This window comes from Bradyrhizobium sp. HKCCYLRH2015 (genome assembly GCF_051168215.1).
Lineage (GTDB): Bacteria > Pseudomonadota > Alphaproteobacteria > Rhizobiales > Xanthobacteraceae > Bradyrhizobium.
Window position 1 is genome coordinate 342396 of record NZ_JBNPUO010000008.1, and the last position, 57671, is coordinate 400066.

General features: G+C 62.2%; 46 protein-coding genes, 1 tRNA gene and 3 pseudogenes (2 of these 50 cut by a window edge). 17 read left to right on the plus strand and 33 right to left on the minus strand.

Annotated features, from left to right (window positions below):
- The 7 genes and pseudogenes from phnA to ACQR1H_RS22505 all read right to left on the minus strand — a co-directional run.
- Positions 1-945, minus strand: partial view of a phosphonoacetate hydrolase gene (phnA, locus tag ACQR1H_RS22475; protein WP_434899811.1) — the 5' portion only. It extends 333 nt beyond the left edge of the window; the window shows 945 of its 1278 coding nt (coding positions 1-945); it begins with the start codon at positions 943-945; its stop codon lies off the left edge, out of view.
- Positions 945-2291, minus strand: a complete 1347-nt coding sequence (locus tag ACQR1H_RS22480) for an amidase (protein ID WP_434908191.1) — start codon at positions 2289-2291, stop codon at positions 945-947. Before ACQR1H_RS22480 ends, phnA begins: the two co-directional genes overlap by 1 nt.
- The gene (locus tag ACQR1H_RS22485) at positions 2288-3340 is read right to left on the minus strand and encodes a branched-chain amino acid ABC transporter permease (protein ID WP_434899867.1); all 1053 of its coding nucleotides are present in this window, start codon (positions 3338-3340) and stop codon (positions 2288-2290) included. Before ACQR1H_RS22485 ends, ACQR1H_RS22480 begins: the two co-directional genes overlap by 4 nt.
- A 6-nt stretch (positions 3341-3346) precedes the next feature.
- Positions 3347-4201 (minus strand): annotated as a pseudogene (locus ACQR1H_RS22490) (branched-chain amino acid ABC transporter permease); the annotation flags it as partial.
- A gap of 5 nt (positions 4202-4206) precedes the next feature.
- On the minus strand, positions 4207-4932 hold the full coding sequence (locus ACQR1H_RS22495; RefSeq protein ID WP_409997899.1) for an ABC transporter ATP-binding protein: 726 nt from the start codon (positions 4930-4932) through the stop codon (positions 4207-4209).
- On the minus strand, positions 4925-5734 hold the full coding sequence (locus ACQR1H_RS22500) for an ABC transporter ATP-binding protein (RefSeq protein WP_434899813.1): 810 nt from the start codon (positions 5732-5734) through the stop codon (positions 4925-4927). The genes ACQR1H_RS22495 and ACQR1H_RS22500 overlap by 8 nt, the downstream gene beginning before the upstream one ends.
- A gap of 2 nt (positions 5735-5736) precedes the next feature.
- Complete coding sequence (locus tag ACQR1H_RS22505) at positions 5737-6945, minus strand: ABC transporter substrate-binding protein (RefSeq protein WP_434899814.1); 1209 nt, start codon at positions 6943-6945, stop codon at positions 5737-5739.
- A 157-nt stretch (positions 6946-7102) separates the two neighbouring features.
- On the opposite strand from ACQR1H_RS22505, the gene ACQR1H_RS22510 reads away from it, so the two are divergent.
- Positions 7103-8089, plus strand: coding sequence for a sugar-binding transcriptional regulator (locus tag ACQR1H_RS22510; protein WP_434899815.1), 987 nt, complete (start codon positions 7103-7105; stop codon positions 8087-8089).
- A gap of 89 nt (positions 8090-8178) precedes the next feature.
- Here the strand turns inward: ACQR1H_RS22510 and phnY are convergent, their stop codons facing one another.
- The 5 genes from phnY to aepX form a co-directional block, all read right to left on the minus strand.
- Positions 8179-9621, minus strand: a complete 1443-nt coding sequence (gene phnY / locus ACQR1H_RS22515) for a phosphonoacetaldehyde dehydrogenase (protein WP_434908192.1) — start codon at positions 9619-9621, stop codon at positions 8179-8181.
- Positions 9622-9636: 15 nt separating this feature from the next.
- A complete protein-coding gene (locus tag ACQR1H_RS22520; RefSeq protein WP_434899817.1) occupies positions 9637-10623 on the minus strand; it encodes a DMT family transporter in 987 nt (328 codons plus the stop codon).
- Between the two features lie 14 nt (positions 10624-10637).
- The gene (gene aepY / locus ACQR1H_RS22525; RefSeq protein ID WP_434899818.1) at positions 10638-11780 is read right to left on the minus strand and encodes a phosphonopyruvate decarboxylase; all 1143 of its coding nucleotides are present in this window, start codon (positions 11778-11780) and stop codon (positions 10638-10640) included.
- A gap of 70 nt (positions 11781-11850) precedes the next feature.
- A complete protein-coding gene (locus ACQR1H_RS22530; protein WP_434899819.1) occupies positions 11851-12801 on the minus strand; it encodes a methyltransferase in 951 nt (316 codons plus the stop codon).
- A gap of 167 nt (positions 12802-12968) precedes the next feature.
- Complete coding sequence (aepX, locus tag ACQR1H_RS22535; RefSeq protein WP_434899868.1) at positions 12969-13847, minus strand: phosphoenolpyruvate mutase; 879 nt, start codon at positions 13845-13847, stop codon at positions 12969-12971.
- 390 nt (positions 13848-14237) lie between these two features.
- Between aepX and ACQR1H_RS22540 the strand changes: the two genes are divergently transcribed.
- Entirely contained in the window at positions 14238-15173 is a 936-nt protein-coding gene (locus tag ACQR1H_RS22540) for a hypothetical protein (protein WP_434899820.1), read from the plus strand.
- Between the two features lie 1000 nt (positions 15174-16173).
- Entirely contained in the window at positions 16174-16623 is a 450-nt protein-coding gene (locus tag ACQR1H_RS22545; protein WP_434899821.1) for a hypothetical protein, read from the plus strand.
- A gap of 132 nt (positions 16624-16755) precedes the next feature.
- Here ACQR1H_RS22545 and ACQR1H_RS22550 read toward each other — a convergent pair whose 3' ends face one another.
- From ACQR1H_RS22550 to ACQR1H_RS22565, 4 genes are all read right to left on the minus strand, one after another.
- A complete protein-coding gene (locus ACQR1H_RS22550) occupies positions 16756-17541 on the minus strand; it encodes a class I SAM-dependent methyltransferase (RefSeq protein ID WP_434899822.1) in 786 nt (261 codons plus the stop codon).
- A 163-nt stretch (positions 17542-17704) separates the two neighbouring features.
- A complete protein-coding gene (locus ACQR1H_RS22555; RefSeq protein WP_434899823.1) occupies positions 17705-18388 on the minus strand; it encodes a GntR family transcriptional regulator in 684 nt (227 codons plus the stop codon).
- Positions 18389-18612: 224 nt separating this feature from the next.
- Positions 18613-19545, minus strand: a complete 933-nt coding sequence (locus tag ACQR1H_RS22560) for an ABC transporter substrate-binding protein (protein WP_434899824.1) — start codon at positions 19543-19545, stop codon at positions 18613-18615.
- Between the two features lie 675 nt (positions 19546-20220).
- Positions 20221-20958: a class I SAM-dependent methyltransferase gene (locus ACQR1H_RS22565; protein ID WP_434899825.1), complete on the minus strand. Its 738-nt coding sequence runs from the start codon at positions 20956-20958 to the stop codon at positions 20221-20223.
- 685 nt (positions 20959-21643) lie between these two features.
- Here ACQR1H_RS22565 and ACQR1H_RS22570 point away from each other — a divergent pair.
- From ACQR1H_RS22570 to ACQR1H_RS22600, 7 genes and pseudogenes are all read left to right on the plus strand, one after another.
- Positions 21644-21958 (plus strand): hypothetical protein, encoded by a 315-nt coding sequence (locus tag ACQR1H_RS22570; RefSeq protein ID WP_434899826.1) that lies wholly within the window; start codon positions 21644-21646, stop codon positions 21956-21958.
- Positions 21873-22115 (plus strand): IS66 family transposase, encoded by a 243-nt coding sequence (locus ACQR1H_RS22575; RefSeq protein ID WP_434899869.1) that lies wholly within the window; start codon positions 21873-21875, stop codon positions 22113-22115. The genes ACQR1H_RS22570 and ACQR1H_RS22575 overlap by 86 nt, the downstream gene beginning before the upstream one ends.
- Before the next feature lie 413 nt (positions 22116-22528).
- A complete protein-coding gene (locus ACQR1H_RS22580; RefSeq protein WP_434899827.1) occupies positions 22529-23653 on the plus strand; it encodes an acyltransferase in 1125 nt (374 codons plus the stop codon).
- 86 nt (positions 23654-23739) lie between these two features.
- A complete protein-coding gene (locus ACQR1H_RS22585; RefSeq protein WP_434899828.1) occupies positions 23740-24654 on the plus strand; it encodes a DUF5829 family protein in 915 nt (304 codons plus the stop codon).
- A gap of 85 nt (positions 24655-24739) precedes the next feature.
- Complete coding sequence (locus ACQR1H_RS22590; protein WP_434908193.1) at positions 24740-29689, plus strand: MupA/Atu3671 family FMN-dependent luciferase-like monooxygenase; 4950 nt, start codon at positions 24740-24742, stop codon at positions 29687-29689.
- The gene (locus ACQR1H_RS22595; RefSeq protein WP_434899830.1) at positions 29686-33879 is read left to right on the plus strand and encodes a type I polyketide synthase; all 4194 of its coding nucleotides are present in this window, start codon (positions 29686-29688) and stop codon (positions 33877-33879) included. Before ACQR1H_RS22590 ends, ACQR1H_RS22595 begins: the two co-directional genes overlap by 4 nt.
- Before the next feature lie 259 nt (positions 33880-34138).
- Positions 34139-34453, plus strand: a pseudogene (locus ACQR1H_RS22600) (transposase); the annotation flags it as partial.
- 425 nt (positions 34454-34878) lie between these two features.
- On the opposite strand, the gene ACQR1H_RS22605 reads toward ACQR1H_RS22600, so the two are convergent.
- Positions 34879-36357 carry an MFS transporter gene (locus ACQR1H_RS22605; protein WP_434908194.1) on the minus strand — a complete coding sequence of 493 codons (1479 nt, stop codon included), beginning with the start codon at positions 36355-36357 and terminating at the stop codon, positions 34879-34881.
- Positions 36358-36464: 107 nt separating this feature from the next.
- Here ACQR1H_RS22605 and ACQR1H_RS22610 point away from each other — a divergent pair, with 107 nt between their 5' ends.
- Positions 36465-37646, plus strand: a complete 1182-nt coding sequence (locus ACQR1H_RS22610) for a LysR substrate-binding domain-containing protein (RefSeq protein WP_434899832.1) — start codon at positions 36465-36467, stop codon at positions 37644-37646.
- A gap of 26 nt (positions 37647-37672) precedes the next feature.
- On the opposite strand, the pseudogene ACQR1H_RS22615 reads toward ACQR1H_RS22610, so the two are convergent.
- The 4 genes and pseudogenes from ACQR1H_RS22615 to ACQR1H_RS22630 form a co-directional block, all read right to left on the minus strand.
- Positions 37673-37976, minus strand: a pseudogene (locus ACQR1H_RS22615) (hypothetical protein); the annotation flags it as partial.
- A gap of 550 nt (positions 37977-38526) precedes the next feature.
- A complete protein-coding gene (locus ACQR1H_RS22620; RefSeq protein ID WP_434899833.1) occupies positions 38527-38877 on the minus strand; it encodes a hypothetical protein in 351 nt (116 codons plus the stop codon).
- 137 nt (positions 38878-39014) lie between these two features.
- Positions 39015-40385 (minus strand): tyrosine-type recombinase/integrase, encoded by a 1371-nt coding sequence (locus tag ACQR1H_RS22625; protein ID WP_434908195.1) that lies wholly within the window; start codon positions 40383-40385, stop codon positions 39015-39017.
- 221 nt (positions 40386-40606) lie between these two features.
- Positions 40607-40691: transfer RNA gene (locus tag ACQR1H_RS22630), tRNA-Leu, on the minus strand.
- A gap of 173 nt (positions 40692-40864) precedes the next feature.
- On the opposite strand from ACQR1H_RS22630, the gene ACQR1H_RS22635 reads away from it, so the two are divergent.
- Positions 40865-41398, plus strand: a complete 534-nt coding sequence (locus ACQR1H_RS22635; protein WP_434874344.1) for a disulfide bond formation protein B — start codon at positions 40865-40867, stop codon at positions 41396-41398.
- Here the strand turns inward: ACQR1H_RS22635 and ACQR1H_RS22640 are convergent.
- A complete protein-coding gene (locus ACQR1H_RS22640; RefSeq protein WP_434874345.1) occupies positions 41395-42480 on the minus strand; it encodes an AbrB family transcriptional regulator in 1086 nt (361 codons plus the stop codon). The two genes, ACQR1H_RS22635 and ACQR1H_RS22640, sit on opposite strands and share 4 nt — an antisense overlap.
- Before the next feature lie 83 nt (positions 42481-42563).
- Positions 42564-42875, minus strand: a complete 312-nt coding sequence (locus ACQR1H_RS22645) for a hypothetical protein (protein ID WP_434908196.1) — start codon at positions 42873-42875, stop codon at positions 42564-42566.
- Positions 42876-43065: 190 nt separating this feature from the next.
- On the opposite strand from ACQR1H_RS22645, the gene ACQR1H_RS22650 reads away from it, so the two are divergent.
- The 3 genes from ACQR1H_RS22650 (at position 43066) to ACQR1H_RS22660 (ending at position 45215) form a co-directional block, all read left to right on the plus strand.
- A complete protein-coding gene (locus ACQR1H_RS22650; protein WP_315804556.1) occupies positions 43066-43560 on the plus strand; it encodes a hypothetical protein in 495 nt (164 codons plus the stop codon).
- Between the two features lie 201 nt (positions 43561-43761).
- Positions 43762-44547 carry a sulfite exporter TauE/SafE family protein gene (locus tag ACQR1H_RS22655; RefSeq protein WP_316218004.1) on the plus strand — a complete coding sequence of 262 codons (786 nt, stop codon included), beginning with the start codon at positions 43762-43764 and terminating at the stop codon, positions 44545-44547.
- Between the two features lie 5 nt (positions 44548-44552).
- Positions 44553-45215, plus strand: a complete 663-nt coding sequence (locus ACQR1H_RS22660) for a DsbA family protein (protein ID WP_434838012.1) — start codon at positions 44553-44555, stop codon at positions 45213-45215.
- Between the two features lie 75 nt (positions 45216-45290).
- Here ACQR1H_RS22660 and ACQR1H_RS22665 read toward each other — a convergent pair whose 3' ends face one another.
- The 4 genes from ACQR1H_RS22665 to ACQR1H_RS22680 form a co-directional block, all read right to left on the minus strand.
- Positions 45291-45497, minus strand: a complete 207-nt coding sequence (locus ACQR1H_RS22665; RefSeq protein WP_315804553.1) for a hypothetical protein — start codon at positions 45495-45497, stop codon at positions 45291-45293.
- Positions 45498-45588: 91 nt separating this feature from the next.
- Entirely contained in the window at positions 45589-46410 is an 822-nt protein-coding gene (locus ACQR1H_RS22670) for a hypothetical protein (protein ID WP_434881733.1), read from the minus strand.
- Positions 46411-46414: 4 nt separating this feature from the next.
- Positions 46415-47779 (minus strand): hypothetical protein, encoded by a 1365-nt coding sequence (locus tag ACQR1H_RS22675; RefSeq protein WP_434887557.1) that lies wholly within the window; start codon positions 47777-47779, stop codon positions 46415-46417.
- 138 nt (positions 47780-47917) lie between these two features.
- Positions 47918-48985, minus strand: coding sequence for a phospholipase (locus ACQR1H_RS22680; protein ID WP_434847152.1), 1068 nt, complete (start codon positions 48983-48985; stop codon positions 47918-47920).
- Positions 48986-49337: 352 nt separating this feature from the next.
- Here ACQR1H_RS22680 and ACQR1H_RS22685 point away from each other — a divergent pair, with 352 nt between their 5' ends.
- The gene (locus tag ACQR1H_RS22685; protein WP_434908197.1) at positions 49338-51269 is read left to right on the plus strand and encodes a calcium-binding protein; all 1932 of its coding nucleotides are present in this window, start codon (positions 49338-49340) and stop codon (positions 51267-51269) included.
- Positions 51270-51288: 19 nt separating this feature from the next.
- Here ACQR1H_RS22685 and ACQR1H_RS22690 read toward each other — a convergent pair whose 3' ends face one another.
- The 6 genes from ACQR1H_RS22690 to ACQR1H_RS22715 all read right to left on the minus strand — a co-directional run bounded on the left by ACQR1H_RS22690 (position 51289) and on the right by ACQR1H_RS22715 (position 57280).
- The gene (locus ACQR1H_RS22690) at positions 51289-52260 is read right to left on the minus strand and encodes a S1C family serine protease (RefSeq protein WP_315804549.1); all 972 of its coding nucleotides are present in this window, start codon (positions 52258-52260) and stop codon (positions 51289-51291) included.
- A 158-nt stretch (positions 52261-52418) separates the two neighbouring features.
- On the minus strand, positions 52419-52724 hold the full coding sequence (locus ACQR1H_RS22695; RefSeq protein ID WP_315804548.1) for a hypothetical protein: 306 nt from the start codon (positions 52722-52724) through the stop codon (positions 52419-52421).
- The gene (locus tag ACQR1H_RS22700) at positions 52708-53811 is read right to left on the minus strand and encodes a hypothetical protein (RefSeq protein WP_434908198.1); all 1104 of its coding nucleotides are present in this window, start codon (positions 53809-53811) and stop codon (positions 52708-52710) included. The genes ACQR1H_RS22695 and ACQR1H_RS22700 overlap by 17 nt, the downstream gene beginning before the upstream one ends.
- Entirely contained in the window at positions 53808-54251 is a 444-nt protein-coding gene (locus tag ACQR1H_RS22705) for a DUF4383 domain-containing protein (RefSeq protein WP_315804546.1), read from the minus strand. The genes ACQR1H_RS22700 and ACQR1H_RS22705 overlap by 4 nt, the downstream gene beginning before the upstream one ends.
- Positions 54248-55693, minus strand: a complete 1446-nt coding sequence (locus ACQR1H_RS22710) for an FAD-binding oxidoreductase (RefSeq protein WP_434908199.1) — start codon at positions 55691-55693, stop codon at positions 54248-54250. The genes ACQR1H_RS22705 and ACQR1H_RS22710 overlap by 4 nt, the downstream gene beginning before the upstream one ends.
- A gap of 69 nt (positions 55694-55762) precedes the next feature.
- Positions 55763-57280: an AMP-binding protein gene (locus ACQR1H_RS22715; protein WP_434908200.1), complete on the minus strand. Its 1518-nt coding sequence runs from the start codon at positions 57278-57280 to the stop codon at positions 55763-55765.
- Between the two features lie 355 nt (positions 57281-57635).
- Here ACQR1H_RS22715 and ACQR1H_RS22720 point away from each other — a divergent pair, with 355 nt between their 5' ends.
- Positions 57636-57671, plus strand: partial view of a four-helix bundle copper-binding protein gene (locus ACQR1H_RS22720; protein ID WP_315804543.1) — the start only. It continues 369 nt past the right edge of the window; the window shows 36 of its 405 coding nt (coding positions 1-36); the start codon lies at positions 57636-57638; its stop codon lies beyond the right edge, outside the window.

A 57671-nucleotide genomic window follows, 5' to 3' on the forward strand; every position in this document is an offset into this window, starting at 1 on the left:
GCGCAGGACTGGATCCTGGAGGTGAACCCGGACGAAGCCGCCGAGCGCGCCGTGATGGCGGACGAACGGGTCGGTGATGGGGCAGATCACCCGCGTCCGCCCGAGGCCGAAGACTGCGTCGAGCTGATCGCCGAGAAACATGACATTGGGCGAACCATCGGCGTGCGCCATATCACTCATACCGTGATCGGCGACGATCCCGACGAGCGCGCCCTCGGCGAGCAGTGCGCCGAGTCTCTGATCCACCTCGGCCATGAAGGCCAGGGCTTCCGGCTCGTGCGGTGCGTAGGCGTGCTGGACATAGTCGGACAGCGACAAATAGATCAGATCAGGACGATGATCCGCCAAGAGCCTGAGACCCGCGTCCAGGACGAACAGGGACAGGTCCGCCGAATACTGACGAGGGACGGAGCGGCCGATCCGCGCCGGCACGTCTGCAATGCCATTCTCGGCTTCGCTGCAGCAATCGGCCTTCTCGGCCGAGAACACGATGCCCTTGAGGTCCTTGCCAAGCGCCTTGCGGAGCTTGTCCTTGGCCGTCACGGCGGCCACCTTGGCTCCGGCACGGGAGAAGGCGGAAAGGATCGTCGGCGCCCGCATCGGAGATGCGTCCACCATCATCACCTCCTCTCCGCTCGCGGAATCGATGTAGAAGTTGCCCGACACCCCGTGGTGCGCGGGCGCAACCCCGGTGACGATCGAAACGTTGTTTGGGTTGGTGAAGGTCGGCATGGCCGCGAGCGCCGTGGTCGCAAAGCCGTCGCGTCGCATGCGATCGAGGGCAGGGACGATGCCCGCGCTGCTTGCCGCTGCGATATAGTCGGGATCGCAGCCATCGAAGCAGATGATGACGGTGGAAACGCGCGGCCAATTGTAGACCCGTCCGTTCACTTCGATCTGCGTGTCGCAGCCCGTTGTCGGCTCGGTGGCGGATGTATATCGCATCAATGATCAACCCGTGTTGGCAGGCGGCAGGTGTGAGCAATCCAGGCGGCGCTCTGAAGCAGCTCACGGTCAGAGCCATGACGCCCAATGAGCTGGAGACCGATCGGCAAGCCGTGTGCGCCGCAGAGCAGCGGCATTGAGACGACAGGCAGACCGCACAGGCTCCAGGGCATGGCAAGACTCCCCGAGCCGGGACCTTCATCGAGCCTTGTCGCCTCGCCCGGCGCCGAAAGGGTCACAAGCACATCGTGCTGGGCGAACAGCTTCGACGTCAGGCCGATCAAGCGATCGGCCGACGCGTTCAACTCGATGTAACGTTTTGCGCCGAGCGCGATGCCTGCGGCAATTCCATCCCGCAACGGTGGACACAGCTTGGCAGCGAGATGCTGGGGTAGATCGCCGAAGCGAGCCGCCAGATGAGCGTTCAAAAGGCCAAGAGCCACCTCGATTGCATCGCCGAACTCGCTCGGAAGATCCAGCTCGTGGACCGCGACCGGCAACGCACCGATGAAGGCCGTCAAAGCCTCGCCCGCGTCCGGAGCGACCTGCTCGAATCCCGGTCCGCGCACCACAGCGAGCCTCGGAGGGCGCCCGATCCGGTCGGCGGCGCTGTCGACAACGGGATCAAATGCACCGGCGAACAAGCAGAGATCCTGGACGGATCTCGCGAGATAGCCAATCTGCGCAAGCCGCGGCACCAGGATGTTGGAGCCTTCCATGCTTGCAACCCCGAACGACGGCTTGAACGCATGCGCTCCGCAGAATGATGCCGGCAGCACCGTCGACGCCGTGTGCTGAGTCCCGAGTGCAAGAGGGACCATCCGGTCGACCACAGCTGCCGCCGAGCCGGCCGAAGACACACCAGGTGAGCGCCCGAGATCATTGGGATTGCGGGTCGCGCTCGGATGATACATGCCGAATTCCGACGTCGTCGTCTTGCCGATGATGATGGCGCCGGATCGCCTGAGGATCGCGACCGCCGCGGCGTCCGCTGCCGGGCGACGGTCGCGCAGCAGGCTGCTGCCATATTCTGATGGCATGTCGATCGTATCGAAGACATCCTTGATGCCGACGGGCAGGCCGTGGAGCGCTCCGGCGAGCCGGCCTTCCGATTGCGCCTTGTCGGCGAGGAACGCCTGTTCGCGCGCCGCGTCCACCGCGACATGAGTGAAGGCGTGGACCTCGCCGTCGCGTGCCGCGATGCGCGCGAGGCAGGCCTCGAGCAGTGTGGCCGCGGAGAGGCGTCGTTCGCGTATGGCCGAAGCTGCAGCCGTGGCCGTCAGCTGCGAAGGATCGCCATCCATCTCGCAAAGCTGACGCCGACTGTGTGGGATCGCCATGGTCATGATCGGCCCGTCTCCTCGAGGGTCTCGGCAGGTGCGAATGAGCTGGCGCTGGTCCCGCGGAGCCGCGAAGGCCAGGCGAACGCGTGTCGAGGCATCATCCCGTCACGAAAGGTCAGGACGCATGATGCGAAGACGACGCCCTGGAGCACCTGCACCCAGGCCCCATAGGGAGCGAGAAAGTGCTGCATCGTGACCAGGACCGTGGCGCCGACCAAGGGTCCGCTCAATGTGCCGAGGCCGCCGATGAGGCACATCAGAACAGCCTCTCCGGAGAGGTGCCAGTGTGCGCCGGACAAAGTCGCGAGCTGAAAGGCAACCGCACTCAGTGACCCGGCGAGGCCGGCACAGCCGGCGGCGATCGCGAAGGCGAACAGCTTGAGGCCCCGGGCATTCTGACCAAGGGACAAGGCGCGCCGCTCGTCGTCGCGGACCGCGACAAGCATCATCCCAAGCTGAGACGACAGCAGCCGCTTGATGCCGAAATGGACGGAGCAGAAGGCTGCCACGGCAAGTGCATAGACGGCGAGGTCGTTGCGCAGATCAATCAGACCGAACAGGAGGCCACGCGGCACCGCCTGCAGCCCGTCCTCGCCATGCGTGAAGCTCGACTGGACGAACACGAAGTAGACCATCTGGGCGACGGCGAGCGTGATCATGGCTTGATAGATGCCACGCCGCCGGATCGCCAGCGCTCCCATGACGATGCCGAGCAGAATAGCGGCAGTGATCCCCGCCAGCATGGCCAGCTCCGGCGACATCGCCCAGTGCTTCAGCGCATGCGCGGTGACATAGGCGGCCGTCCCGTAGAGCGCCGCCTGTCCGAACGACATGACCCCGGCGAACCCCAGCAGGAAGTTGAACGACGCGGCAAGAATCGCAAAGCAGAAGATCTTGACCAGGAAGATCGGGTAGAGCAGTGCCGGCAGGACAGCGAGTGCAGCTGCGATGATGACGACGATCAGGATGCGCTCGTATTTTCTGTCCGCGCGTACATCCGGCGTGGCCGTGACCGGGGGAGGAATGCCGGCAAAGGAATGATGACGCAGCACCTCGATGCCGAACAGGCCCTGCGGCCGGACCGACAGGACGATGCACATGAAAGCGAAGATCATGACATTGGCCGCTTGCGGGAACACCGCCAGTGTCGCGCTCTCGAGCAATGCCAGGCAGTAGGCCGCCAGGATTGTTCCTCCGAGAGAGCCCATCCCGCCGATCACAATGATGGCGAAGACAACAAGCAGGACGTCGGACCCCATCAACGGACTCACCTGATAGATCGGCGCCGCAAGAGCGCCGGCGAGGCCCGCAAGCGCCGCGCCCAGCCCAAAGGTTGCCGTCATCACCGCAGGAATCGGGACGCCCAGCGCTTCGGCCATCTTGGCGTTCTCGGATGCCGCCCGAAGCGTCGCTCCAGCCTTGGTTCGTGCGATCGCGATCCACACCCCAAGGCAAACAATAAAGGCGACCATGACGACCCACAGCCGGTAGACGGGGAATACTGCAAAGCCGAGATCGACCACGTCCGACAGCCAGGCGGGCGTCGTGAAGGGCAGTCCCGTAGAGCCGAAGATGACCTGAAATCCGCCCTGGATCGCGGTTGCGAGCCCGAAGCTCAGCATGAATCCATAGAGCGGATCGAGACTGTAGGTCCGCCGCAACAAGAGGCGCTCCAGCACCATCCCGGTCGATCCAACCAGAACGGCAGCCGCACACAGGCCCACGAGATAGGGAAGACCAAGGCGCGCAACGGCCGCCCAGGCGGCAAATGCACCCATCATGTAGAGCGCGCCGTGAGCCATGTTGAGGATGTTCAAGAGCCCGAAGATCAATGCGAGGCCGAGGCAGAGCAGGGCATAGAACGATCCATTGACCAGACCGATCGTGAGATACGAGAGAACGAGGTTTGACATAAGATTCACACGGCAACGTATTTGGAGAGGCGCGCTTCGATGCGCTCGGCCTCGCAGGTCGGGCAATTGTCGACAACCAGTCCGTTCTCGATTGCAACAACCCGGTCAGCGACGCCCAGCACGAAAGCGAGGTTCTGCTCGACCAGCAGGATGGTGTAGCCGCGCTGCTTGAGCGCGGTGATCGCCTGTTCGATCTGGTGGATGATGATGGGGGCCAGCCCCTCCGTCGGCTCGTCCAGCAGCAGAGTTCGGGCACCGGTTCGCAGGATCCGCCCGATCGCCAGCATCTGTTGTTCGCCGCCGCTCAGCTGCCCGCCGAGATGGCGGGTCCGCGACCTGAGATTCGGAAACAGTTCGAAGATCTCATCATCACTCATGCCGGAGCCGCCCAGCGTGGGCGATAGCGCCATGTTCTCGGCCACGGTGAGGCTGGCGAAGATCCCTCGCTCTTCCGGACAGTAGCCGAGACCAAGATGCGCGCGCTCCGATGGACGCAGCGAACGCACCTCTCGCCCCTGCACCAGCACATGCCCCGACTGCCGCTGCAACAGGCCCATGATGGCGCGCAGGATGGTGCTCTTGCCGGCGCCGTTGCGGCCCAGCAGCACGACGACCTCACCCTCCGATACGGTGAAGTCGATCCCGAACAGCGCCTGGACCTCGCCATACCAGGCCTTGAGGTTGGATATCGCAAGGGGAAGGCCTGCTTCGCTTCGTTCCGGATCAAGCATCAGCGGCTGCACCCAGATAGGCGGCGCGGACGCGGTGGTCGCGCGCAACGTCTTGATAGGATCCGTCGCTCAGAACGGCCCCGTTCGCCAGGACGGTGACGTGGTTCGCGAGCCGCTCGACGACCTTGAGATTGTGTTCAACCAGCAGGACGCAGCAATCCTGCGCTGCGTCGGCAATCATGTCGACGACTGGACCGATGTCTTCCCGGCCGAGCCCCGACATCGGCTCGTCGAGAAGCAGGAGGCGAGGTCTGAGGGCGAGCGTGGTTGCAATTTCGAGCAGGCGCCGCCGGCCATAGGAGAGTTCACGCGCCTGCCTGCGTCGGTCGGAGGCCAGGCCAGCTCGTGCGAGCAGAGTCTCGTTGTGAGGGGCGAGATCGCCGCTGACGCGGCGGCGCAACAGCCGGAGTGGTGGGCTGGCATGGGCCTGCGCCACCAACATGTTCTCCTCGACCGACAATTCGGGAAATACCGCGCAGATCTGGAAAGATCGGGCCAGCCCGAGCCTGGCCAGCCGATTGGCAGGCCAGGCCGTGACGTCGCGTCCAAACAGTTCGATCTGGCCGCGGGTGGGCTTGATGAAGCCGCTGATCGCGTTGAAGAGGGTGGATTTGCCTGCTCCGTTGGGACCGATCACCGCATGAATGCAGCCTTCCCGAAGGTCGAGCGACACCTCGTTCAAGGCGACGAAGTCCTTGAACTGAACCGTCAGAGCACGAACCTTCAGCACGGGATTGGTCGGCAGCGGAGCAGAGACAGCTCTCGGATCTTCGAAAGCCTGGAGCGAGGCGCTGGCTACCATGTCTATTGCGCCTTGGCCGCCTGCGAGCCGCAGCCGGATGCCGACGCGGGACGGAATGCCGTGCTCGCAGGAACCGTGGCCGTGCGGACGTAGAAGTCCCACGGCTCCTTGCTTTCGGCAGGTGCCTTCACGCGATAGACGCCGATCTCATAGGTCACCCGTCCATTCGCCTGAATGTGCGCTTCGCGGCCGAAGCGGTCGACCGGCAGCTGCCGCATCTGGTCGTTGACAGAAGCGGCGTCGTCGCTGTGCCCTGCCCGTGCGGCCTTCAAATAGTGCAGGACGCTGACATAGACGCCGGCCTGCTCACGCGTTGGCATCCGTCCGTGGGCGGCAAAAAACCGCCGGGCGAATGCGCGCGTCGCATCATTGTCGTTCCAGTAGAAGCCGGTGCTGATGATCAGGTTCTGCGCCGTCTCCAGACCGATACTGTTGATATCCGTCACGAAGGCATGCAGCGCGGCCAGCTTCTGCCCGGCCCGCCCTATCCCGAATTGGCCGGCTTGCTTGATGGCGTTGACGGTGTCGGCGCCGGCGCTGGCAAGCGCGATCACCTCGGCGGAGGAGCTGCGGGCCCTCACCAGGAGAGTGGAAAAGTCGGCGGTTCCGAGCGGATGGCGAGCGCTGCCGATCACCTTGCCGCTGCGCTCGTCCACGACCTGTTGCGCCACTCCCTCCAGATCATGGCCGAAGGAATAATCCGCGGTGAGGAAGAACCAGCTCTTCAAGCCCTGGTCGAGTAGCGACGCCGCAGTGCCGCGGGCCAGCGCATAGGTGTCGTCGGTCCAGTGCGTGACATAGGGCGAACAATAGCGGCCCGTGATGTCGGTGGAGGCTGCGCCGGAAATTAGAAGCGAGCGCTTCTTGTCGGTTGCGAGCGGGATCAGTCCGAAAACCACGCCCGAATGCGGCAGATCGACGATGGCATCGACGCCGCGCCGGTCAAACCATTCGCGGGCGATGCCGGATGCGATGTCCGGCTTGTTCTGATGATCTGCCGTGATGATCTCGATCGGGGTGCCGTCGACGGTTCCTCCGAAATCGGCAACAGCCATCCGGGCCGCGAGGATCGAGCCAGGACCACCAACGTCGGCGACCACGCCGCTCTGATCTCCCATGACGCCGATCACGACCTTGCCGTCCGAGAATTCGGCCAATGCGGCACTCATCGAGACGGACAGAAATGCAACCGACAGCAGTAGGCTTCGCATGGTCAGGCCCCCCATTTTTGGTAGGGGGTACTTAACCCGCTTCGCTGACACATTTGTGACGTGTAAGGTACAATTGGGCTATCCGGTATGGCAGTTGTCGTAGCGACCGCGACGGGGCACACATGGGTCCTGACCCAAACCCGACTCAGGCTGTGACGTGACCACCTCAAACCTGAAACTGCGCGACGGCGAGACCGACAACGCCGATACGATCCTGGAAGACCGGGTCCTGGTTGCCAGAATATGCTGGTACTACTTCAAGGAAGGGCAGACCCAGGAAGCGATATCGCAGCGGCTGAACATGACGCGGAAGCGCGTCAACCGGATCCTCGGGCTCGCGCGGGAAAGCGGCTTCGTACAGATCACGATCACCGATCCCGCCGGGCAGAGAACGAAACTCGAGGCGGAGCTCGCTGCACGATACGGCTTGACGCAAGCCATCGTGGTCCCAACCCCTATGACCGACCCGGACGTCAGGTCGTTTCTGGGAGCGGCAGCTGCCAACTACGTTGCTGAACAGCTCCCCGCGGATGGCTCGCTTGGGATCACCTGGGGAGGGACGATCAACGCAGCCGCCCAGAACCTGAGGCCGCGTCAGGGTCAGAACACCAAGGTCGTCCTGCTCTGCGGCGGATTGGCGGAAAGCGCGCCGATCAATCCGTACGACAACGCTGCGATGATCGCTCGCGCACTCGGAGCCCGCTGCTATTATCTCACCGCGCCCATGTTCGTCGACGACGCGGCCTTCCGAAACCTGATCGTGGACAGCGAGCCGGTTCGCTCCGTGCTGGCCATGGTGCCAAGTTTGGACATGGCCCTCTTGAGCGCGATCGACCTTTCCGAGCAGTCCAAGGTGCTCGAATACAACGTCATCTCGCGCAAGACCTGGACATCGCTGCGAGCGGCCGGCGCGGTCGGAGACATTTGCGGCCACTACCTCGATCGCGGTGGCAAACGGGTGGATCATCCGCTGTCGCGGCGGACCATCAATCCGCCCTGGGAGCATATTCATCGGATCAAGCACCGGGTTCTGGCAGCGGGAGGACTGCAGAAGGTCGCGATCATTCGCGCCGCGCTGCTGGCCGGGCTCTGTCATGTTCTCGTGACTGATGAAAATGCGGCGGAGAAGCTGCTGGTCGACTAGGTGGGCATTGCATGCGCGGCCGCTTCGTTCCTGGCGCGGCGGCTCGACCGCTTACTCGCTCGGTGGCAGCCGGCGAGCAGGTCGAGGCCCTAGACCGGCCAGGGCAGGGAGTAGGTTTTCACCTGCGTGAAGCTGCGCATTGCCTCCAGGATGCCCTCCTTGTGACCGAGGCCGGACTGCTTGATGCCTCCGAACGGAGTGAGTTCGGTGCGATAGCCGGGAACTTCCCACACATTGACGGAGCCGACCGCGAGGCCCTCGATGAGCCTCGTGACGTGATCGAGGCGGTTGGAGCAGACGGCGGCGGAAAGTCCGAACTTGGTGGCGTTCGCAATCCTGATGATCTCGTCGATATCATTGTTGCATCGGATGATCGGCAGAACCGGGCCGAACGTCTCCTCGGCAACGAGCTCGCAAGCGGGCGAGACATGATCGAGCAGGGTGGGAGGATAAAAGGCGCCGCGAGGTTCACCGCCGAGCAGAAGCCTGGCACCTGCCGCGACCGCACCGGCCACGCGTCTGGCAATCAGCTGAGCTGCGTCTTCGCTGATGACGGTGCCGAGATCAACGCAAGGATCGCTGGGGTCGCCTGTTGAGAGCTGCTGCATGTGGTGCAGGGCACGCTCGGCGAAGTGATCGGCAAGCTCCTCCACGACGAGCGCCCGCTTCACGGCCGTACAGCGTTGACCGGAATGTCTGACTGCGCCCTGCACGGCCAGATGCGCGGCCCGATCGACGTCCGCATCCGAAAGGACGATGAACGGATCGTTCCCACCCAGTTCGAGGACGAGCCGCCGGTAACCTGCCCGTTCCGCGATCTGGTGCCCGACGCGAACCGACCCCGTGAATGTCACGAGCTCGGCGTCCTCATCGGTGAACACGCAATCTCCAAGATCGCGCGGCGTTCCGGTCACGATCGAGAGCATGCCCTCCGGCAAGCCTTGTTCGCGGAGGATTCTGCCCAGCGCAAGTGCCGTCAGGGGCGTCTGCTCCGACGGCTTGAGCACCACGCGGTTGTTGGTCGCAATTGCCGGCGCCAGCTTGTGGCTGACCAGGTTCAGCGGATGATTGAAGGGGGTGATGGCCGCGATGACCCCCGCGAGCGGCGTACGCATTGAAAAAATGCGCCGCTGATGAGGGGTTCCGCCGATGTCGCCAGGGTAGATCTCGCCATCAGCTTGAATCAGCGCATGGGCGGCAAACGACCAGACGTCGCAGGCGCGCCTGGTTTCATGCAGGGAGTCTCTCAGACAGAGACCGGTCTCGGCGGTTATGAGTTGTGCGAGCCGGTCCTGATCTCTTGCGATCGCGCGCGCCGTGCCGAGCAGGATATCGGACCTTTCGCGGCGGCTCAGCTTCGGGCGGAAGCGCGCGGCCGCCGCGAATGCAGCCCGTATTTGACGTGGCTCTGCCTGCGGCACCGTCCCGACGAGCGCGCCGGAAAAGGGATTCCTGACTTCAATGACGCGATCCGCGTCTGCTGATGCTCCAGCCAGGAGCATCGGCTGGTAGATCGGCTCAACAGCGTCCATGTATGGCTCCTCAACTCAAAGGCTGCGCCGGCTGACGCTTGCTTGCGGCTTGTCGGCCTCGTCGATCTGGCTGAAAGGCGCTCTGGCCGGCTTGTTGCGCGAAGGCCGCTCTTCGCGTTGCCAGATCACGACCGTGACGCCCATGATGATCAGCAGGCAGGCAAGAACCGTGCGCAACGCGAGCTCCTCCCCCTGCAGGATGAGAGCTGAGATCAGCGCGACGACGGGAATGAGAACGAGGCTCTGAGATGCGATCCGCGCCGGAATTGAAGCCAACGCATAGTACCAGGCAACGAATGCGAGGCCGGTCGCTACGATACAGTTGAACGCGATCGGGAAGGCGAGAGCTGAAAGGCGCTTGACCTCGAAATGCGGCTCGAGGACGGCTGAGGCCGTCATGACCGCCATCCCTGCCGCTGCGAGCTGGAATGTGGTCCGGCTCCAGACGTCGATATCGCTGTGAGCTCGGTTGGCGAGCCACGTTCCCAAGGCCCAGCAGATGGCCGCAATCAGCAGCAGGGCAACCCCTTCCGCGTTGTCGAAAGTCATTGGCGCAGCCATAGGCCCGAGGCCATTGGCGCCCAACAACATGATTCCACCAAGCCCGCTCCCGATCGCTGCAAGCTCGAAGCCGGTCTGCCGCCTTCCGTCCAAAACCCACTCAATGATCGCAAGCCAGAGCGGCATCGTATAGAAAATGAGAGCACTTCGGCCGACGTCCAGATATTGGAGCCCAACAAGGCTCAGGCCCAGCCCGCAGGCCATCTGCAGCATGCCCACGGCAAGCAGGTTGAGCCGTCCGCGATCGCCGATGCGGAGCTGATACCCCAAGGCGAGGCGCGCCACCGCGATCGCCACCGCGCCGCCGAGAAGACGCAGTCCTGTAAAGAACAGGGGCGGCGCGATCTGCAGCGCGTCCTTGATGACGAGCCAGTTCATGCCCCAGATCAGGATCACGAAGATCAGGCAGAGGGCTGCCGAAGCAGACGTCTTGCGGACCATCACATCGTTTCCCTTTAGCCGGCAGCTGAAGGTTCAAGAACATGGCGCCCCATGGCGTCCTGGAATCGGCGCTTGTTCCCGACAGGCGTATGGCGGGTGGTCACGCGCGGAAGCGTTGCGGGATGGGAACGATTGATCTTGCAAAGCAGGAAATGCGGGCCCCGCGTCGTCGCAAAGTGCTCCATTGCTTTCAGGATATCCCCGGCTTCAGCACAACGCACCGACGAGCGATAGCCGCAGGCGGATGCGACAAGATCCAGGGACGAGCTTCGTGACGTCGAGGCCTGGCCACCGGTGGATGCGTAGCTTTCATTGTCGAGCACGACGTGGATGAGGTTCTGGGGTTGGGTGTGGCCAATCGTGGACATGACTCCCATGTGCATCAGCGCGCCGCCGTCGCCATCCAGTGCGAGCACGGGACGGTTGGGCATGGCGATGGCGAGGCCTGCCGCCAATGCGCTGCAGTGCCCGAGCGAGCCCTGCATGTAGAAATTCTCGGGACGATCGTTGACCCGGAAGAGCTCTCTCGTGATGAATCCGGTCGTCGAGACGATCGACGTGGTCGGATCGAGCCGCTCGCAGATCAGTTCGATCGCCTCTCCCGCGCTGAGCGGGTAATCGAGCGGTGCGTCAGGGGGCGCCCCTGCGGCGCTCGGCGTGAGCTGGCCCTTTCGCAACAGAACAGCAAAAGGTGCCTCCTGCCGATGTGCTTCAGCGGCGCGGACGAGAAGCCGATCCAGTCCGCCCGTCGTTCCGTCGAACTCGTCCCAGTCGATGGCGAGCTGATCAAGGATCGCCTTGGTCGCGGCACCCATGAAGATGTGCTGCGGCTCATCTGCGCTCTCGTCGGGATGGCCTCGCACCGAGATCAGCAACAGGACCGGGATCCTGTTGACCATCAACAACGAGGTGAGTGGATTGACGACGTGACCAAGACCGGAGTTTTGCAGCGCGACAACGGCGCGCTGTCCAGACAGCGCGGCGCCGGCGGCGAGCGCCACCGCGCTGCCCTCGTTGGCCGCGGGTACGTCGGTCAACGCGCTGCTTTCGGTCGCCCTCTCAAACAGGTCAGCGAAGTGCGAGCACGGAACGCCCGAGAAGAAGGTGTAGCGTGCTGCACTCAATCTCGATAGAAGAACGCTCGTCGGCACGGACATGTCTTTTTGCTCCTGCACAAGGGCATTGGGAGCGGCTCTGCCGCCCCCAATGAATCGACGTCCTGTGACCTCAACTGAGTTTCTTCGCCACGATCAGGCTGCGATTGCAGAGCGATCTGTGGTACTCGACCTGCCCGAATCCGGCCTGTTCGAGCATCCCGCGCATGTCTTCAAAGCTGTAGCAGCAGCCTTCGTAGCCCGTGGTCAGGAGCACCGAATATTCAGCTTCGGCGGCCGGGGCCGGACGCCCGCCGCGATCGTCGGGATGGCAGCTGTAGACAGCAATGCGGCCACCGGGCTGGAGGCTGCCGTGGGACTTGCGCATCAGCAGGCGGACCTTCTCGGGTCCCCAATTGTGAAGAACGTGGGAATAGAGATGAAGGCTTGCATCGCGTGGCAGCGGGTCGACAAACATGTCGCCAGCGACGATACGGACGCGGTCGGGATAGAGACCCCGTGCGATCAGACAGGATCGCGCGAGCTCGTCGACCGGGGGGCGCTCGAAGATGGTCGCGGATAGCCGAGGATATCGCATCAGCAGATGAGCGGAATAGACGCCGGAGCCGCCGCCGATGTCGAGCATGGACGTATCGCCGCTGCAATCGAGCAGGGTAGCGAGATGCGGGGCAAAGATCCGGCCGCGCTCCTCCATGCCGCGCGTGTTGAGGTCCGCGAACTCATCCGTCTGCATCAGATCGTCCCAGCTGGTCGTGTCGCCGCGCGCGACATGCCAGGTGTCGGAGCCGTCGTTCCGCAGGACGTCGTACAGCTCGCGAACCGACGACTTGTACTTCATTGTGGCGATGTAGGAGGCGACATTCTCGTCGGATCGGCTGCTGAGATATCGGACGGCTTCGATGGTGGCGTGAAGTTTTCCGCCCTCGCGGGCAATCAGGCCCCAGGATTCGAAGAGCCTGATCATTGTACGTGTCGGCCGGTCACGAAGCGAGAAATGCTCCCGCAGTTCGTCTTCAGAGACGGGATGACCGTCTAGATAGGTGAACAGGTCGAGCCAGGACACCGCTGCAATGTAGAGGTCGGCGGCGTATGAGCTGTCCCGCCACTTGATGACCTTGGCAATGTCGGGGCGGTCGACCTGTGAGACATCGGTCGGCGTGTCGATGCGAGATGCGAGTGCAGTCGGGGTCATGGGTCTGATCCTTTACGAGAACGGCATGAGTTGTTCGGCTAGTCTGGCTGGCCTGGCGCGGCATTCACGGGCAGGTATCGGGCCTCGGCGCGCGCCAGCTCGTCGTAGTGAAACAGCGAGAAGACATCCTCGAGGGTCGCGACCTCAGCCTCGATCCCCGCGATGCTCTGCTCGGTGATGATGCGCTCGCAGACATTGCGCATCGCGCTTGTCGCGGCGCGCATCGAATGATTGGCCCAGATCACGGTCGAGATGCCGGCAGCACGAAAAGCGGACGCGGGAGTCCGATAGTATTTCGTTGGGACGATCACGACAGGGAGGCGGTTCTGCCAACCATTGGCGAAGGCGAAGATCTCGTCCGCCGTGCTCTTCCGGGAATGGATGAGAATGGCGTCCGCTCCGGCGTCCGCATAGGCGTGAGCGCGGTGAAGGGCCTCGTCCATGCCGTGGCCGGCGATCAAGGCCTCGATGCGGGCGACGAGGACGAGTTCGTCTCCAACCGCATCCTTCACGGCGCGCAGACGCCCGGAGAATTCGCCGGCAGCGGCGAGCGGATGACGATCGCCGACGAACGAGTTCATCTTCGGAAACTGCTTGTCTTCCAGGGCCACACCGGCGGCGCCCCGCTGACGGAGCTTGTGGGCCAGAATGCGCGCATTGTTGAAATTGCCGAAGCCGCTGTCACCGTCGACGAGAACCGGGAGATCAGTCGAATCGACCATGCGTTCGACGACGTCGATGAGCTGGGTCCAGGACGCCTCACTTGCATCGCGATAGCCGAGAGAGCAGGCGATCGACAGGCCGGATGCCCATAGGCCCTTGAAGCCGGCGCGCTCGGCGACGGCGCTTGAGAGCCCATCATGGGCCTCCATCAGAAAGCTCAGATCTCGATTGCAGCAGATCTGCTCGCGGAGCACTGCGGCGCGAGTGACGAGTTCCGGACGATGATCTGCGGTATGACGGATCGATTGCGGTCGCGTGAGCATGCAAGGTCTCCCTTCCCCGTGCGGGTCTGTCATCAACCACTAGTTGACAGTTTTGCGAAGCTGGGATCAATTACTAACTCTGGTAGTCACAGCAGTGCATAGGTTCCGGTGGGGAGGGGCAACGGAGGCGATCTCGCCCGAGGGCGAGCACTGCCGGCGAGCAGGCAAGGGGGCCGCGGCCCTGCCGTGTCCGCTTGCGCCGCCGCGGAAAGTCGCGTGCCTGGAGAGAGGGCGATGGCCGGCCGCTACCTAAGCTTGTAGTAGCGGCGAGGACCGATATGCGTTCAACTGGTTGCTTCGTTCGGCATCCGGATCCGCCGTTTGGCGGATCTGATGACGATACATCAATGGGCGGCAGAGACGCTGGCGCGCTGCCGCGTTCGTATTGAAGATGGCGTGGATCCGATGACAACCATCCTTCTGGACGATCATGGGCGAGCTTGGGATGCTCATTCCCCTGTATTGCGGAGATTCCTGCAATGCCCGGTGTCGGATTTCGATTTCTCGTCCTATGTGGTCGACAATCTTGGATTTGTCGCTGTCACCATGATCGACAGCCGATCAGCCCGGATCCGGCTCAGGCCGAGGACCGCCTGCGGGATCAGCATCGCTTCGGCGCTATATTTCATCGCGGATAGGGCCGTGGAGCGAATCATCGTTGTGAAAACGGGCGATGAAGTTGTCGAGCGAATGTTCCCGAGGGTCGGCCAGGCGATGACCTATATCGGGGATGAGGTCGCGCGAGCCCGCCTGCATCTGTCGCCGGTGTTCAGAAGCCGTGAGTTGCCCATCACTGCGCTTGCCAAAGAGGCAGAGCCTCTTGGGGTCCTGTTCATGCGATGGCTCGAATGTGATCAGGGCCGCGACAATACCGAACTGAAGGGCCTCCTCGATCTACACTCGCTGCAGCGCTTCGTCATCATCGAGCCTGTCGACGGCCGGCTTATCTTCGCTGACATCGGCTCGGGGTTTGAAAGCTTCGGCAGAACCTGGCAGCAGCATGCGCCGGGATTGCCGCTCGAGGAGCAGCCCGACTATCATTACGGCCAATGGGTCCGTGGCGTTTACGACCATGTGCTTCGTACAGGCAAGCCGCTCTTCGACGACGTTGACGCCGTCATCCGGCGCCCGCACCGAAATGACAGGTTGCGGGTGCACTACAGGCGCCTCATCCTTCCCTGCGGTTCGACTGGCTCCAGACCAGCTCGGCTTGTCGGTGCGTCGCTCGTCGAGAACGTCGCATCCACCCCCGGATAGCCGGACGATCCAGCGCAAGGATGGTTGATGCAGCTCTCATGGCGCGTGGTTCGAGTACCACCTTGCGAGCTTTCCGGCTCTTGAACGCCCGCTTTCCATACGCCAGTTGCCTCGCAACTTGGCAATTCGTGGTTTGGCCCGCGGCAACGCGGCACGGCATCCCTTGTTTCTGCCATTGCGCAATTCAAGCGACCATAGTCGTAGCCACCTGCTCAACCGGGACATTTGATTGCGCCGCTCCATGATCTGATGCGGATGCGACGGGAGGGCGCAGCGCGATTGCGCGTGACCGAGCTGGTACCGGCACCTGCATGAATGGGAGATTAGCGCGTTCGCGCCGCAGGGGCATTCTGACCGCGCGAGCTTGAGACTGGTTGTGAGGCGGATCGTGAGACGTCTCGATGCACGATCTGAGAGATGGATCGGATCGATGTTCAATCTGGATGGCGGACCGATTGAATCCAGACTTTGGATCGACGTCCAAATGTGCGCGCCCGGCCCGGGCTCCCATCGCAGTGCCGAGTGGAGGTCGGCAGGCATCTGACTACTCGCGTAAGGCGAGCAATGATGAAGAAGGCTCGCCAAGCAATAGGCCGCACTACGGATGCCTGAACCAGTGACGCCGCCGCCGGCGTAGGACCACCAATCTCGGTAGCTCGCCAAGCGCAAGCTTGCGTGACATGAATGGGTCAGGCTAGCCGAGCGCAACCTCTCTTTCTGTGTCGGGTCATCTCGCGGCATGAGCCGGCGTCAAAGAAGACGCCTTATCCGGCGCTCGCCATGTGAGCTCTCCGCGTTGAGTCGTCACTGGACTCTGGCAGTCTGGGACCTATTGATTACGGCCTGAAACAGATATTGTATTGATGTTGATACGACTGGGCGATATCGTCTCACGTCGAGAAGGAGAGGCGGACGGTGTCCGCTGGGTGCACGTCGATCCCTTGCAACCGACCGGCTGTCGGCGACCTTCCACCGACCGTTTTCGGCCTGGAGTTCGGTGATGTCTCTTGATGAAACACTGCGGATTTTGGCAACCGTCGAGCCTGGTGGTCTGATGCTCGATGAGCAAGCCATCGAAAGCAATCCCGACGCCGTGCTGGTTGCTCTTGGCCGCAGCTTTGAAACGCTCTCCGCGGAACTCGTAACTCTCCAACAGCAAGATGCGCAATCAGCTGCCGTCACCTGCGATGCCAAATCGCAGGTGACCGCCGTGGTCGCGCCCTGCGTAGAGCGCATCGAAGCGATCTTGAGCTCGCTTGACCCGATTGAGCGCGCCATCATGGCGATTCCAGCCAGAACGGTCGTCGGTCTGGGGGTAAAGGCACGACATGCTGCACATGTGCTATCGAACTACTGGACGGACGTCCCCGAGAGGCTCGACTGGGATGCCCGGACAGTGCGGCATCTCATCGAATCCGCTTGTTCAGTCGCCGGTGTAGAGCTGAGCTAAGCTAGGGTCTTTTCTGCGGGCCGTCTCCGTCATGGGGCGGCACGATGGTCCCTTGGCGGCCGGCGTGTGCCGGCGCTCCCGCCGCTGTCGGTGTGGCCAAGTAAGTCGATTCGGCAGCGAAGTTTGTCGGCATCAGCGGCGTTGCGCAATGAGAACTTGCGATTCAATGACTTCTACGACGGCGCCGGCGGTTGCGAATGGCGACATCTCCATCGTCAAGTCCTGCGCCAGCTGACCTGAGAGTGCGCCCAGCTGTTCAGGCGAGGAGGTCGACATCGACAATGCGCGATCGATCAGGCGAGCGACAGGCACGAGACGCTGCTCAATGACACCAATTCTGGTGAGCTGACTGAAGCGCGACTCGAGCAGGATCGGTTCGTGACGTAGGCGCTCGGGTGCGAAACCGACACTCTTGTTGGTGAAGCGATCGACGACGTCCGAGTAACGCTTGTACCAGGCGTTCTGTGGAACATCGGGACGTACGTCATTGAACAGCAGGACTGCGCCGTCCTCCTCGATCAATGGGTCGAGCTTTCGCAGCGTATCGGCGCGATCCATCCAATGAAAGGCGCGTCCAATCGCGACGGCGCGAAAGCGGCCCAGCGGCGGGCTGAGGTCGAACGAGCTGCCTTCAATCAGTTCGATCTCAACGGCCGCCGCGTCGGCGATCGCCTGAGCAGCCTCCAGCATGGCAGGCTCCGGATCTATTCCGATGACCTTGCCGACCAGCGGCGCAAATGCGATGCCGAGCCACCCTGGTCCACAGCCAAGATCCATCAATCGGTGGTCCTTCGTCAGACGTAGGTGATCTGCCACGGCTTGGATGAGCGCGGGCGCGTAATTTGGTCGCCCGGCCACGTAGTGCGGGACCGTCGATTGAAAGCGAGGGAATGAAGGAGAAGCTGGTTCGGACGTCATCTGTGTCGTTCGGCCGCCGTGCAGAGGCTCATGTCTTGTGATGCCTCCCGGTGTGGGCCGGTCCGCTCGCGGCGGCCCCATGAGATCGAGAGCGCTTCCCTTCGCGCACCGAAATGTCAGTTGGGACAGGTCGTGCTTGGGACTTGGCGCGTTTGCAGGCAGGCTAAAAGTCTTTCAATGGCATGCGAAGCTCGTAGGTTGCAGGTGGAGCCAGCAGCTCGAAGTGCTGAATCGGACGTCCGGCACTGTCGAAATGAATGCGTACCACCTTCAAGAGTGGCGCGCCTATCGCGACATTGAGGCGTGCTGCGACGACGGGGTCGGCTGCAGCTGCCGTCACAATCTGCTCGCCAGATGCAAATGTGATGCCGAAGCGCTGCAGAATCGCATAGAGCGACCCTCCTTCCATGTCCTCAGGACCAAATTGCCGTCCGATCGCTTCCGGAATGTAGGTCGTGACCTGCATGATTGGCCAGTCATTCATGTAACGGATGCGAACTGTTCGCTGGAAAAGGTCGCTTGGCTGAGCTTGGAAGTGCTCGCGAACGTGACGAGGAGCCACCTTGAACTCGAACTCGACCACGTGAGCTCGCGTTGTGCGAACGATCTCCCTGTTTCGGGCAGCGAGGTCCATCATCGGAACGGTGAGGGGCTCTGGCTTCGAGAGCTCCCGCACGAACGTGCCGATGCCCTGGCGGCGTTCAATCAATCCGAGCTCATCGAGAGTGTCCAAAGCTGCCCGGATCGTCACGCGCGAGACGCCGAAGAGCACAGCCAGATCCGCCTCCGCGGGCAATACTTCTCCCGGTGCATAGCGGCGTTCTGCAATTTCGTCCTGCAGGACCAAGAAGACCTGATGATGAAGCGGTATGTCGCGCCGGCGTCTTGCAAGGATCGCGGACCGTCCTTTTGGGCGCTTGGGCTCATCTGTCGGACGCGTCTTCCGCGCCGTTTTCTTGACGGCGGAAGCAGAAGCGTTCGAATGCTGCGGAACTCGGGGCGCCACCACCTAGCCTCGATCCCACCGTGCCGCGAGCGCATTCATCGACCCGAGCTTTCCACGATGCGATGCTATTTCGATGCTAGCGTCTGGAGAGCCTTTTCGACGAATCTGTTCGTAAATGTCTCCGCGAGATCGACCTTCACGCCACGCAATTGCGGGTCGACGGTCGATAGCACCTGAAGCGCGATGCCTGCGCTGTCGGCGCTGAACCGGCCATCGGGAGAAAACATGTCTCGTGTACCTCGGATGGAGGCAAGGAATATGTTTCGATCGGGCTTCGCCCATTCCTCCGGGAGTGCATCGGCGATCTCATCGACGGATGCGCGATCAATCCATTGAAGGGCGCGCACCATCGCGAGAACAAAGGCCTGGAGCGTCTCTGGGTTGCGTTCGATGAAGTCCGACCGCGCGTAGATCGTTCCTGACGGATAGAGACCGCCAAAAATGCCGATGGTGCCTTCGTTGGTGCGAGTGTCCGCGACCAGTTTGACGTCGCCTGCGGTTGTCAGCGCCGTGAGTGCCGGCTCTCCCGTGACGACCGCATCCACAGCGCCGTTGCGGATCGCGGCAACCGCGCCTGTGCCACCACCCACACTGACGAAGGAAATGTCGGCTGGCGAGACGCCAGCTCGTAGGGCTATGTACTCGACCATGAACTGCGTTTGGGATCCCAACGCCGTCACCCCAATCTTCATACCTCTCAGGCTGCTCGGGTCGCGATATTCCGCAGCCTTCTCTTTTCGTAGAGCTAGGGCGAACGTCGGATGCCTGCCAAACAGCACAACCCCAACAATCTTCTGCCCCTTGGCATGCATCTGAATCGTGTGGTCAAAAGCGCCAGCGGTGAGTTCAGCACTTCCTGCCACGAGAGCCTGGAGCGCTTTCGATCCGCCGCTCACGTCAAGAATCTCGGGGTCGAGGCCCACGTCCTTGAAGAAGCCAAGGCGCTCTGCAAGCGTCACTGGTGCGTATTGTAGAAAAGCCTTTCCGCCGATCGTCACTCTGACTCTCGACATCTCGAGAGAGTTGCCCGCCGAGGCGAAGTCCGCCGAGGCACACAACGCCAATAACGGAAGCCCGAGAAAACTACGTCGCTGTAACACTGGCCGGGTCCCGCGAGCATTGGGAGGGAGTTCGTGCCGGCAGTGAACTTTTCTCACGATCCGATCACATTCGAATCATACGAACGATCATCCGCACGAGCAAGGTAAAAGCTCGCTGAGGTTGCGCAATCCGGATGCGCGCGAGGCGATAGTCATCCTAAACTGCGACCGAAAATTGTCGAAAGCAATTGAAGGGCGTCGGTTTTCTCCGGCAAAATTGGCTTCGCGGTGAGACCGAACTACTCCGCGCGCTCAAGATAGGCCGTCAACGCTCGCGGTCTGCGAAGCACACGCATCAGATATGCAAATCGCTCAACGAGTGCAGCTACGATCAGTCTCCGGCTTCGCAATCTGGCCTTGGGGAATTCGGCCGAGAGCGCCGCCTCCGGCTAGCTGCACCGGCACGGAAGCTGCACAGCCGTTGCTGTCCGGCGCAGTTCGCTGCCCAACGGCCATGAGGCGAGCGGCCGGCTCAGCAAAGTGACCATATTCCGACTTCGTCAGGCCATTCGACCGGAAGTAGCGAGCACGTCAAGCTCGCCCGATATGATCGAGTTCAGTCGGCGATTGACATCAGGCTGGGACGTCCGTCTTGCGGGTTACCCAGACAATACCGGCGCGCTTGCGGCAGACGAACGAGAGGACCTCCGCAGCCGCCGGCAGGCGAGCGAGCAACGACAGCCCGCGCCGTCCTGCGGACTGAATGCGGAACCGCATGAAGTCCGCCTCGGCGGGGACCGGAGGAGACCCAAAGGCCGATTGCCACCATCTTCGCAACTCACCCGGCGAGTAATAGAAAACGTCAGTTTTGAGCTGCCACAGCATGAAGTCGGCCCACTCTTTGCTGCTCTTGCCTTCCCGATAATAGCCGAAGCCAAGCCGATGCGCGGCTCGCATGTAGAGATGGGCGAATAACTCGGGCATGTGGTGCACGAAGTAGAGTCCCACGTGTCCCTCGAACCACGACGTGCGGTCGGGAAACAAGGCCAGGAATACCCCTCCGGGCTTTAGTACGCGCGCGATCTCGGAGACCGCAAGCTCCGGATCTCGCACATGCTCGAAGACCTGGTTGGATATGACAACGTCGAAGAACCCTTCGTCGAAATCGAGGCGTCCATTGCGGAGCGCGCGGAAGTGCTCAGGACGTTCCGATGCCGGGGCATCGAGGTCCGCTCCGAAGAACTCGTAGCCTGCGTTTCGTCCATAGACCACCACCTCGCCGCGCCCGCAGCCGTAATCCAAGACGCGGGGGCGTTCAACGCCAGACAGCGAAAGTGCTCGTCGAAACACAAACTCGTAATTCGGGCTCATGAACGAGACTTCGCAAAAACAGCGCGCCTCTGCAACACAATGTTTCCGCGTGTGACGGCAGGTTTCGAATATTGCTGCTTTGAACGAGCCGACCAAATTCCTGCTTCAACAGCGCTATGGCGTCGGTCAGCTGCCTGGGATGTTACCGATAGTGTATCCGCCACGGCAGTCCGGCTGCCCGAAGGGGCTAAGCATGTTTCCATCCAATCCGGGATGGCCGGTCACGCGAACGACGCCGATATTCATCCTTGCAACCCTGTCAGGTGGGTTCGCCAGGCTGAAACACTGAAGGAAGACGCTGCCCAGGTTGGTGCTGCGACGCTGGTGGGGGGCGACGGACCTGCGAAGCTCAACTCGCCAGAGCCGCCTCTTCTCGATATGAAACAGCGTCCATATCCAGAATGCCGTCAGGCATCCGCTTGCTACGGAGAAGGCGCTAGTCACGCCCGTCGCCATTGTGCCGATGCCTTCGCCGATATACTCGATTTGGCTCCCATCAATTTCCGTGCCGATGACCTCAAGCGCCAGCAGCCGCGGTCCCGCGCGCCCACGCGAGATGGAATGGCGGCGTGGCGCTGGACGTCTCCACGCTCGCTGACTGGATCGGAGCGGCGGCTGCTACATTGATGCCGGTGGTGGAGGCGATCGAGGTGCTTACGGGCGTGCGCATCATGCCGACGACACGGTGCCGGTTCTGGCCACGAGCAAGACGCGCAGCGGTCGGGTATGGACCCACGTTTCCAACGATCGTCCCTTCGTCGGGCATGCGCCGCCAGTAGTGTCATTCGTCTACCCACCCGACCGCACCGGTGCACGTCCCGACGGCATAGTGCCGGGTATGCCGGGTAATGCGGTCGGATGCCTATGCCGGCTTTTAGCCGCCTCTCCAAGGCCTCGCGCAAGCCGGTTCGATCATCGAGGTCGGCTGCTGGGCGCATGCAAGGCGCAAGTTCTTCGAGATTGCGCAGCTGAAAGCACGCGCCGATCACAACCGAAGTGATCGCGAAGATCGATGCGTTGTACGCGGTCGAGCGCGAGATCAACACCCTGCCGGCCCACCAGCGCAGGGCTTGCGCAACGAGCGCAGCTGCTCGCTGGTCGAAGAGCTTGAAGCTTCCCTCCACGAACGCCGCGCCGAGACGTCCGGCAAGACCTAGATCGCCGAGGCAATCGACTAAAGCCTCAAGCGCTGTGAGGTGTTCAAATGCTTCGAGCATTGCCCCTCGGCGGAGCATGAGCAGCAATGCTGCCGAACGCGAGCTGTGCGCTGTTGGGCCAAACACCGGCCTCCCTCCCGACCCGTCTGATCGAACCAGTCAAGCCTCGAATCTGAGCAACTGCTCAGCCGCTAGTCTACCAATCTCGTAAGGTGCAGGTCCATTCGAATGATCTTCGCCGCACCTACCTAGGTTGATAGTTGCATGCGCAAATCATCCTGTGATCGAAATGAATTCATGGAGCAGTGCTGCTTGTCGTCAAATCGGGGGAACGCTTCCCGCGGGCAAACGGGTGCTCACTCGGCACGACGTCGGCGCGCAATCGAAGCGACTGCATATTGAGGAAAGCAGCGATGATCAGACAATCGGCTCCGATCCCGCTCTCTGCCTATGACCAGTCGTTCGGCCTGGCGCCGTCGGTCATTCGTGTGCTCAGCTACAGATACGTTCCCGACATCGAGCGGTTCAACTTCGCACTCAGTCGGGCGTTCGAACGATTTCCGCAGTTTGCGACCGCACTCGCTCGATCGCAGCGCGGATCGTCCGAGTTGCTACCGCTACAGAGTCCGCAACGTCTGATCGTACGATCGCCGGTGACCTGGAATCCCGATTCAGATGCTGCGAATCACCTTTCGCTCTTCGTCACTGGCTTAGATCTAGCGCCAGGAGATCCGGTCTTCACCGCTACTCTGACCCCCGTGAACGGCGGATCTGTGATTGGATTGAGCATGTCGCACGCGGTCGGCGATGGCTATTCGTTCTATCTATTTATGTCGTATTTGCTTGAACAATTGGCAGCCGCACCTCCGTCTCGTCTATCCCCAGAGGAGCAGCTAAACAAAATAGTCCATTCTAATGCATCGGAGTCGCAGGCCGCATATGGACAACAAGACTTCCGCGTCAGGCGCGCGTTCAGCGTAATCGCTTTTGGTCGGGAGTTTCTGGATTCGCTGCGCGGCGAGCTTGCGACAGGTCAGTTCGTGCCAACTCTCAACGAAGCGCTGACGGCATTTCTGTTTCATCGTTACGGCCCGAAACTTCTGGGCGGCGCTACGGCGCTCCGCCTTCGCGTGCCGGTGAATGTGCGGAATGTACATCCAAATATTCCTCGCACGTTCATTGGTAATGCGTTTCTGGAGTCAATCGTTCCCGTTGCAGACGTGATCGACTCGCCATCAGCGGCGCGTGACACGGCGAGAAGAATACATGAGGCTGTGAACAGCGTGCGAAATCCAGACTACTTATCTTCGACTCTTCACATCCGGAGCGACCGGATCGAGTTGAGCGCTCCGGATTCCTATATTTTCAATAATCAAACTGACGTTGTCTCAACAAACTATGCACGAATGCCAGTTCACACAATTGACCTTGGGAACGGACCGCCGGTTCGCATCTTTTGCGCACTAACGGCGCCAACTGGCTTTGTCATTGTGCCAACATTTGATGGACTTGAGGCGCACATGTGCCACCTCGCGTGACGACGTCACGCGCGTTCCGGTCGACAGAGATAGGTAATAAATCCGACGCGAAGCAACGGCCTCCTGAAGGGAATGGTAACCACGCAATGACTCAATATAGCAACAATGAGATCGACGGCCGTGACGTGGCATTTGCAACCCCTCCGCATTTGGACCACGTCTTTCTGACGGTCGGCGCCGAAGCGTTGAAACTCATCAACGAATGCGAGTTCCTTCGCGGTGAACAGTTTAGTCGATTTGCAACACGCTCTTCGGAGAGCTCACTGCTATCGTCTTACACCGCAACGCGAGCCTACGGCAAAAACACTGTTGTGGAGATATTCCACGACAGATTCGGCGGCAACGATACGTTTATTGAGCATTGTGCAGGCATTGTACTCAGCTTCGACCACCCCGGCGAAATGAAGGAGGCTCATCGAGCACTTCATTCGGCCGGGCTTCCGTTCAGCAGCGAAATTGTGGAGCGGGTTACGCCACGGGCTGATGGTGGTCGTGACCGAAGCCCTTGGTATGAATTCACCAGACCTGAATTGGGCGGGATCAGCCCGATCGCATTGTTCCTGCATGAAATGCAACCCGGCTTCTTGGCAGAAATCGGTGCGAAGGTCGGTCCCGGTGGCCGGCAGGATCGATCGGAACGTTTCAACGCGGCCCTTGGACGGTTGCATACGGCTGACCACCTTATGGAAGACATTTCACTGGTGACCGTCCGACTGCGTCCCGGTCGAATTGAACGGGCGTCAGCAGTCCTCTCGACCTTGGGATATGACGTGTCAGCCATGGATTCCGGCATCCGAGTGCGTGGAACAGATGCCGAATTTATCTTTCTCGCGGATGAATCTCCACGAGAAGGGACCGTGGAGCTGAAGATAAAGATGGCCAGACCCGTCCCTGGCCGCCGCTTTGACTTCGGCTCCGAGTCGTCCCTCGTACTGTCGCCTGCAGGCCCCGACGATTGCTCGGCCTCGTGGACGTTTCTTCCTCACCGCAAGGCGTTGTGAGGCTGACATGACAGACCACTCGCAACCGGCCGGAGTTGATTGCGCTATTGCCGGACCAGCGCGCCCGCATGATGGGAGATCAGAGTTGCCGAAGCCGTTTTCGGCTTCGTGGGATGGGTCGCCCGGGCCGACATTGGCATCCTTATGGTTGAGGCGCATCGCGGAGCGCCCTGAAGCGATCGCACTCAGATGCGGAGACATCGCCCTTACGAACCGCGAGCTTAACGAGCGAGCCAGCGCAATTGCTGGTCGAGTCTTGGCGCTTGCCCAGAACGGACAGGAAATTGCCATTGTGGCTCGTCGAGGCTCTCATCTCGTGGTTGCGATCATCGCCGCAGCCTTGTCAGGGCGGAGCTGCTCAGTTTTGTCGCCGTCGATGTGGCGGTTCGACCTTGTTGCGGCGACATCCGGTAAGATCGTTCTTACAGAACGTACCCTACTGGCGAGTTTTCCATCTTCGCCGGCCATCTGCATAGACGATTGGGACGTCATCGATCGATTGAATGGTGCCCATCACATTGAACCCGCGCCACCAAAGTCCGACAAGCCTCAGGCGGTTGGGTCGAACAAGGCGATGGTTCCCCAGCATCCAATTGTGACCTTTGTGGACGGTTTGAAGCAACGTCGCTTCCATCCGACGCGAATTGCGCTGTTCTCGGATACTCACTCAAAGGAGTTCCTGCCGGAGCTCTGGGCCGGATTACTTTTGAGCTCTGTCATCCATTTAATGCCTTCCGCGAGCGAGTCTTTAGCGGCACTCGTCAAGACGCTGTCTTCCGAGGCGGATGAGCATGGGAGCATGTCCATCTTTCTGACACCGGCTACGGCGGATGCCCTGTTGGCCGCAATACCAAATCTACTGAGAGCCATCGACGGGCTAATAATCCATGGAACAGGGCTGAACCCTGCGCATTCTGCCGCAATGGCTGCTCACGCGGCAAGCCACAGCACGCTTGTGGCGCTCACGGGATTCGGAGAGTCACCGGATCTATTTCTGCCGATCAGCCCGGCGGACAGCGACCCGTTGGTCGCGATTCACGAGGCTGAAGACGATTCATTGTTAGTTGTTGCTGACAAATCCGCCAATCCAGTCGAGCCTGGAGTGATTGGCCATATTTGGCTGCGCTCACCATCCAGTGCCCTCGTGCAGACCGGAATGCAAGGCTGGAAAACGCCAGCCGGTAGGCACGAGATTTTCGTTTCTGCGGAGTGGAATATTCCGCACGTATTTGAACCAGAACGGAGCCGACTGATTACCTACTGGCGTGAACGCCTTGCAGATCTGGCCCCGTGCGTCAACCTGCCGGAAGACCGGCATCGCGCGCCAGAAATGAAAACCGGATACGCGAGCATCACAAGCAGCCTTCCTCCTGAATTGGAGGCTAGCGTTGCCGCGCTTGGCAGGAAGCAGAACGCGTCCGTGCAGGCGATTTGCCTGGCGGCTTTCGCCTTAGTTCTACAGCGATATAATCGCGATGCGGACATCGCCATTGGCACGTCATTCCCGCGGAAGACGGGCGCTTTGATTCAATCGAACGGTGGCGTCTTCACGGATGTCGTCGTGGTGCGGCCTGTCGTCTCCACATCGCGTTGCTTTTCCGAGTTGGTCGATCGATTGACGACAGATTTAACCCGTGATGCAGAATACCGAATGCCGTTCGCGGCGCTAGTCGAGGTGTTGCGGCCAGAACCCGACGCCGCGCACGGTGCAGTTTGCCAAGTGTTCTTCGCATTTTTGCAGGGCCAGACGGATCTAACAGAGGACGAAGCGACGAGCGGCGGACTTCGACCCATGGGCCTCAGCGGTGCAGCCCATGGGGATCTCTCACTGAACGTCATCCATAATGGCTCGTCCCTCATTGTGCGATTGGCCTATTCGACGGCTCTATTCGACGAGGCGACGGCAAGCCGTATCGTCGGGCACTTCGTAACCATGATCACCGAAGGCGTTAATCGCCCAGGAGCTGATCTTGCACTTCTGGAGATTCTACCCACGCCCGAGCGTGACCTTCTCCTCAGAGAATGGGCTTGCGGAACAGTTGAGGTGGAGAATCGCCACCTCGTTCACGAACGCATTTCAGCCCAAGCCAAGCGCAGTCCAAGTGCCTCGGCCGTTGTTGATGCCGTGCGTACGATGTCATATCGAGACCTCGATGAGGCCGCGAACGCCTTGGCAGTACACCTGCAATCTCTCGGTGTTGGTCCGGACTCCGTGGTTGGCGTTTACATGGGACGTTCCGTTCAGACAGTCGTAGCGTTGCTCGGAATTCTAAAGGCTGGCGCGGCGTACCTACCCCTCGATCCTGAATATCCGATCGACCGCTTGTCTTTTATGGTTTCGGATTCAGGAGCCGCGATCATCGTTTCGACAATATCAATGCTGTCTGCGGCTCGTTCCTTAGGAGCCCACGTTGTTCCGGTCGATACGGTCATGAACTCAGGCGCCCAGCTAACGCCTGTCAAGGCGGATTCGGCACGCCTCGCCTATCTGATCTACACCTCCGGTTCGACAGGGCGACCAAAAGGCGTTCGCGTCACACAAGGAAACCTCGCGACATTCCTCACCGCAATGGATGCCCAATTCGGCGCCGACGCGCCAGGCACCTGGCTCGCGGTTACAAGTATCTCGTTTGACATATCAGTGCTGGAGATATTTTGGACCTTGACGAAGGGCTTTCGAGTGGTGATCAGAGCCGATCAGAAGCTCCAAGAAACGACCCCCTCGACACCGTTGCCTGCACGTCCGGCTTCCGCGTCGGAGCGACCGATGGAGTTCAGTCTTTTCTTCTTCGGCAACGCCGCGTCCGACAGTGATAGGAAAGCCGAGCGGTATCAGCTGTTGTTCGACGCCGCCAAATTCGCCGACCAAAATGGCTTCACCGCCATATGGACTCCAGAACGACATTTCCACGCCTTCGGTGGACTTTATCCGAATCCGTCCGTCCTTTCGGCGGCGCTGGCAGCCACAACTCAACGGATCAGCATTCGTGCGGGAAGTGTCGTGCTACCTCTCCACGATCCATTACGGGTCGCCGAAGAATGGGCGCTCGTGGATAATCTATCCGGCGGCCGCATTGGAATAGCGTTTGCGTCGGGCTGGCAGCCCGATGATTTCGTACTCGCTAGCGATCGGTACGAAGGCCGAAAGCAGGAGATGCTTCGGGGGATTGAAGAGGTTCGAAAGCTATGGAACGGCGACACGGTACGTCGGCGGAACGGTGTTGGGAAGGAGATCGACGTCTCTGTCTATCCGCGACCGGTCCAGGGGGAATTGCCAATCTGGTTGACGAGCTCGCGTCATCCAGAAACGTTTGTCGCGGCAGGTGAAGCCGGCGCTGGAGTTCTCACCCACTTAATCGGTCAGAGTCTCAGCGAACTTGCCGATAAAATTGCAATCTATCGAGATGCATGGAACCGGAGCGGACGGCCGGGGCGGGGACATGTCACTCTGATGGTGCACACCTTCGTGGGCAATAACGTGCACCTAGTGAAGAACTTGGTTCGCCAACCCCTCAAAGATTACATCCGCTCTTCATATGATCTTATGGCGGGTTTAGGCGTCGCCCATGGGGTCAATATACGAGATCTCCCAGAACAAGAACTGGAAGGCTTGCTCGACCTTGGGTTCGAGCGATTCTTCGCAGAATACGGACTCCTCGGCTCGATCGGCGACGTCGCGACGACCGTGGCAAAGCTGTCTGAGATCGGTGTCGACGAAGTTGGGTGCCTGATTGATTTCGGCATCGACGACAGTCTCGTCCTAGAGGCCTTGCCACACTTGGTCTCAGCTCGAGAATTGTATCTGAACAAGCGGGGGGCAGACGAGACGACGTACCAAGGTGGCAGCAGCATCATCGACGACATGCGACGTCATGATGTCAGCCATCTCCAGTGCACGCCAACCCTCGCCAGCATGCTCTTAGCGGAGCGTGGATCGGGCGATCAGATGCGGCGTCTGCAACGACTCCTGGTCGGCGGCGAAGCACTGCCGCCGGATTTGGCTTCTGCCCTTGCCAAAGCCGTTGGTGGCACAGTCCACAACATGTATGGGCCGACTGAGGCTACCGTGTGGGCAACTTCTTACACTGTGTCGCCCGATCAGGCGCCAATGATCGGACGACCGCTGCCGGGCTATCGTACCTATGTCGTCGATGCTGCGATGCAGCCAGTGCCTATCGGCGTGGCGGGTCAATTGATGATCGCGGGCGAAGCCGTCGCCGACGGTTACCATGATCGGCCTGAACTAACCAGCGAACGGTTCACGGCAGACCATTTCTCAGTCGACGGTCATGGGCGACTTTATCACACCGGGGACTTGGTCCGATGGCGTCCATCCGGGGACCTGGAGTTCCTCGGAAGAGTTGACCACCAAGTCAAGCTGCGAGGCCGACGCATCGAGCTGGGCGAAATCGAAGCTGCGATCGGTGCGCACGAGGCCGTCAAACGTGTCGTTTGTGATGTACGTGGAGACGGCGATGGACGGCGACTTGTTGCCTACGGCGAGATTGCTGCCGGGCATGCGTCACCCACTGTTGCTGAATTGCGCACCTTCTGTTCACGCACCTTACCGGAGTACATGGTCCCCTCCGACTTCGTCTGGATTGACGCCCTGCCGCAGACGCCTAACGGAAAGATTAATCGGCAGGCGCTCCCAGATCCAGTCGTGAATCACAATACTAACGAGGGCGATATGGGGCCGCTCAGCGATCTCGAAGAGAGGATCGCAGCGATTTGGCGAGAGGTTCTGGAGATCGATAGGGTCGGCCGGAACGACAATTTCTTTAGCCTTGGTGGAAATTCCGTACTGATTGTTGGGGCCCGGAGTCTTCTAATCGACCGCGTTGGAGATGTCTCTCTCGTGGATCTATTCCGCCATCCGACGGTCGCCACACTCGCCACCGCATTCGCGGCGCGTGCGCAACCACAAGAGGACAACAACAGTTCCGCGTCTCGCGCTGCGGAGGCGGCGGAGCGCCGCCTCGCTGCCTCACGCAGCCGGCGAAAGCGGATCAGTACAACAGGAGCGTCAGCATGAGCTACGAGGATATAGAGGCGATTGCAATCGTCGGCATGACAGTGCGTGTCCCCGGAGCACGGACGACCGACGAGATCTGGCACAATATTGTCCGGAAGATTGAATCGGTAACATGGTTCAATCCGGCTCAATTGGATGGTGCCGGAGTGCCACGCCAGCTTTATGGTGACCCGGCCTATGTTCCAGCCGCGGCGGTGCTCACCGACGCCGATCAATTCGACGCGGAATTCTTTGGCATCAGCCGGAGCGAGGCAACGATGCTTGATCCGCAACATCGGATCTTCCTGGAATGCGCTTGGGAGGCACTCGAGGACTCTGGTTATGACCCTCACCGATTCGAAGGAATGATCGGAGTCTATGGCGGCTGCTATATGAACCGCTATATCTTTAACCTTTATACTAACGAGGAATTCGCACGGTCACCCCTGGTTCACTACGCGTGGCGTTACAATGACAAGGACTTCATCACGGGACAGGTGGCCTATCAACTCAATCTTCGAGGTCCGGCCATCACGGTCCAGACGGCTTGCTCGACATCGCTGGTCGCGACGCATTTGGCATGTCAGGCGCTGCTTTCGCACGATTGTGATATCGCGCTGGCAGGGGGCGTTACGATAAGAGTGCCGTTAAGCGCCGGTTACTTGGCGCCGGAAGGAGCGATGTTCTCGCCTGATGGCCGTTGCCGGCCATTTGATGCCGCTGCCAACGGAGCGGTTCCGGGTGAGGGGTGCGCAATTGTCGCATTAAAACGGCTGAGCGACGCGATCGCTGATGGCGACAACATCCGAGCGGTAATCCGAGCTGCGGCAATCAACAATGACGGACGTAATAAGGTCAGCTTCGCAGCACCTAACCCAGAAGGGCAGATGCGGGCTATCATCGCGGCACACACCATGGCCGCGGTAAATCCAGACACAATCGGATACGTGGAGGCGCACGGAACCGGTACGCGTCTTGGAGATCCCATCGAGGTGTCGGCATTGACGGATGCCTTTCGGCTCCGTACGAAACGCCGGAATTTCTGCGCTCTCGGTTCGTTAAAGGCCAATATCGGGCACCTCGATGCCGCGGCCGGGGTGGCTGGACTAATCCGGGCGGTGTTGGCGCTCGAACGAAAATGTATCCCGCCACAGGCGAATTTTGTAGAGCCGAACCGCGAACTCAAGCTCGATACATCTCCCTTCTATGTGCCGACGGAGCCACGGGAATGGAAATCTGTCGACGGGCCGCGTCGAGCCGCCGTCAGTGCGTTTGCGGTGGGCGGCACGAATGCCCATGTTATTCTCGAAGAAGCACCGCCAAGAGCCGTTGTTAGCCCGCGGCACCGAACGCACGAATTGCTCGTATTATCCGGGCACAATAAAAAGGCGATCGATGTGGTGGCGGGGCGTCTCGCCAACCACATCGATGAGCATCTCGATCAGAACCTTGCAAGCGTGGCCTTCACCCTCTCAGAGGGGAGGTCGAGACTGCAATCGCGACGCTTCGTCGTGGCCGCAGACGCCGCCAGCGCAGCGCGAGCCTTGCGTGAGCCAGCACAGGCGGTCACTTCCGATGGGTCGAAGCCCCGGATCGTATTCATGTTTCCTGGGGTCGGCACCCAGTATCCGGACATGACACTCGACATTTATGAGAGTGAACCGGAATTTCGGAAGCAGGTTGATCTATGCGCCTCCATTGTGTTGCAGGGTCTTGGTATGGACGTTCGACACTACCTGTTTCCATCTCGTTATCCGGGCGTCGAGGTGGATCGGGAATCAGTGCCGCACGTGCTGTCGGCTATCTTCACCGTCGAGTACGCCCTTGCCATGCTTTGGCAGTCTTGGGGCGTCAAGCCCGACGCCATGCTCGGTCATAGCCTCGGCGAGTATGTTGCCGCATGCTTGGCCGGGGTTTTGTCGCTACCCGATGCGTTAGGCCTGAGCGTGAGGAGGGGGCGCCTTTTCGATCTCATTCCGGAAGGCCGTATGATGGGCGTTCCTCTTTCCGCATCTGAGATCAAGCCGTTCCTTGGCGATAAGCTATCCTTAGGAGCGGTAAACGCCCCTGAATTGTGCCTGGTCTCTGGACTCAACGGCGATCTCGAAGCGCTCAGCGAGAAGTTGGCGCAGCGCGGCGTCACGTGCCGCGTCTTGCCCGTGCGAATGGCAAGCCACTCCTATTTGGTTGATCCCTATCTCGACGGTTTCACAAGGACCGTGGCTGAATACCACCTTTCACCTCCGACAATTCCCTATCTCTCGTGCCTCACCGGCAATTGGATCAGACCCGAAGAAGCAACAGATCCCGGCTATTGGGCCCGACAACTTCGATCACCCGTTCAATTCGAATCCATGGTTCGCACAGCCCTTTCTCAGCTGGGTACGGTTTTGCTCGAGGTTGGACCAGGCAATACGCTCTGCACACTTGCCGGGGCACAGCATGCGGAATCACGCCCGAATGCCATACCATCGTTGCGGCACCCTAATGATCCGCGTACCGACTTCGAAAGCTTGCTGGGGGCAGCCGGCCGATTGTGGCAGTCTGGCGCAACCATCGACTTGAAATCCCTGACCCGGGCTGACGCGCCACAGCGCGAATCGCTGCCGACCTATCCCTTCCAGCGCAAGCGCTATTGGATCAACCGTGGCAAAGCTATCGGCCCCGGATCGAGTGGCGAAGAGTCAGGTTATGCCGCAGAAGGATCATTCTCTCCGGAAGTCGATCCGATCGATGTGGCGGACAATATCGCGGACGTGGAGATGTCCGAACGAGAGCGAGCCGTCGCGGGGATTTGGCGGAGCCATTTAGGCTGCAACAAGATCGGTCTTGATGATCATTTCGAGTCAGTCGGCGGCCATTCGCTTCTTGCGGCACAAATGCTGCCACATCTTCGCGCACTAAGCGACGCGCCCATCAAGATAACGGATTTCTTCGGTTCGCCAACCATCCGCAAACTGGCTGCACTGATTGGCGCAGCAGGGAGTCGATCCGCCGTCGATCTTTCCGCCGAAGTGGTTCTGGATCCGACAATTCGAGCATCCGGCCTTCCCGCGGCCCGGCCGGGAGAAGCATCAGCAGTACTACTTACCGGTGCCACTGGATTTCTCGGTGCGTTCCTGTTGTCGGAACTTCTCCAGCAGACGGAAGCGACCGTCTATTGCTTGGTCAGGGCTGTCGATCCGGTGGAAGGGGAGCACCGATTGCTGGAGACATTAAGCAATAACGGTTTGCCAGCTCCGAAGCCTGGTCGGCTCGTTGTCGTTCCAGGTGACCTTGAGAAGCCCAGGCTAGGCGTGCCGGCCGCCGACTACGAGGTTCTGGCTGGTCGTGTCGATGCGATATATCACTGCGGAGCACGCGTAAATTTCGTTCGGCCCTATTCGGTCTTGAAGACCGCAAACGTCCTCGGAACCGAAGAGGTTCTGCGCTTGGCGACTCGTCATCGTCTCAAGACCGTACACTACGTTTCGACGCTGTTCGTCAACGTGGGAGCCTTTGCAACCGGCGCAACGTTCGTTGGCGAAGAAGATCCGCTTCCACCTCCGGTCGGACATTCATCGTCCTACACAGAGAGCAAATGGGTCGCCGAAGGCCTCTGTCGTCTCGCCGCTGAACGGGGCGTACCCGTCGTGGTCTATCGGCCAGGCAACGTTCTCTGCCATCAGCATACCGGGATTTGCAATCCGGAGGACTTCTTCACCAAGTTTGCCCAGGGGTGCATCGATCTCGGCTTAGCCCCGCGCCGGCGCGCAGCTTATCCGGTCGGCACCGTAGACGATGTGGCTCGGATGCTGGTGATGTTCTCGCTGCAAGAAGATGCGATTGGCCGTACATTTCATCTTGTCCATCCCGAAGTGCTAGAATGGGAAGATATGTTCGGCCATTTTGATGAGTTCGGGTATGAAGCGCCGCTCGTTTCGTGGGACGTGTGGTACGCGGCCTTCGTTCGAAAGCGCGAATCGGGGAGCGACAATGTCCTCCTACCTCTGACAGATATGATTGACAAACTGAAGGTCGATAATCGCGATTGGCCGCGGTTCGGCGTAGACAATTCCAGACGCTTCCGCGAACGACTCGGACAGCCATATCCAGTACTCGACCGCAGCTACTTTGCGAGAATGTACGGGCGTCTCGCCGAATGCGGCTTGTTGCCTACACCAACGCTGAAGGCGGCCACACATCCACCTTTGCTCGTCCCTGCGAAATAGGCGTCCTATACCGGCGGTGTTCGAATGGTTCAATCCGAGGGTGCGTCCAGAGTCCTTTGGGAATCCATCGCGTACAAGTCGTCTATTGGCCAATTGGTCCTCACAGCGCGTTCCTTAAGGAGCGCTGCAAAGCGCGTTTGGTCCGACTGATTGCAATCGCATGGGACTTCTCCCAAAGGTCTCATTACTGGAAGGCTCGCAAGATAGAGGATGACGAATGAGTGCCTTGTTCGCGAAGCAAGAATGGTCGGCGGAATAAAAGGTGTCCAAGCTCGCCGCCATCATGGATGAGGCCGAGCCTGATGTGCTCGCCTATATGAGCGTTCCGGCTCGGCACTGCGCCAAGATGCACTCGACCAATCCAATCAAGAGGTCAATGGCGAGACCAAGCGGCGCGCCGAGGTAGTCGGCATCGTCCCAAACGGGGACGCCAGTTCGTCTCGTCGGCGCGATCCTGCTCGAGCAGAACGAGGGGGCGGTCCAGCGCGCCCGTGACATGACGCTGGAAACCATCGCGCTTTTGAGCGCTGATCCGATCACTGAGGAGGTACTGCCAAAACGCCAAGCGCGCTAGGGAGTTCGCCGGATCCTGGGACGATGGCGATCCACACTCTTTCCCAGAATCTCTGGCTAGAAGCTGACGCGATTGAGAGGTGCTGACGGTCCGAGGTGTCCGGCCTTCGTATAGGGGTCTTTGAGCGTCCAATAGTCGGAAAAATGATTGTGTGTTGTACGCCGACATCGCGTTCGAGTCAGAAAATTACTGAGAAGATTGGAAGTCGGCGGGAATACTGAGGCTCCTCGAGTATTCGGGGTCTACGCCGAGTGACGTTCCTCGTGTGATGCTGACAACGATAAGACTGTTGGAATGCTCGATGTTGAACGCGATACCGCTTATACGGGAGGTCGCGCTCACCATCTATGGCCATCCGCACTTTGCTAGTCGTGGGCTGCCGCCATTCTGGCACTCGTGGCGCAGTTACACGCTCTCTTTCATTCTTATTCCGACCTGGCCTTACGCTCGCTATCGTCATCCATGATGCTGACTGCGGCTGGAGATGGCAACTCTCGATCCGAAGAATGCAACCCAATCAGAGTAAAAACCGCCGCCGAGCCGACCACGGCAGCGATCGCGGCAATTGCAAAGATCGTGGCAAATACGTTGATTCCGGTCAAAATTAAACTGGGCTGTTCCAACGATGTTCTCATCACGGCACCGAACATCGCAATCCCGATAGCGAATCCACCCTGACGGAGGATTACGCTTATCGCAGAAGCTGCTCCCGCCTGCTCGCGACGTACAGATCCGACAATCCTCGCCGTTAGTTGCGGATTGAGTGCACCGTTTGCGCACCCCGCGATGGCCATGCCAATAAGGCCCATGACGAGATGCTGCATCTGTGCGGCCGCGGCCATCACAAAAGCGCCGATCGAGACGATCAGAAGCCCGGCGCCAAAGAAGACTCTCGCTTCCATTGCCAGTGCAATGCGAGCGGAGAACATGGGCAATGCAACCATAGGCATGGTTGCAGCCAGCATCAAGACCCAAGCGTCACTAAAAGAGCGGCCCAACCGTTCTTGCAGGAAGAGGGGTAGATAAATTAGCACGGCCCAGTAAGCGACCGACAGAGCAACTGGCACGAGACAGAATCCCACGAATGTTCGGCTGGAAAACATATCGAGTTCTATAAGTGGTTGAGTACCAAAGCGTTGAGTTGACCAGAAGGCAATAAAGAGGGCCAGTACCCATAGAATTGCAAGCCAACTGGGAATTTCGAAGGTCGAGATGCGTGCACCATGAAGCAGGAGCCAGACGACCGAAAGAAGCAGTGCACTCAACGTTGCGATGCCGCGGAGATCAATTTTCCGCTTAGCTGGATCGCGAGATTCGTCGACTACTATGATCGCTGCAATTGCGATAAATAAGCATATGGGGATGTTGATTAAGAACACCCAATGCCACCCCAATAGGTCCGCGATCAGGCCGCCCCCGGCCGGGCCGAGGGCTGTTGCGACTCCTGCCATCGTTCCGGTCCAGGCGAACGCCCGAGCGCGACTTGCTGTATTAGTGTAGCGATTACCAATTATTGCGAGCCCAGAGGACATCATAAAGGCCGCGCCGATACCCTGGCCTACGCGGCCAATGATCAGAGAAGTCTGAGCTCCAGCAAAGGCACATTGGAGGGACGCGAGAAGGAAGATGGCATCGCCACCAAGCAACATCATGCGCCTGCCGAAGCGGTCGGCGAGAATTCCGGCGGACAACAAGAAGGCCGTCAGCGCAATGCTGTAAGAATCCATGAGCCAGGCGAATCCGCCGACATCGAGTGCCAGATCCTGTTTTACGAGGGGCATCACCATAACAATTGCTGTGATATCGAAGTTTACGACGAATAATACCAAGCCTACGATCGTAGGAACCAACGTGTTCAGCAGCGATGTGGAGTCGTCTAAGCTGGTCGAACTTTCCGCGGTCAAGTGTCGTCCCCTATCTGAAGGTGTTGCCACATTTCGGGTGGGTTATCGGAGCTCTAGCGAATGAACGCATCCGGTGGATAACGCGTACGTCGGGAGAGCTTCCGAGAGTGGAAGACGACGCATTCCAGGTGATTAATGCCGGTTCGGAACGCAAGACGATAAGGTCCCAGCTGCGGGCTGCCCGGCCCGGATTGCTTTCTGCAGTTGCACAAAATGCAGGCTTTGCGACCAATGCTCGTTTCTCGAAGGCGCAATGGTCATACCGGTTTAAATGCCGAACAACTCGGGCAGACGCGAATGATCGCTTCTCAAAACGGCATGAATCTGTATCATGGTACGCGAGGTCCCATATGATCCGTCGCATGCCGCCCTTCGGCCCGCTTGTCGCGTTCGACGCAGTCGCCCGCAATCGCTCGTTTACGCGCGCGGCCGACGAACTGGGGGTTACCCAGAGCGCAATCAGTCATCAGGTGCGACGCCTTGAAGAATTCTTCGGTATGCAACTCTTGATACGCCGCAATCCAGGAGTCGAATTGAGCGATGACGGGGCAAGGTTAGAAGGCGAGCTCGGCCCACTCCTCAACGAGATAGCCGGTCTTGGGCCTAGGTTAAGATATAGATCGGCCCGACAGATGCTGCGCTTGGGAGCTGGCTCGTCGTTAGCCGGATGGTGGTTGGTTCGCCGGTTGAGAGCCTTTCGCCATTCCAACTCGGAAATAGAGATTGATTTCCGGCTTGTCGAATCTGAGGCTGTCGATGAACCGCCGCTGGATGTGCGGATATTGTGGACTACTCTCGCAGAGTCCCGCGCCACGCCATTGCAAGAACCACTCCTACGCGAACGTATCTTTCCGGTCTGCGCCCCGTCTCTGCTTCCTCAGGGCATACCTTTGTCGGACCCAACGGCACTGCTCGATCTTCCATTGATACAGAAAGGTCATCCCCCTGAGGGTGAATGGAGTTGGGCCTACTGGTTCGGGAAACTTGGGCTTAAGCGCACCGAACCGCGCGGTCTTTTATTGGGGGACATGGGCCTTTGCCTGACCGCCGCTGTGGAGGGGGCTGGCGTGGCCATCGGCCGCTCCCTCCTCGTCGCCGATGCAATCAGCGACGGGCGCCTCGTGCCCGCACTAGCGAGTGCTCCTCATGTACTATCCAAAAAGGTTCACATTGCGCGTTGGAGCCAGGATCGCATTGGAGATCCACACACCAGAGTTCTGGTAAATTGGCTCGCGCAAGCCGCCGAAGACACGAATCGCGCTATGTCAAACGACTGGCATGGGTTGTAGGAATGTACGGAGTTGCGAGACATCCGTTAAACTGACACCCCAGTCGAGCGCGCTTCCGAACCCGGCTGGTCCGCCTCGGGTTTGGGGAGGCCATTTGATCTACGATGCGCGGCCATGGCGGGTTGGTCCAGCATGGCGTAGTGTCGCTGCTCGGCTTCGGCCGGCGGGAGGTTGCCGATGGGCTCAAGGAACCTGCCGTTATTGAACCAGTCCACCCGTTCCAGGAGCACGAACTCGACGGCTTCGAAGTTTCGCCATGGCCCACGCCGATGGATCACTTCAGCCTCTGTAGAGGCCTTTGATGGTTTCGGCGAGAGCGTTGCCATGGTTGCCCTATCGTGCTCTTGCCATAGCTTTCGAGCCGGGATCATATAACAAGTTCCGCGCGACAGGGATCCGCGGCGCGGAGCCTCGCCTGAAACGCCATGGGCTACGGCAAAGCGCGCCCGGAATGCCAGCTTTCCTTGACCGAAAGAGCCGCCTCGCTGAGCCGCTCGGACCCGAAAGGCTGCCGGATAGCCTCTAAGCAGTCGCTCCGAAGAGCGATTTGAGATGGCTGCAGGTCCCCGCAATCACCGAAGATGAAGTCTGCCGGCACACGCTGCGCCGAAACAGATACACTGGCGGGTACAGCCAAGAGACGTAAGAAACTCTCTGTATATCATAGCGTAAAGTTCGATCCCGCCCCTGGCGGGCCACACCTATGCCCCTTGCATCGACGTTCTATTTGGATCGGGCGCGTGGGCCGTCGGCGCTTGCGGACCCAAGAGGCTATTACTCTGGCTGCATATCCGGGAAATACAGACTTACGAGCTCGCCCGAGCCATATCGCGGCTTGTTGAACCGAGCCTCAACATACTGCAGCCGCCCACTTTTCAGATCAGTCTGCAGCGCCCAAAATACGTCTGCCGGAAGAGAAGAGCCGGAAGTCCGGCTTGAGTCTCAAGTACAGCAACACGGGGTGTGCCTGAGCAGCATTAGCATCATTGCGATGAACAATGCGCGAGCACATCAGAGAGCAGCGGATTTTCCTGCCGAGGTGCTTGGGCATCTTGGGTTTGGTCGTGACGATTTCGGAAAGCAAATGGGTGATAGCTTCATCTGTGCTGGCGTCACGCTCGCTGCCATGCATTGAGATGTAGTAGCTCGCAGTGACCGATTTCACGTGAGCAACCGGAAAATATTCCTCTTCGGGTTGCTTGCGATTTGGCCGCCGGTCTCTAGCCCGCATTCGAGGTCTTTCCCTTTGGCCAGGTGGAGAGGTTACGAGGTAGCAGGCCATTTTTGCCCCAGCGGTCTGCTGAAACGTCAAATGATCTTTGCCAGGGATCGAACAGGCAGCATCAACCGCGCACGAAGATACGTGGCTCAGCGCTGCGTGCCGCGCTGGATCGGCATCACCTTCTTGGGATCGAGCCAGTGGTCGATACGATCAGCCCAATGCTGCATCAGCTTTGTGCGCGAGCCGATCAGCGCGAGTGGTCCGTGTTTCTTGTAGAGCCCTTCCACGGTTGAACTATCGAGATGCGCGAGCTGCAGCTCGACGACATCGCCATCCCATGCCTTGGCCTCCTTGATTTCTTCGTGGTGAGACAGGGTCGAGAAGGTAGTCCGGAATCCGTGGGCGCAATGATCAGTCTTGGTGTCAATGCCAAGCAGCCGCAAGCGCTTGTTGAGCGTGTTGTTCGATAGCGGGGTATCCTTTGAGCAGGAAAAAACGTACTGGCGATGGCCGGTCAGCTTTTGGACGTTGCGCAGGATTGCGAGTGCCTGCCGTGACAAGGGCACGACATGGTCCCAACCGGTCTTCATTTTGGCAGCCGGAATAGTCCAGCGTTCGGCGTCCCAATCGACCTCGCTCCACTCCATTTCATTGACCATGCCGGGGCGGGGAATGGTCAGCGCATCGAAGCGCAAGGCATGGCCAACAATGTCGCCAAACCTCCCTCTCGTCCACGGTGCGCTGATGAGCTTGAAGACGCGCGTCACGTCGCGTGGTTCGGTTACGCCGGGACGCGGCGTCGAAATGTTGGCAATCATCTGCCCATTCAGGTTGCGGAATGGGTTGTAGCCGTCGCCTTCGACGTCGGCATAGTCGCAGATTTGCGCACTGATGCTGCGCACGCGGTCGCGGGTTTCCAGCTTTCCCTCGGCTTCGTATGAACGCATGAAAGCGAGCACGTCGGGACGCTTGATGTCCTGCCTGCACAGCTTGCCGAAACGAGCCTTGACGTAGCCGACGCGCAGCTCGAGCACCTCGATGGTCTTGGGGTCGCGCACCGCGACGATCCTGCCCCGTTTGACTTTTTCCACCTTCTTCTTCGCGAGCCACTCGTCGGCCCATTGCTCGAAAGGCCGGGCGGCCGCCTGCCTGTGCTTATCGAGCTGCTTCTCGGTGCTCGGGTCTTTGCCTTCCTTGAGCAGGTCTTTCGCCTTGTCCCGCTCGCGCCGCGCGTCGGCGAGCGAAAACGTGCCATCCTTGCCGTTGCCGTAAGGGCCGATGGAGTAGGTTTTCTGACGGCTATGGAAGCGGTAGCTCATCCGCCACAGCTTGGAGGCCGCGTTACCAGGTCTGCTCTTGTCCGGCGTGACGAAGAGATAAAGACCGCCGCCGGTCACATCCGAGATCTTGGCGGGGCTCCACGCGCCCTTGTCGAATTTCGGTCGGGCGGTGCGGCAGTCGACGTCGGTCCTGATCTGCTTGGGGTTGGCGCACGCGCCGTCGTTCTTGCGGGCCATCGGCTCAATTCCTCGTTCGGAATAGCGAAAGTCGCCGTGAACGTTTGTTCTCCCGATACCAACACGATACCAACAAAAATACCAACAAATCGGACGGCTGGGATCGGATGAGAACAAACGGTGACGAACACCGATGTACGCGGAAGTGCCTATTTTTCAAGGGGTTCCGAGTGCTGCGCGAACGGTTGCGGGCGATTTAGAACGGGTCCGAACGGCCTAGTTGGTGCCCCTGGCCGGAATCGAACCAGCACTCCTTGCGGAACTCGATTTTGAGTCGAGCGCGTCTACCAGTTCCGCCACAGGGGCATTCGCCGGGCCTGTGCAGGAACCATAGCGAAGCGGGCGGACTATAGCGGGCGGCCGGGCCGGGTCAACCCGCACGGACGTGATGGGCGCGCATCTCGACAGCTTTCGCGGGCCGGAGTAGGAGCCGGAACGGCCCGGCATGGGACCGGATGCAGCCCCGTTCGGGAGGACCGATGACCAATACTTCTGTGATGGCGCGACCTGCGGCGGGGAGCATGAGCCCGGCGGTGGCGGCGGCGCTGCTCGCGGCCGGCATCGCGGCGGCGGCCCTGGCCGGCGCCTGGTACATGCAGCTGGTCTGGGGCCTGCAGCCCTGCGAGCTCTGCCTGAAGCAGCGCTGGGCCTATTATGCGATCGTGCCGCTCGGGCTGCTGATCGGGCTCGCCGCCAAAGGCGGCGCACCGCGCGCGCTGGTGCTCGCGGGGCTCGGCGTGCTCGCGCTGGCCGCGCTCGGCAATGCCGGGCTCGGCGTCTATCATTCCGGGGTCGAATGGGGCTTCTGGCCGGGCCCGACCGAATGCACCGGGCCGATCGGCAATCTCGGCAGCGCCGGCAGCCTCTTGGAGCGGCTCGACAGCGTCAAGGTCGTCCGCTGCGACGAGGTGCAATTCCGCTTCCTCGGCCTGTCGCTCGCCGGCTACAGCGTGCTGATCTCGCTCGCCATCGCCGCCATCGCCGGCTGGGGCATCACCCGCAAGCGCGCCTAGTCGTCGACATCCTCCTGCGGCCGTCCGAACAGATGGACGATGCCGGGGGTGGCGATGGTGACGAACACGAAGCGCGACAGGTGGTGCGCGCCGACGAAGATCGGGTCGATGTGCAAGGTCAGCGCCAGCGCCATCATCGCGTCCATGGCGCCGGGCGCGAACGCGACGATGGTGTCGGAGAAGCGCACATGCGTCACCAGCACGATCACGGTGACGAACAGCGCCGAGATCGCCACCGCGATCGCGAACGAGCCGAGCGCGGCCCTGATATGGCCGACCAGGGTCTTCACCCGCATCCGGGCGAAGCGGCTGCCGATCAGGGCGCCGATGCCGACCAGCGCCACGCCGCGCATCCATTCCGGCAGGCCGCCCTCGACGAGGCCGGTGCCGTGCAGGAGGCCGCTGGCGACCATCGCGCCGAACAGCCAGCTCGCCGGAAATTTGATCAGCTGCATCAGCATCGCCGCGACCAGCGAGGCCACCAGCAATGCGAGCAGGCCGAGCGGCGAGGCGACGCTCTGGCCGAGCGAGATCGGCGCGGCCGGTGCGACGCCGGCCACGGCCAGCACCAGCGGCAGCGCCGCCGTCAGGATGATCACCCGCAGCGTCTGCACCACCGCGATCGCCGGCAGGTCGGCGCCGCGCTCGACCGCGAGCATCGTGATCTGCGACAGCGCGCCGGGACTGCCGGCGAGCAGCGCCGAGGTGCGGTCCCAGCCATGGACGCGCTGCAGATAGAGGCTGGAGCCGAAGGTCGAGCAGAACGTCGCGAGCGCCAGCAGGCCGATGGTCACCGGATAGGCGCTGACATGGTTGATCAGCTCGCGCGAGACGACGGCGCCGATCGAGATGCCGAGCAGCAGCAGAATGGTCTGGGTCAGGATCGGCGGCATCGCCAGCGGGCGGCCGGCGATCGCGGCGATCGCGGTCGCGATCATCGCGCCGGAGATCAGCCCGCCGGGCAGATGGGCCACGAGGAAGATCAGGCCGCCGGCGGTGCCGAGCACGAGGGTCTCGATCGCGCTCAGGGTCTTGGCGCGGCTCGGCAGGTCGAAGGGGAGGGAGGAGATGATCTGGCGCACGCCGCCTTATGCCAAAAGCCGCCTGCGCGAACAATTCCCGCCGTTGCGCAGGCGCCATGCGCGCATGCGTCCGCAGCGGCCGGTCATTTCGGCTTGTCGGGCGTCGGCAAGGGAGCGGGCACGGATGTCGTCGCGGCAGCCGCCGCCGCCTTGTCGCGCTTGCAGGCCGAGCGGAATTTGCCGCGTGCCTTGCCCTTCAGCCCCTGCTCGTCGGCCTCCTTGGAGCAGGCGATGGAAATCGTCCGGCGCGCAGCCTTGTCCAGGGTGGCGAACTTGTCGGTGGCGGCATCGGGCCGCGACGGCAGCGTCAATCCGGGTTGCGAACGGGCGGGGCCCGCGGCCGACAGGGTGGCCATTGCGATGGCCGCAATCGCCGCCCGGGCAGTTACTCTCATGCTGAAGTCCTCGAACGAAAGGCATGGTGCGATGTCCGGCGATGCTGAACCCGCAGTGAATGGAATGAGCCGGATCGCCGCGCGAGGCAAATTATATTTTCGCGCGGCCACGCTCCCGCCTGCTTTGTCGGTCGCAGGCGTCTCGCTAGAATTACCGTCCCATTCAACATGCTCCACAGGGAGATCTGGGATGAGTTTTCACGCAAAATCATTGGTTGCTTCATCACTCGCCACGCTGGCCGTGATCGGCCTCGCGACGTTCGCCGCGGCGCCGGCGCAGGCGCTCACCGCGCAGGAATGCAGCGCCAAGTACAAGCAGGCGAAGGAGGCCGGCACGCTGGGCGGCCAGAAGTGGAACGACTTCCGCAAGGCCCAGTGCGGCAGCGATGCCACCGCGGCCGCGGCACCGGCGGCTCCGGCCGCACCCGCGGCCGAGGCCAAGCCGGCCAAGGAGGCGAAATCCGACGCCAAGGAGGCCGCTCCCGCGCCGACCGGTCCCGCCGTGTTCCCCAACGCGGTGGACCCGAAATACGCCAAGGAGAAGCCCGGCAAGGCGCGGCTGCAGACCTGCGTCGATCAGTACAATGCCAACAAGGCGACCAACGCCAATGGCGGCCTGAAGTGGATCCAGAAGGGCGGCGGCTACTACAGCGAATGCACCAAGAAGCTGAAGGGCGCTGCCTGATCCGGATTGACGTGACGTTGCCGGCGGGCCGGGGGCATCATGCGGCCGGCCGCCGCTCTCGACGCCATGCATCGCCGCGAGACCGCCGGCCGGACCGGGCTCAACGCCGGTCGCGCGGCGGTCCTCGCCGGTGGCGGGGCATTACTGCTCCGGTGATTTTGGGGCTTGCCTTCCGGTGCGGGAAATGACCCTGCTCTCGCCATGATCTCTGCTGTCCAAGGTATGCTCGGCCTGGTTTGCGGCGCGATGGTCGGGTTCTCGCTCGGCCTCGTCGGCGGCGGCGGCTCGGTGCTGGCGGTGCCGCTGATGGTCTATGTCGTCGGCGTGCCCGAGCCGCACATCGCGATCGGCTCGAGCGCGATCGCGGTCGCCACCAACGCTGCCATCAATCTCGCCAATCATGCGCGCGGCGGCACCGTGATCTGGCCGATCGCGGCGCTGTTCGCAACGGCGGGAATCGTCGGCGCCTTCACCGGCTCGCTGCTCGGCAAGATGGTCGATGGCCAGAAGCTGCTGGCGCTGTTCGCGCTGGTGATGATGGTCATCGCCATGCTGATGCTGAAGACGCGCGCCCGCATCGGCACCCCCGATGTGAAGATGAGCATGGCCAACATCCCGGCGATCGTCGGCTTCGGTCTCGCCACCGGCACGCTGTCCGGCTTCTTCGGCATCGGCGGCGGCTTCCTGATCGTGCCGGCGCTGATGGCTGCGACGGGCATGCCGATCATGAATGCGGTGAGCTCGTCGCTGGTCGCGGTGACGACCTTCGGGCTTACCACCGCGGCGAGCTATGCGTGGTCAGGGCTCGTCGCCTGGGATCTCGCCGGACTGTTCATCGCCGGCGGGATCGCCGGAGGTCTTGCCGGCACGCGCCTGGCGCGCCATCTGTCCGAACGGCGCGGCGCATTGAACGTGGTGTTTTCGGTCGTGATCGCGGTGGTGGCGCTGTACATGCTGACACGCAGCCTGCTGCATATCTGGAGCTGACCTCAATGAAGCGCGTCCCCTCGACTGCGATCATCTCCGCCAGCAGCCGGCGTGACGTGTTGACGCTTCTTGGCGCAGCCGCGGCGCTGTCCTTGTGGCCCCGCGACAGTCGCGCCGAGGATGCCGATGAGCCCGACGAGGGCGCGGTGCTGCGCGATCCCGATGCGCCGGTGCTCGGCAATGCCGCGGGCGACATCGCGATCGTCGAATGGTTCGACTACAATTGCCCGTATTGCCGCAAGCTCGATCCCGAGCTGCAGCAGGTCATCCATGATGATGGCAAGGTGCGCTGGGTTCTCAAGGAGTGGCCGATCCTCGGGCCGACTTCGGTGGTTGCTGCGCGGATGGCGCTGGCCTGCAAATATCAGGACAAATACGCCAGGGCGCATGACGCGCTGATCGGCGTCAGTTCGAAGCTCACCGAGCCGCGCATCGACGAGCTGCTCGCTGAAGCCGGCGTTGATATCGACCGCGCCAAGCGCGACCTCGCAGCCAACGCGAAGGCCATCGACGCCATGCTGGCGCGCAACGACAAGCAGGCGCGGGGATTGCGTTTCCGCGGCACGCCGTCCTTCATCGTCGGCAAGTTCAGGGTGCCCGGCGTGCTGACCATGGCGCAGTTCGAGCAGGTCATCGCCGACGCGCGCAAGGCCAAGGCGGCCAACTAAGGCGGCCAACTAGCTGGCAAAGCAAAGGCGCCTCGACCGAAGCCGAGGCGCCCTGAAAACGAAGCGTCGTGCGCGTTACTTCGACGAGATGCGAACCCAGTCGTCATGCGCGCGGGTCTTGAGCGAATTCCAGCTGTCCGCCGCGACGTCCCAGTTCACGATGGTCCGGCGCGACTGCGCGCTCGGTCCGTTGGCGACCTCCGAGGTCTGCATCGAATCATGGATGTAGACGCCCAAACCCAGGATGAGGGCCCCCAGGATCATTCCCACGAATGTCCGCATGTCATGTTCTCCAGTGTGACGGCCAACAACGCCGCGGTCGAAACTTGGTTCCGCGCTCGCCGCGGTCCCGGTCCACCGCGATCAGAACATCCTAACTGCGCGATTTTTCAGGCCGCGATTCCGGCGACGAGGTGACGAGATTGAGGGCTTTCATCTCGTCGGGCTTGAACGTGAACAGCTGGTCATGCGGCGTCTCCATCGCATGCACCCAGACCTTCAGATCGATGCCCATCGCGGCGAGGTGGCGCTGGCATCGCGCCGAGATGTTCTGCGCAAGGCTCATGTCGTCGCCGGACCTCACGGTGGTCCCGGACGTGGGGACTGCGGCGATCTGATGCACGCCGATGATTGCCCGTTCGCCGGCCCGGCGCTCGACACCGCCGGCGAACACCAGCGGGCACGACGACGCGCAATATTTTCCCGCCTCCACTTCGGTTGTGAATTTCCGCGCGCGGATCAGTCGCCCCATCGCCAGCGCGTCGGCGACGGAGCCGCCGGGCGAGTTCAACACGATCGTCCGGATATATTCGCCATGACGTTCGACTGCGTCCGCGAAGCTGCGCGCGCTGCCGGGCGTGATCGTGCCGATCGCGAACAGCCGGCCGCCGCCGCGCAGCTCGAACTGAATCGGCTGCTGCAAAGCACGATCGCCCTGCGGCAGCGGCATCAGCCGCTTCATCAGGGGCGCCAGCACCGATGGTGATTCGGCCGGCATGTCTGGCGCGTCGCGCCGAATGTCGAGCTGAGACGGGGCCGCATCCGATGGCGCCTGTGGAGCATTCAGCTCGAGCAGGTCCGCCGCGAGAACTGCGACGGTGACGACGAGGATGCTGCGGAAGACCCAACGCAGAATGCTCTCATCGGGATTGTCCGCGAGCCAGGCATGGACGCGTCGGTTCAGCGCCGAAGCCACGGGACTACTTTCCAAGCCGAGCCGACGACAGCGACGTCACGTTCTCATCCACCGCGGCCGGCGCCGGCTCGATGGCTGGCGCGGAAGGCTGCTCAGCAGGCGTTTCGGCAGGCCGTCGCTCGGCCGCCCGCCTGGCATCCTCGACCTCGCGCGCAATCTGCAATGCGGTGACCAGATCGCTGGCCGTCAGGCTGGAGGCGCTCACGGCGGGCAGGCCCTCACGGCGGATGGCGGCATGGACGACGCAGAGGATCAGCACCAGCACCGCCGGCATCAGGTCGATCGAGATCGCGCCCGCCCAGCTCGGGATGAAGTCGCCGGCGTAGCGCAGCACGGCTTCGGCGGGCGACAGCGTCTGGAACCGGGTCGGCTCGATCCGCGGCAGCGCCAGGATCTTGTCGGCGGCGTCGGCGAGCGAGGCGGCCTGCGTCGCGATCGCGCCCTCCACCTTGCCGACGACGGCGGTCTGGCGCTCGGCCAGGTCGCCGCTGCGTCCGCCCGGGGCAGGCGCGATGAATCCGGCCGACAGCGACGTCGCGGCGCGCTTCACCGCAGGGGCCACCGAGGTCTGCTGCAGATTGGCGATCACGCCCATCAGGTTGAGCGACTCCGTGGCGAAGGCATCGCTGCGCGTTGCGATCGGGCCGCGGTCGGAGATCAGCTCGCGCATCCTGGTGAGGCTCTTGCCGCCCTGCTCATAGAGAGCGGAGACGCGCTTGCCCGACTCCTGGACCTGCTGGCCCAGTCCGTCGAGCTGCGTCGACATCTGCGCGAGAAGCTGGACCACGGTGCCCGATCCGGAGGTGCCGGTGAGCGAGCCCGCGCGTTCGGCGTCCGCCAGCTTGGCGAAGCGGGAGGAGGCGAGCTGGATGTCCGGCAGCAGGCTTTGCGCAGCGATGGCCTGGCTGTTGGCCCGGTCGAGGTCGCGCGTGTAGTTCTGCACGGTGATCGCAAGATGCTGCTGGATCGCGGCGGCACCGGCCAGCGCCGAGGCATTCAGCCAGGACGACATCGCGACGATCATCAGCGAGCCCAGCAACATGCAGCCGGCCATCATCAAGCGCCCGATCGTGCTGGTGACGTGCGGCATGAACTGCATCATGAACACCCAGAAGGCGTAGATGCCGACCGAGACCGCGACCGAGTAGATGACCGCCGCAAAGAACACCGTGGTCGGACTGCCGTTGAGCAATTCGCGGACGCCGAGATAGGTGTAGACGCCGGCGGCTAGCGCCAGGATCGCGGTCGTGAGCTTCAGCGTCACTTCGAGACGGCTGACGCCATTGGCGAGCACGACGGAGGTGGAGGAGCGGGCGGAGGAGACTTGCGCGACGGACGCAGGAGACGAGGGCATCAGCGGCGAGGGCATGAGCGGACCTTCGGCGGCCTCATGGCCGCCCGTATGCAGCGCCCCCGCTGTATGGCCGAGCAGAACCAGTGCGGACAAAATCCGCCGACATTGTGTCGGCGGCATTACCGATCAGCCATGTCGTCGGGAGACGCTGGCTCAGCGCATCAGCCAGCGCAGCAGCTCGACATTGGCCTCGCGCGGATAGCAATGGCTGAGATCATCGATCTCGCGATAGGCGACATCGGCGCCCGCCTTGGCCAGGGCGTCGGCGGTATGCCGCGCGATCTCGACCGGGAACATCCAGTCGAGCCGGCCGTGCACGATCTGGATCGGCAGCCCGCGCAGACGGTCGCGGTCGGCAATCTCAGCCATCAGCGGATGGAACGTCGCGGCCACCGGCGCAAGGTGCGTGAACGGCGAGCCTGCGGCCAGTCCGCTGACGTAGCAGAACGTGCCGCCGTCGCTCATCCCGGTCAGCAGCATGCGGGTGGGATCGATCGCGACGCGGCTGCGGACGAGGTCGAGAATGCGCAGCAGGTTCGGCGTATCGGCGTCGTCGCCCATCAGTGCCCAGGTCGGTCCGGCCGCGGTGGGGGCAACCAGGATGGCGCCGAGGCTGCGCGCGGCGCGCAGCCAGCTCCAGAGAAAGTCACGGCCGTTGCCGCTGCCGCCATGCAGCGCCATGACCAGCGGCCAGGCCCGGTCCGCCGTGTAGTATTCCGGCACATACAGCGAGAAGCCGCCGCGATTGCCGATCTCGTTATGGTCGTGAAATACGGCGTCCTTGCCTGCCGAAGAGGTGGCCAGCAACCGGCGCAGCCCGTCGTCGCCATCGACGGCGGGATCGAGGAAGAATTCGCTCAGCGGCGGCAAGGTCGCTGCCAGTGGAAACAGCGCCTCGAGTGCGCGGGGCAATTGACGGAGGGCCCTGAACACGTCGACGAGGTCGCCCTCACCGCGCTGAACGGCGCGCAGGCCGGCAAACGACATCTGCGCGGCGTCCGCTGCCGTGTCGAAGGCGATACGGATATGGGCGAAGTCCGCCGGCCACGACGTGAGATGAATCCGCGCCGTGTGCAGCGCCTGCTCCGGATCGCCGACATCAGCCATCACGCGATCGAAATCCGGCGGATTCAGGTAGCGCGCGACGTAGGACAGGGCTTCGAGCGTCTGCAGCAGTGGCGGCAACACGATGAGAATGTCATCCACCACGGCATCCGTCATGCAGGTCTCCTTGATACGCGAACCGCGGGTCTGGCCGTCTCGTCTGTTTGCCGGCGAGCGCTGTCATGCAACGCAAAATCGGCCGTCCGGGCAATGACCATTTTCCGAACGCGTGTTCGCTCCGCGAAGCCGCAATCTCGCGATGCGGCTCCCGCAAGTCAACATGGTGCGGACGTTGCCGTCGCGCGTGACAGGTGAGTCGCGCGCGAATACACGCGCAGACGATAGTTGATTGACAAAATTCGGGCGCGATGTCGCACTTGGTGAGAGCCGACGGCGCAGCGGAGGGTTCCTCATGGATCACCGCCCTGGGTCAAAACTGCCGATCGGTTGCCGAGGGGGGATTCGCATCATGACCAAGTCGCCGTCGGCCGCGTTGATCAACGCGGTGCTCGCCATGGACGTCTACAACAGAGGCGTCAACCCGACGCTCGTGGTCAATTTCAACCGTATCGGGAGCTATGAGCTGGTGGCGGCGAGCGTGACGTCGACCGCCGACAATTTCGAGGCCGCGACCTATCAGCTCGCGGGCGATCCATCGACACGGATCATTTCGTTTCGCGGCACCGACAGTCTCGCCGACGTGCCGTCGTGGCTCGGCGGCGCCGGTCTGGCCGGCTGGCCGACGCAGTTCCCGGATGCGGAGTCCTACTACAAGACATGGGCGACATCGAACGTCTCATTGACCGGACATTCGCTCGGTGGCGGACTTGCCGGCTACATCGCGGCGCTCAACGACAAGGTGGCCTATGCGTATGACGCGATGCCGTTCGAATTCGCGGCGGAAGTCCGCTACGACCAGTTGCACGGCTTCTGGGGCGCGCTGACGTCGCACCCGGTCGACCGCTATTCCGACATTCACATGGTCTCCCTTTCTGGCGAGATCCTGCAATATGTGCGGGCAGCGGCGCCGGTGCTGGAAGCGCCGCTGGCGCTGCTGCAGCTCGGACCGGTCGCCGGCGCGCTCGCCATCGCCCATGCTGCGATCGGCATCTCGTCCGAGCAGAAGACCGTGCTCGGCGCGGGCACAGATCTCGGTCTGGATCCGGTCAGCCTGCACTCGATCGCGCTGCTGACGATGATGCAGTGGGCGAGCGACAACGGTGCCCAGGATTGGAAGAAGGCGGCGGCTGTGCTGCTGGCGCCGCTGGAGGATGACGCGATCGCTTCGGCGGTCGGCATTCCCACGGCCGGTGTGAGCGGCGAAGGCGCGCCGTCCGACAAGATGAAGGACATGATCGCCTATTCGACCGTCACCGATGCGAGCGGCTACGGCAACAGCGCCGTTCAGGCCCTGTTCAACGGCGGCGGCGTGCTCGGCAACAGCGTCAGCGCCGACACCGCGGCGACCTACCTGAAGAACGGCGGGGTCGAGAAGGCGCTGGCCGAGATCGTGGTGGAATATTCGGCGCTGCTGGCGCAGAACCACGACGAGGTCACGGCGACGCCCGGCGTGATCGGCCATGAGCACGGCATTTTCTATCAGGATACGGCCAACAACCTGCTGGTTGCGGATCTGTCGTCCGACCTGTGGTCGCACACCGACACCGGATCTACGGTGGACATCCTCGGCAAGCTCGCGCTGATCGATGCGGTTGCGAGCTTCGAGGGCGATGACGCCAACCTGATCGACATGGCGATCGGCGTGCTGTGGGGCGGCAAGACCGACAATCTCGACTGGCTCAGCGCGGCGCTGAGCGATGCCGCGACCTCGGTCGCGGTCGATCCGGTGCCCGGCGCGATCATTGCCGCCTCCGACGGTGCGCTGCTGATCGCCGGCGGCGGCAACGACACGCTGGCGGGTACCGCCAATGACGACCTGCTGATCGGCGGCAGCGGCAGCGACGTGCTCAAGGGCGGGGCCGGCGACAACATCCTGGTCGGCGGCGTCGGCGCCACCTACGTCTATGCGCCCGGCGACGGCAACGACGTCATCATCAACGGCGTCGCCTCGCTGTCGAAGCCGACCGGCACGCTCGATTTCGGAACGGCCTACACGGCCGACAATTTCTGGTTCGTCAAATCGGGCAACGATCTCGAGATCGACATTCTCGGCACCCATCAGCAGGTCACCGTCGCCGACTGGTTCCTTGGCGGCTCCTATCAGCTGCAGGAGATCAAGGCCGGCGGTCTCGAGATCGATACCCAGGTGTCGCAGCTCGTGCAGGCGATGGCGACCTACGCCCAGGCGCATCCGGCCTTCGACCCCACGGTGGCATCACAGTTGCCGACGGATGCGCAACTGCACGACCAGATCGCCGCGGCCTGGCACGTCAACGCGTGAACGCAGGCCCGCGGCCGCCTCAGTGCAGCCGCGGCGCCTTGAGCAGCTTGGCGCGGTCGGTCGAGGCGATGGTGACGTCGAAGGTGACGCCCTCATGGTGCACCGTTAGCGGCACGTCGACGCCGGCTGCGCCGAGCGCCCAGAGCTTGCGATAGAACTCGCTCTGGCTCGTCACCTTGTCGCCGTTGATGCCGAGGATCACGTCGCCCGCCTTCAACTCGGCGCGGGCGGCCGGGCCATTGTCGGAGACGCCGATCACGACGACGCGATCGTCGACCTCGGTCGCGTACATGCCGAGCCAGGGGCGTGCCGGCTTGTTGACGCGGCCGAAGCGCCTGAGATCATCGATGATCGGCTTCAGCAGATCGATCGGCACGACCATGTTGACGTGCTCGTCCTTGCTGTCGCGCTCGCGCTCCAGCTGGAGCGACCCGATGCCGATCAGCTCGCCCTTGGCCGAGAGCAGGCCGGTGCCGCCCCAATTCGGGTGGGCGGGGTGGGTGAAGATCGCCTCGTCCAGCAGATATTCCCAATAGCCGGCGAATTCCTGCTTGGCGATGATCTGGCTCGCGACCGATCGCGTCCGTCCGCCGGCGCCGCCGAGCACGACGTGATCGCCGACCTTGGTTGCCGCCGACGAGCCGAGCGGCAGCGCGGGCAGGTCGAGCGACCCGAGCGCCTGCACCAGGCCGAAGCCGGTGGTGAAGTCGAACCCGAGCACATGGCCCTCGACCACGCGTCCGTCATTGGGGTGCAGCCAGACGGATTCGGCCTCGGTGATCAGGTAGCCGATGGTCAGCACCAGCCCGTCGTCGATGACGACGGCATTGCCGGCACGCTCGGTCCCGAGCGTTTCTGCGCTGAAGGCGTCGGACGGAATGATGGCATGCAGGCCCACGATCGAGGACAGGGCTTGATCAAGATCGTATTGATAGTCTTCGGCGCGAGGCTGGAAGGCGGAGGGCACTTTCCATTCGGTCAAAGAAGGCATTTCGTTCTCCTGCTCTGTCGATACGCCCGGATGTATCGACCAAGCTTCTGCTTCGTGTCGCGTGACGGCCACAGCGTGAACGCGAGCTTAACATCTTTGGGCGGCTGCGCCAGTTCCGCGGGCCCCGCGCCGGCGCTGGGAGGAACTGCCCGTGCCGACTACCCGCGGCCGCAGCCCCTGCCGATCAGGGGCCAGACCAGCCACGCGCCGGCAGCATACAGGCTGCCGACAGTCGAGGCTCCAGTTCTGGCCGCGATGTGGAAACGTCCGGCATCGAGCAAGGCTCCATCGGAGGCGACGATCGCCGAGATCATACGGTCGGACGGGCCGAACACGACCACCGCATCCGGCTTGATCACCAGGGCCATGGCAGCCATGCCCGCAAACCAGGCGAGGGCAACGGCCAGCACGCCCTTCAAGGGAAGGGCGCGGGACGGGGGAGGCCGGTCAATAGTCGTAGGCATGCTCGAACGTATATCCCGCGGCTTCGAAACGGCCGATGTCCTGAACCAATGACCGCACCGGTACGTCGACGCCGATGCGGCGGGCACCGGGACGCGACTGGATCGGGACGGTGAATATAGGCAGCCCATCGAAAGCTGCCAGCCGTCCGTCGCCCGGCGGCACCATGATCGTGACCAGGATGCGATGGTTGCCCGCGACCTCGCCGAGCCCGGCGCCGTCATGACGGCCGAGCTCCTTGGCGAAAGCATCGAACTTGGCGTAGCGCTCGGTCTCCACCAGCACGCCCTTCATGCCTTTGGCGTCCGTGACCTCACGGATCACCTTCACGCCCGGCATGACTGCAAGCTCGGCGGCAGGCAGGCCGGTGACGACGCTCTGGATGGCCAGCACGGCCGGATCGTAGCCCGCCGCATAGCCGATGACGGCCGCATAGGCGGCGCGCCCGGCATATTGCAGGCTGAGCGAGACGCGCCGCTCCACGGCGCGGAACGACGGCACGAAGGGCGTCTCGCGCCAGAACTGATCGAGCTTGGCGACGAAGGGATAGCGATACCAGGGGGTCTGATACAGGAATGCCGCGTAATCCTTCAGCAGAGCGAGGTTGAAGACGTCCTCTGCCGTTTTGACGCCGTCCGTGGTCTCCCAGCTGATCGCCCCGATGCTCTTCTCGTAAGCGCCCTGCAACGCCATCTCGGCGGTGAAGCTGAAGCCGATGATGTAGTTCGTCAGCTTCTGCTCCGAGGTGGCGGGACCGGAGCCGGCCGCCTGGCGCGTGGCCCGGCACAGGCTGCGCCAGAAGCCGGAGACGCTCGATAGATAGTGGAAGTCGGACTCCGAGGCCTGCCCGGTCACCGCAGCGAGGTCGGCATAGGCGTGGACGATGTACCATTCAGGAAAGGTCAGGAAGCTGTCACCCTGCGACCTCGCATAGGCGGGATCGGTGATGCCGAAGTCGGAGTTCACCACCGGGGTCGGGACGTCGGCCACGCAGACCGTCTCGACGCTGATCACGGTGGTGGCAATGCCGATCGCCGTGGCTGCCAAGACGACGCCGAGAAGATACAGCGCTTTGCGACGCAGGCTCATGCGACGGCAGCCTGTCTACGCCACGGCGACCAGCCGACCGCGATGCCGATCGCGCCGAGCGCGAGATGCGGCAGGCTGGAGAGGACCTTCACCAGCCACGAGGTGTCGCGGATGCCGTCGATGACGATAGAGAGGTCGAGATAGCCCGAGCCGGTGAAGACGCCCATCACGCCGTCCAGGAAATACAGCGAGCCGAACACGCGCAGGAAGAACACCGCGCTGCGGCGGGTCAGCATCGCCGCCAGCGCCCACAGGCCGGAGACGACATGCAGCGCATCCTTGTAGATGTCGAGCTGGAACAGGCCGAACACGCGGCCCTGCGCATCGATGAAGGCAGGGATGTAGTCGGTCGCGGCCGCGAATAGCAGCGCCACGGCGAGCGCGAGCGCGGCGATGCGATAGCGGTCCAATGCGAAGCCGTCTGCTGCTGATGTATTCATGCGAAATAGGCGTCCCACATCGCGTTGCGGAACAGGAGGTTCGGATCATACTGCCGCTTGGCGGCGACGAAATGCGCGGCCGCCGGATAGGCCTTCTCGACCTGGTCGCGGCGGGCATGCAGACGATAGGGCAGATAGAACGCGCCGCCAATCGCGGTGATGCGGTCGATCAGCGCTTCGGTCGTCCGCAGCATGTCGATCTCGCCTTCGGGCGAGGTCGCCTGCGAGAACGACATGACGGCTGCGATCCGGCGCACCGGCGCGATCGTGAGCGCGGGTGTCTTGTCCTCGGCGACGTAGCGCAGGGTGACGTTGAGGAATTCGGCGCGCGCTTTGGGAATGATCTCGCGGCAGGCGGTGAGGAACTCGCCGAACCGCTCCGGCGCCACGAAATATTCGTGCAGGATGTCGGTGCGGTGCATGTCCTTCTGCGCCAGATTGGCGACCGGCTCGGCCATCAGCGAGTTGCGGGTGTAGCGGCTGTCGGAGATGGCGGGGCCGAGCCGGGTCTCCATGAACCAGCGCAGGCCCTTGGCGACCTCCCATCCGGTCTGGGCGCGATAGATCGTGTTGGCGACGCCGGTGAGCTTGCCGGAGCTCACGGCCGCGGGCAGGGTCGCCGGAGCATCGGGGGCGGGGCGGAAGGTGACGAGCAGGGCGTCGTCGAAGAACGCCTTGCGCGACACTGACATCCGTCCATAGGCCATCTTCACATTGGCGTCGCCATCGATGTTGCGTGTGAACTGCTCGGCGAATTTCTCCGGCGCCATGCGCTCGAAGCGCGGCTCGAGCAGCAGGTTCGGCACCATCTCGACCTCGAGATCGACGATGAGGCCGAACAGGCCATAGCCGCCCATCGCGAGCCCGAACAACTCGGCATTCTCCGTGCGCGAGCACTGCACCAAGGTGCCGTCGGCGAGCAGCATGCGGATCGATTTCACCGTCGAGCCGAACGGGCCGTACGGCACCGGCCAGCCATGGGCATTGACGCAGAACGTGCTGCCGACGCCGAAATCGCTGTTCGACTGCATCACGGCCGGCGAGAAGCCCTTGGGATCGAGCGCGGCGATCACGTCCCACCAGCGGTTGCCGGCCGCGGTCCGATAGGTCTTTGCCGCCGTGTCGAGCTCGATCGCGCCGCCGTCGAGCGTGATTGCCGTGCCGTCGCGCGGCAGGCTCTGGCCGCCCATCGAATGCCGGGCCACGGCCGCGGTCACCGGACGTTTCGCGGCCGCAGCCTCCTTCAGCTCTGCGCGCAGCCGCGCGATCAGATCGTCGGTGGCGGGCTTGCGGATCACCACATGCTTCGCAACCGGCGTCGGGCTGAGCCGGCTGGCGTCGTTGAGGATGGTGCGCAGCTCGGCCCGCGCCCGCGGCATCCGCGCCAGGGGCAGCGCCGCGGCCGTGGCTGCGGCGCCCAGAAACCGTCGTCTCGACATCATGGCGCGGACTCTCCTTCCCCTGACGGAGTCTACGCCGGCATCGTAAACGTTCGAAAAATTTCCGTGCGGTCAGTCTGCGGCCGGTCGTGCCCGGGTGGGTGCGAGACGGAAGTCGCGGCCATCCTTGATCCATTCCGCGCGCTCGTCGCGCAGCAGGGTGCGGCGCACCTTGCCGGAATCGTCGCGCAGCATGGTGTCGACCAGCTCGTAGCTCTCCGGGTGCTTGTAGCGGCTCAGCCGGTCGGCGAGGAACGCGCTCATGCCGTCGACAATAGCCTGTGCGTTCCTGGCCCGGTCGATCTCGACGATCGCATGCACGCGCTGGCCGAGTTCCGGGTCGGGCAGGCCGACCACGACGCAGGAGCGGATGTCGGGATGCGCCATCAGCGCCGCCTCGACCTCGGCCGGATAGATGTTGGCGCCGCCGCGCAGGATCATGTCGGCGAGGCGGTCGCCGAGATAGAGGTAGCCGTCGGCATCGAGCCGGCCGATGTCGCCGAGCGACTCCCAGCCGTCGGCGCGCCGCTTCGGCTCGGCGCCGAGGTAGTGATAGGTGCTGCCGGCGCCATCGGCCGGCAGGAAGTAGATCTCGCCGCTCTCGCCCGGCGGCACGTCGTTGCCTTGGGGATCGAGGATGCGCAGTTTGCAGGACTCGTCGATCTTGCCGACCGAGCCCTTGTGCTCAAGCCATTCGGTGCCGGAGATGACGGTGCGACCCTGGCGCTCGGTGCCGCCATAGAGCTCGTAGACGCGCTCGGGCCCGAGCCACTCGATCCATTTTTCCTTGAGCCATGGCGGCATCGGCGCGGCCATGTGGAACACCATCTTCAGGCTCGACACATCGTAGCTGTTGAGGACCGCCTCCGGCAGCGCCCAGATCCGGTGCATCATCGTCGGAACGAAGTTGACCCACTGGATGCGCTGCGCCTGGATCAGCCGCAGCGTCTCCTCGGCATCGAACTTCACCATCCCGGTCAGGCTGCCGCCGGCGAACAGCGCGTAGTGCGACACGATGAACGGCGCGTTGTGATAGAGCGGACCGGGATTGAGCAGCGATGCGCCCCTGGGGATTCCGAGCGGCGGCTCGGCGGCGGTGTCGGTCACCGCCGGCTGGTGATCGAGGATCACCTTCGGCCGTCCGGTCGAGCCGCCCGAGGTCATCGCTTTCCAATAGCGCGACACCGGCGCGGTGAGCGGCGCGTCGGAAAAGCCGTCGGGCATGAAATCGGCCGGCAGCGCGTTCGGTGCATTCCAGTCGGCCTCGCCCCCGACGACTAGCGACGGATTGAGGATCTCGAGCACCGCGGCGGCCTCGCCGCGCGGCAGCCGCCACGACAGCGACGTCGGCGTCGCGCCGCATTTCCACACCGCGAAGCTGGTCTCGAACAGCGCATTGCCGTTGGGCAGGCCGATCGCGACGAAGTCGCCGGGCTTCACGCCCTTGGCCGCGAAGGCGCGCGCGCGCGCATTGGCGCGGCGCTCGAGCTGCTCCCAGGTCAGCGTATCGGTGCCGTGCCGGACCGCGACGCTATCCCTGGGTTTGCGCTCCGCATACCAGCGCGGCACGTCGGCCATCGGAATCAGCATCTCGTCCTCCGCATCGTCGGCCGCCTCGCTCGGGCGCCCGTTCTTGGTCTGCGGCTCGGGCCGCCGACATCAGTGACGCGAGCTGTTGTGCCTCAACCGAACGGGTGCGTCCATACGCGCGCGGCGCCAGGTTTCGGATGGCAGTTCTGCGAAATGGCGCTGATACGCATGAGGCAGGAGTGAAAGGCTGGAAGCCGTGACGCAGGTGGACTGATAATTCCGTCACGCGGATCGTAAGACGGTCGAGGTCGCGCCACGGGGAACAGGTCAGGCATCGCACCGAACGGCGCGGCGATAAGAACCTTTGCAGCCGATCTTCATTGTCGCTCGCGGGGTCCAACGGACAGGAGCTCCCATGCACGCTCAACAGATGATCGAAACCCACCCGCAC

What these genes read in the sequence shown, in the direction of transcription:
- ACQR1H_RS22480 (WP_434908191.1), bottom strand. Translation starts at nt 2,291, where the DNA reads ATGACCATGGCGATCCCACACAGTCGGCGTCAGCTTTGCGAGATGGAT.
- ACQR1H_RS22495 (WP_409997899.1), bottom strand. Translation starts at nt 4,932, where the DNA reads ATGCTTGATCCGGAACGAAGCGAAGCAGGCCTTCCCCTTGCGATATCC.
- ACQR1H_RS22500 (WP_434899813.1), bottom strand. Translation starts at nt 5,734, where the DNA reads ATGGTAGCCAGCGCCTCGCTCCAGGCTTTCGAAGATCCGAGAGCTGTC.
- ACQR1H_RS22505 (WP_434899814.1), bottom strand. Translation starts at nt 6,945, where the DNA reads ATGCGAAGCCTACTGCTGTCGGTTGCATTTCTGTCCGTCTCGATGAGT.
- phnY (WP_434908192.1), bottom strand. Translation starts at nt 9,621, where the DNA reads ATGGACGCTGTTGAGCCGATCTACCAGCCGATGCTCCTGGCTGGAGCA.
- ACQR1H_RS22520 (WP_434899817.1), bottom strand. Translation starts at nt 10,623, where the DNA reads ATGGTCCGCAAGACGTCTGCTTCGGCAGCCCTCTGCCTGATCTTCGTG.
- aepY (WP_434899818.1), bottom strand. Translation starts at nt 11,780, where the DNA reads ATGTCCGTGCCGACGAGCGTTCTTCTATCGAGATTGAGTGCAGCACGC.
- ACQR1H_RS22545 (WP_434899821.1), top strand. Translation starts at nt 16,174, where the DNA reads ATGTCTCTTGATGAAACACTGCGGATTTTGGCAACCGTCGAGCCTGGT.
- ACQR1H_RS22550 (WP_434899822.1), bottom strand. Translation starts at nt 17,541, where the DNA reads ATGACGTCCGAACCAGCTTCTCCTTCATTCCCTCGCTTTCAATCGACG.
- ACQR1H_RS22565 (WP_434899825.1), bottom strand. Translation starts at nt 20,958, where the DNA reads ATGAGCCCGAATTACGAGTTTGTGTTTCGACGAGCACTTTCGCTGTCT.
- ACQR1H_RS22580 (WP_434899827.1), top strand. Translation starts at nt 22,529, where the DNA reads ATGATCAGACAATCGGCTCCGATCCCGCTCTCTGCCTATGACCAGTCG.
- ACQR1H_RS22585 (WP_434899828.1), top strand. Translation starts at nt 23,740, where the DNA reads ATGACTCAATATAGCAACAATGAGATCGACGGCCGTGACGTGGCATTT.
- ACQR1H_RS22595 (WP_434899830.1), top strand. Translation starts at nt 29,686, where the DNA reads ATGAGCTACGAGGATATAGAGGCGATTGCAATCGTCGGCATGACAGTG.
- ACQR1H_RS22620 (WP_434899833.1), bottom strand. Translation starts at nt 38,877, where the DNA reads ATGCGGGCTAGAGACCGGCGGCCAAATCGCAAGCAACCCGAAGAGGAA.
- ACQR1H_RS22625 (WP_434908195.1), bottom strand. Translation starts at nt 40,385, where the DNA reads ATGGCCCGCAAGAACGACGGCGCGTGCGCCAACCCCAAGCAGATCAGG.
- ACQR1H_RS22635 (WP_434874344.1), top strand. Translation starts at nt 40,865, where the DNA reads ATGACCAATACTTCTGTGATGGCGCGACCTGCGGCGGGGAGCATGAGC.
- ACQR1H_RS22645 (WP_434908196.1), bottom strand. Translation starts at nt 42,875, where the DNA reads ATGAGAGTAACTGCCCGGGCGGCGATTGCGGCCATCGCAATGGCCACC.
- ACQR1H_RS22650 (WP_315804556.1), top strand. Translation starts at nt 43,066, where the DNA reads ATGAGTTTTCACGCAAAATCATTGGTTGCTTCATCACTCGCCACGCTG.
- ACQR1H_RS22655 (WP_316218004.1), top strand. Translation starts at nt 43,762, where the DNA reads ATGATCTCTGCTGTCCAAGGTATGCTCGGCCTGGTTTGCGGCGCGATG.
- ACQR1H_RS22660 (WP_434838012.1), top strand. Translation starts at nt 44,553, where the DNA reads ATGAAGCGCGTCCCCTCGACTGCGATCATCTCCGCCAGCAGCCGGCGT.
- ACQR1H_RS22665 (WP_315804553.1), bottom strand. Translation starts at nt 45,497, where the DNA reads ATGCGGACATTCGTGGGAATGATCCTGGGGGCCCTCATCCTGGGTTTG.
- ACQR1H_RS22675 (WP_434887557.1), bottom strand. Translation starts at nt 47,779, where the DNA reads ATGCCCTCGCCGCTGATGCCCTCGTCTCCTGCGTCCGTCGCGCAAGTC.
- ACQR1H_RS22680 (WP_434847152.1), bottom strand. Translation starts at nt 48,985, where the DNA reads ATGACGGATGCCGTGGTGGATGACATTCTCATCGTGTTGCCGCCACTG.
- ACQR1H_RS22685 (WP_434908197.1), top strand. Translation starts at nt 49,338, where the DNA reads ATGACCAAGTCGCCGTCGGCCGCGTTGATCAACGCGGTGCTCGCCATG.
- ACQR1H_RS22690 (WP_315804549.1), bottom strand. Translation starts at nt 52,260, where the DNA reads ATGCCTTCTTTGACCGAATGGAAAGTGCCCTCCGCCTTCCAGCCTCGC.
- ACQR1H_RS22695 (WP_315804548.1), bottom strand. Translation starts at nt 52,724, where the DNA reads ATGCCTACGACTATTGACCGGCCTCCCCCGTCCCGCGCCCTTCCCTTG.
- ACQR1H_RS22700 (WP_434908198.1), bottom strand. Translation starts at nt 53,811, where the DNA reads ATGAGCCTGCGTCGCAAAGCGCTGTATCTTCTCGGCGTCGTCTTGGCA.
- ACQR1H_RS22705 (WP_315804546.1), bottom strand. Translation starts at nt 54,251, where the DNA reads ATGAATACATCAGCAGCAGACGGCTTCGCATTGGACCGCTATCGCATC.
- ACQR1H_RS22710 (WP_434908199.1), bottom strand. Translation starts at nt 55,693, where the DNA reads ATGATGTCGAGACGACGGTTTCTGGGCGCCGCAGCCACGGCCGCGGCG.
- ACQR1H_RS22715 (WP_434908200.1), bottom strand. Translation starts at nt 57,280, where the DNA reads ATGCTGATTCCGATGGCCGACGTGCCGCGCTGGTATGCGGAGCGCAAA.